The sequence below is a fragment of the Acetobacter malorum genome, from assembly GCF_002153605.1.
GTDB classification, from domain to species: Bacteria; Pseudomonadota; Alphaproteobacteria; order Acetobacterales; family Acetobacteraceae; genus Acetobacter; species Acetobacter malorum_A.
On the sequence record NZ_JOPG01000020.1, the window covers coordinates 1 to 54,014 of the forward strand.

The 54,014-nt window shown below is 56.8% G+C and carries 63 protein-coding genes, 1 tRNA gene, 1 pseudogene and 1 riboswitch (1 of these 66 running past the window's edge); of the genes and pseudogenes, 33 read left to right on the top strand and 32 right to left on the bottom strand.

Translation table 11 applies throughout. The features are described 5' to 3' along the window. Positions 1–42: 42 nt before the first annotated feature. Together HK23_RS14330 and HK23_RS09235 are read right to left on the bottom strand one after the other, a co-directional pair. Complete coding sequence (locus tag HK23_RS14330) at positions 43–768, bottom strand: hypothetical protein (protein ID WP_143217530.1); 726 nt, start codon at positions 766–768, stop codon at positions 43–45. Between the two features lie 45 nt (positions 769–813). Continuing rightward, positions 814–2,430 carry a DUF1073 domain-containing protein gene (locus HK23_RS09235; RefSeq protein WP_256940136.1) on the bottom strand — a complete coding sequence of 539 codons (1,617 nt, stop codon included), beginning with the start codon at positions 2,428–2,430 and terminating at the stop codon, positions 814–816. Between the two features lie 136 nt (positions 2,431–2,566). Between HK23_RS09235 and sodC the strand changes: the two genes are divergently transcribed. Continuing rightward, the gene (gene sodC / locus HK23_RS09240) at positions 2,567–3,106 is read left to right on the top strand and encodes a superoxide dismutase[Cu-Zn] (protein WP_063907809.1); all 540 of its coding nucleotides are present in this window, start codon (positions 2,567–2,569) and stop codon (positions 3,104–3,106) included. Between the two features lie 89 nt (positions 3,107–3,195). Here sodC and HK23_RS09245 read toward each other — a convergent pair whose 3' ends face one another. Next, positions 3,196–3,462, bottom strand: coding sequence for a hypothetical protein (locus HK23_RS09245; RefSeq protein WP_063907808.1), 267 nt, complete (start codon positions 3,460–3,462; stop codon positions 3,196–3,198). 165 nt (positions 3,463–3,627) lie between these two features. Between HK23_RS09245 and HK23_RS09250 the strand changes: the two genes are divergently transcribed. Both HK23_RS09250 and trhO read left to right on the top strand, forming a co-directional pair. Next, a complete protein-coding gene (locus HK23_RS09250; RefSeq protein ID WP_086653796.1) occupies positions 3,628–4,236 on the top strand; it encodes a peroxiredoxin in 609 nt (202 codons plus the stop codon). Positions 4,237–4,380: 144 nt separating this feature from the next. Next, positions 4,381–5,400 (top strand): oxygen-dependent tRNA uridine(34) hydroxylase TrhO, encoded by a 1,020-nt coding sequence (trhO, locus tag HK23_RS09255; RefSeq protein WP_373270322.1) that lies wholly within the window; start codon positions 4,381–4,383, stop codon positions 5,398–5,400. A gap of 39 nt (positions 5,401–5,439) precedes the next feature. Here the strand turns inward: trhO and terL are convergent, their stop codons facing one another. The 3 genes from terL to HK23_RS09270 are packed head-to-tail and all read right to left on the bottom strand — an operon-like array spanning position 5,440 to position 7,567. Next, positions 5,440–6,879 (bottom strand): phage terminase large subunit, encoded by a 1,440-nt coding sequence (terL, locus tag HK23_RS09260; protein ID WP_256940137.1) that lies wholly within the window; start codon positions 6,877–6,879, stop codon positions 5,440–5,442. Then, on the bottom strand, positions 6,830–7,093 hold the full coding sequence (locus HK23_RS09265; protein ID WP_256940138.1) for a hypothetical protein: 264 nt from the start codon (positions 7,091–7,093) through the stop codon (positions 6,830–6,832). Before HK23_RS09265 ends, terL begins: the two co-directional genes overlap by 50 nt. Positions 7,094–7,099: 6 nt before the next feature. Beyond that, on the bottom strand, positions 7,100–7,567 hold the full coding sequence (locus HK23_RS09270) for a hypothetical protein (protein ID WP_086653731.1): 468 nt from the start codon (positions 7,565–7,567) through the stop codon (positions 7,100–7,102). 281 nt (positions 7,568–7,848) lie between these two features. Here HK23_RS09270 and HK23_RS09275 point away from each other — a divergent pair, with 281 nt between their 5' ends. After that, complete coding sequence (locus tag HK23_RS09275) at positions 7,849–9,207, top strand: PQQ-dependent sugar dehydrogenase (protein ID WP_086653732.1); 1,359 nt, start codon at positions 7,849–7,851, stop codon at positions 9,205–9,207. Between the two features lie 116 nt (positions 9,208–9,323). Here HK23_RS09275 and grxB read toward each other — a convergent pair whose 3' ends face one another. The 5 genes from grxB to HK23_RS09300 form a co-directional block, all read right to left on the bottom strand. Next, positions 9,324–9,971, bottom strand: coding sequence for a glutaredoxin 2 (gene grxB, locus HK23_RS09280; protein ID WP_086653798.1), 648 nt, complete (start codon positions 9,969–9,971; stop codon positions 9,324–9,326). Positions 9,972–10,035: 64 nt separating this feature from the next. Further along, complete coding sequence (locus HK23_RS09285; RefSeq protein WP_086653799.1) at positions 10,036–10,587, bottom strand: hypothetical protein; 552 nt, start codon at positions 10,585–10,587, stop codon at positions 10,036–10,038. Between the two features lie 74 nt (positions 10,588–10,661). Continuing rightward, on the bottom strand, positions 10,662–11,180 hold the full coding sequence (locus tag HK23_RS09290; RefSeq protein ID WP_086653733.1) for a hypothetical protein: 519 nt from the start codon (positions 11,178–11,180) through the stop codon (positions 10,662–10,664). Positions 11,181–11,182: 2 nt separating this feature from the next. Beyond that, positions 11,183–12,016 carry a winged helix-turn-helix domain-containing protein gene (locus tag HK23_RS09295; RefSeq protein ID WP_086653734.1) on the bottom strand — a complete coding sequence of 278 codons (834 nt, stop codon included), beginning with the start codon at positions 12,014–12,016 and terminating at the stop codon, positions 11,183–11,185. After that, positions 12,013–12,582, bottom strand: coding sequence for a hypothetical protein (locus tag HK23_RS09300; RefSeq protein WP_086653735.1), 570 nt, complete (start codon positions 12,580–12,582; stop codon positions 12,013–12,015). Before HK23_RS09300 ends, HK23_RS09295 begins: the two co-directional genes overlap by 4 nt. A gap of 157 nt (positions 12,583–12,739) precedes the next feature. Here HK23_RS09300 and HK23_RS09305 point away from each other — a divergent pair, with 157 nt between their 5' ends. The 3 genes from HK23_RS09305 (at position 12,740) to HK23_RS09315 (ending at position 16,212) form a co-directional block, all read left to right on the top strand. After that, entirely contained in the window at positions 12,740–13,450 is a 711-nt protein-coding gene (locus HK23_RS09305) for a LexA family transcriptional regulator (protein ID WP_086653736.1), read from the top strand. Between the two features lie 357 nt (positions 13,451–13,807). Beyond that, the gene (locus tag HK23_RS09310) at positions 13,808–15,736 is read left to right on the top strand and encodes a Hint domain-containing protein (RefSeq protein WP_086653737.1); all 1,929 of its coding nucleotides are present in this window, start codon (positions 13,808–13,810) and stop codon (positions 15,734–15,736) included. Between the two features lie 212 nt (positions 15,737–15,948). Continuing rightward, positions 15,949–16,212 carry a hypothetical protein gene (locus tag HK23_RS09315; RefSeq protein ID WP_256940139.1) on the top strand — a complete coding sequence of 88 codons (264 nt, stop codon included), beginning with the start codon at positions 15,949–15,951 and terminating at the stop codon, positions 16,210–16,212. Positions 16,213–16,441: 229 nt separating this feature from the next. Here the strand turns inward: HK23_RS09315 and HK23_RS09320 are convergent, their stop codons facing one another. Continuing rightward, positions 16,442–16,825, bottom strand: coding sequence for a hypothetical protein (locus HK23_RS09320; RefSeq protein WP_063907794.1), 384 nt, complete (start codon positions 16,823–16,825; stop codon positions 16,442–16,444). A 41-nt stretch (positions 16,826–16,866) separates the two neighbouring features. Continuing rightward, entirely contained in the window at positions 16,867–17,112 is a 246-nt protein-coding gene (locus HK23_RS09325) for a hypothetical protein (protein WP_086653738.1), read from the bottom strand. 220 nt (positions 17,113–17,332) lie between these two features. Between HK23_RS09325 and HK23_RS09330 the strand changes: the two genes are divergently transcribed. Then, complete coding sequence (locus HK23_RS09330; RefSeq protein ID WP_086653739.1) at positions 17,333–18,211, top strand: META domain-containing protein; 879 nt, start codon at positions 17,333–17,335, stop codon at positions 18,209–18,211. A gap of 5 nt (positions 18,212–18,216) precedes the next feature. Here HK23_RS09330 and HK23_RS09335 read toward each other — a convergent pair whose 3' ends face one another. Continuing rightward, entirely contained in the window at positions 18,217–19,515 is a 1,299-nt protein-coding gene (locus HK23_RS09335; protein ID WP_086653740.1) for a DEAD/DEAH box helicase, read from the bottom strand. A gap of 164 nt (positions 19,516–19,679) precedes the next feature. On the opposite strand from HK23_RS09335, the gene HK23_RS09340 reads away from it, so the two are divergent. Genes HK23_RS09340 through HK23_RS09350 form a run of 3 tightly spaced genes read left to right on the top strand, consistent with a single transcriptional unit; the run spans position 19,680 to position 21,971 of the window. Continuing rightward, the gene (locus HK23_RS09340; RefSeq protein ID WP_086653741.1) at positions 19,680–19,991 is read left to right on the top strand and encodes an autorepressor SdpR family transcription factor; all 312 of its coding nucleotides are present in this window, start codon (positions 19,680–19,682) and stop codon (positions 19,989–19,991) included. Continuing rightward, on the top strand, positions 19,952–20,614 hold the full coding sequence (locus HK23_RS09345) for an SdpI family protein (protein WP_086653742.1): 663 nt from the start codon (positions 19,952–19,954) through the stop codon (positions 20,612–20,614). The genes HK23_RS09340 and HK23_RS09345 overlap by 40 nt, the downstream gene beginning before the upstream one ends. Continuing rightward, a complete protein-coding gene (locus tag HK23_RS09350) occupies positions 20,607–21,971 on the top strand; it encodes a S41 family peptidase (protein WP_179193862.1) in 1,365 nt (454 codons plus the stop codon). The genes HK23_RS09345 and HK23_RS09350 overlap by 8 nt, the downstream gene beginning before the upstream one ends. Positions 21,972–21,993: 22 nt before the next feature. Here HK23_RS09350 and HK23_RS09355 read toward each other — a convergent pair whose 3' ends face one another. Then, a complete protein-coding gene (locus tag HK23_RS09355) occupies positions 21,994–24,165 on the bottom strand; it encodes a TonB-dependent receptor (protein WP_256940140.1) in 2,172 nt (723 codons plus the stop codon). Between the two features lie 50 nt (positions 24,166–24,215). Next, a riboswitch (cobalamin riboswitch) is annotated at positions 24,216–24,427 on the bottom strand. Positions 24,428–24,538: 111 nt separating this feature from the next. Between HK23_RS09355 and HK23_RS09360 the strand changes: the two genes are divergently transcribed. Next, on the top strand, positions 24,539–24,739 hold the full coding sequence (locus HK23_RS09360; protein WP_143217532.1) for a hypothetical protein: 201 nt from the start codon (positions 24,539–24,541) through the stop codon (positions 24,737–24,739). A gap of 118 nt (positions 24,740–24,857) precedes the next feature. Then, positions 24,858–25,301, top strand: coding sequence for a CHRD domain-containing protein (locus HK23_RS09365; protein ID WP_063907788.1), 444 nt, complete (start codon positions 24,858–24,860; stop codon positions 25,299–25,301). 80 nt (positions 25,302–25,381) lie between these two features. Here HK23_RS09365 and HK23_RS09370 read toward each other — a convergent pair whose 3' ends face one another. Continuing rightward, positions 25,382–27,802 carry a Hint domain-containing protein gene (locus tag HK23_RS09370; RefSeq protein ID WP_086653746.1) on the bottom strand — a complete coding sequence of 807 codons (2,421 nt, stop codon included), beginning with the start codon at positions 27,800–27,802 and terminating at the stop codon, positions 25,382–25,384. Between the two features lie 893 nt (positions 27,803–28,695). Here HK23_RS09370 and HK23_RS14770 point away from each other — a divergent pair. Beyond that, a pseudogene (locus HK23_RS14770) lies at positions 28,696–28,863 on the top strand (helix-turn-helix domain-containing protein); the annotation flags it as partial. A gap of 24 nt (positions 28,864–28,887) precedes the next feature. Then, complete coding sequence (locus HK23_RS09375; protein ID WP_256940144.1) at positions 28,888–29,610, top strand: LysR substrate-binding domain-containing protein; 723 nt, start codon at positions 28,888–28,890, stop codon at positions 29,608–29,610. Between the two features lie 92 nt (positions 29,611–29,702). Here the strand turns inward: HK23_RS09375 and HK23_RS09380 are convergent, their stop codons facing one another. Continuing rightward, on the bottom strand, positions 29,703–31,547 hold the full coding sequence (locus tag HK23_RS09380; RefSeq protein ID WP_086653747.1) for a Hint domain-containing protein: 1,845 nt from the start codon (positions 31,545–31,547) through the stop codon (positions 29,703–29,705). A 194-nt stretch (positions 31,548–31,741) separates the two neighbouring features. Between HK23_RS09380 and HK23_RS09385 the strand changes: the two genes are divergently transcribed. Next, positions 31,742–32,371, top strand: a complete 630-nt coding sequence (locus HK23_RS09385) for a recombinase family protein (RefSeq protein ID WP_086653748.1) — start codon at positions 31,742–31,744, stop codon at positions 32,369–32,371. A 12-nt stretch (positions 32,372–32,383) separates the two neighbouring features. On the opposite strand, the gene HK23_RS09390 is transcribed toward HK23_RS09385, so the two are convergent. After that, positions 32,384–32,731 (bottom strand): DUF3147 family protein, encoded by a 348-nt coding sequence (locus HK23_RS09390; protein WP_063907787.1) that lies wholly within the window; start codon positions 32,729–32,731, stop codon positions 32,384–32,386. A 60-nt stretch (positions 32,732–32,791) separates the two neighbouring features. After that, positions 32,792–33,181, bottom strand: coding sequence for a hypothetical protein (locus tag HK23_RS09395; protein WP_086653749.1), 390 nt, complete (start codon positions 33,179–33,181; stop codon positions 32,792–32,794). Positions 33,182–33,381: 200 nt separating this feature from the next. Between HK23_RS09395 and HK23_RS09400 the strand changes: the two genes are divergently transcribed. Beyond that, positions 33,382–33,633 carry a hypothetical protein gene (locus HK23_RS09400; protein WP_143217533.1) on the top strand — a complete coding sequence of 84 codons (252 nt, stop codon included), beginning with the start codon at positions 33,382–33,384 and terminating at the stop codon, positions 33,631–33,633. 9 nt (positions 33,634–33,642) lie between these two features. Here the strand turns inward: HK23_RS09400 and HK23_RS09405 are convergent, their stop codons facing one another. Further along, positions 33,643–34,197: a GAF domain-containing protein gene (locus HK23_RS09405; RefSeq protein WP_086653802.1), complete on the bottom strand. Its 555-nt coding sequence runs from the start codon at positions 34,195–34,197 to the stop codon at positions 33,643–33,645. 8 nt (positions 34,198–34,205) lie between these two features. Further along, on the bottom strand, positions 34,206–34,649 hold the full coding sequence (locus tag HK23_RS09410; protein ID WP_063907785.1) for a hypothetical protein: 444 nt from the start codon (positions 34,647–34,649) through the stop codon (positions 34,206–34,208). A gap of 387 nt (positions 34,650–35,036) precedes the next feature. Between HK23_RS09410 and HK23_RS09415 the strand changes: the two genes are divergently transcribed. From HK23_RS09415 to HK23_RS14335, 4 genes are all read left to right on the top strand, one after another. Continuing rightward, on the top strand, positions 35,037–38,606 hold the full coding sequence (locus HK23_RS09415; protein WP_086653751.1) for a Hint domain-containing protein: 3,570 nt from the start codon (positions 35,037–35,039) through the stop codon (positions 38,604–38,606). 97 nt (positions 38,607–38,703) lie between these two features. Next, positions 38,704–40,131, top strand: coding sequence for an ArnT family glycosyltransferase (locus HK23_RS09420; RefSeq protein WP_086653752.1), 1,428 nt, complete (start codon positions 38,704–38,706; stop codon positions 40,129–40,131). An 83-nt stretch (positions 40,132–40,214) separates the two neighbouring features. Next, positions 40,215–40,291 (top strand) — tRNA-Arg (locus HK23_RS09425). Between the two features lie 371 nt (positions 40,292–40,662). Next, entirely contained in the window at positions 40,663–41,781 is a 1,119-nt protein-coding gene (locus HK23_RS14335; RefSeq protein ID WP_143217534.1) for a Nal1-like putative serine protease, read from the top strand. 242 nt (positions 41,782–42,023) lie between these two features. Here the strand turns inward: HK23_RS14335 and HK23_RS09430 are convergent, their stop codons facing one another. The 11 genes from HK23_RS09430 to HK23_RS09480 form a co-directional block, all read right to left on the bottom strand. Further along, positions 42,024–42,959 (bottom strand): tyrosine-type recombinase/integrase, encoded by a 936-nt coding sequence (locus HK23_RS09430; protein ID WP_086653803.1) that lies wholly within the window; start codon positions 42,957–42,959, stop codon positions 42,024–42,026. Between the two features lie 79 nt (positions 42,960–43,038). Beyond that, positions 43,039–43,311, bottom strand: a complete 273-nt coding sequence (locus HK23_RS14340; RefSeq protein WP_143217535.1) for a helix-turn-helix domain-containing protein — start codon at positions 43,309–43,311, stop codon at positions 43,039–43,041. A 22-nt stretch (positions 43,312–43,333) separates the two neighbouring features. Continuing rightward, positions 43,334–43,573: a hypothetical protein gene (locus tag HK23_RS09435; RefSeq protein ID WP_086653753.1), complete on the bottom strand. Its 240-nt coding sequence runs from the start codon at positions 43,571–43,573 to the stop codon at positions 43,334–43,336. 78 nt (positions 43,574–43,651) lie between these two features. Then, positions 43,652–44,053: a hypothetical protein gene (locus tag HK23_RS09440; RefSeq protein ID WP_086653754.1), complete on the bottom strand. Its 402-nt coding sequence runs from the start codon at positions 44,051–44,053 to the stop codon at positions 43,652–43,654. Then, entirely contained in the window at positions 44,050–44,229 is a 180-nt protein-coding gene (locus HK23_RS09445; RefSeq protein WP_086653755.1) for a hypothetical protein, read from the bottom strand. Before HK23_RS09445 ends, HK23_RS09440 begins: the two co-directional genes overlap by 4 nt. Beyond that, positions 44,226–44,459: a hypothetical protein gene (locus HK23_RS09450; protein ID WP_043549670.1), complete on the bottom strand. Its 234-nt coding sequence runs from the start codon at positions 44,457–44,459 to the stop codon at positions 44,226–44,228. Before HK23_RS09450 ends, HK23_RS09445 begins: the two co-directional genes overlap by 4 nt. A gap of 18 nt (positions 44,460–44,477) precedes the next feature. After that, positions 44,478–44,771 carry a hypothetical protein gene (locus HK23_RS09455; RefSeq protein WP_086653756.1) on the bottom strand — a complete coding sequence of 98 codons (294 nt, stop codon included), beginning with the start codon at positions 44,769–44,771 and terminating at the stop codon, positions 44,478–44,480. 37 nt (positions 44,772–44,808) lie between these two features. Beyond that, on the bottom strand, positions 44,809–45,627 hold the full coding sequence (locus HK23_RS14345) for a hypothetical protein (protein WP_143217536.1): 819 nt from the start codon (positions 45,625–45,627) through the stop codon (positions 44,809–44,811). A gap of 3 nt (positions 45,628–45,630) precedes the next feature. Beyond that, the gene (locus HK23_RS09470) at positions 45,631–46,422 is read right to left on the bottom strand and encodes a LexA family protein (RefSeq protein ID WP_179193863.1); all 792 of its coding nucleotides are present in this window, start codon (positions 46,420–46,422) and stop codon (positions 45,631–45,633) included. A gap of 408 nt (positions 46,423–46,830) precedes the next feature. Continuing rightward, the gene (locus tag HK23_RS09475; RefSeq protein WP_086653760.1) at positions 46,831–47,217 is read right to left on the bottom strand and encodes a hypothetical protein; all 387 of its coding nucleotides are present in this window, start codon (positions 47,215–47,217) and stop codon (positions 46,831–46,833) included. A 176-nt stretch (positions 47,218–47,393) separates the two neighbouring features. Beyond that, positions 47,394–48,095, bottom strand: a complete 702-nt coding sequence (locus HK23_RS09480; RefSeq protein WP_086653761.1) for a DUF4145 domain-containing protein — start codon at positions 48,093–48,095, stop codon at positions 47,394–47,396. Between the two features lie 13 nt (positions 48,096–48,108). Between HK23_RS09480 and HK23_RS09485 the strand changes: the two genes are divergently transcribed. The 12 genes from HK23_RS09485 to HK23_RS09535 all read left to right on the top strand — a co-directional run. Further along, positions 48,109–48,342, top strand: a complete 234-nt coding sequence (locus HK23_RS09485) for a hypothetical protein (protein ID WP_086653762.1) — start codon at positions 48,109–48,111, stop codon at positions 48,340–48,342. Then, positions 48,342–48,821 carry a thioredoxin domain-containing protein gene (locus tag HK23_RS09490; protein WP_086653763.1) on the top strand — a complete coding sequence of 160 codons (480 nt, stop codon included), beginning with the start codon at positions 48,342–48,344 and terminating at the stop codon, positions 48,819–48,821. The genes HK23_RS09485 and HK23_RS09490 overlap by 1 nt, the downstream gene beginning before the upstream one ends. Before the next feature lie 32 nt (positions 48,822–48,853). Next, positions 48,854–48,994, top strand: coding sequence for a hypothetical protein (locus HK23_RS14560; protein ID WP_179193864.1), 141 nt, complete (start codon positions 48,854–48,856; stop codon positions 48,992–48,994). Then, positions 48,991–49,191 carry a hypothetical protein gene (locus HK23_RS09495; protein WP_086653764.1) on the top strand — a complete coding sequence of 67 codons (201 nt, stop codon included), beginning with the start codon at positions 48,991–48,993 and terminating at the stop codon, positions 49,189–49,191. The genes HK23_RS14560 and HK23_RS09495 overlap by 4 nt, the downstream gene beginning before the upstream one ends. A gap of 5 nt (positions 49,192–49,196) precedes the next feature. Next, positions 49,197–49,625: a hypothetical protein gene (locus HK23_RS09500; protein ID WP_143217537.1), complete on the top strand. Its 429-nt coding sequence runs from the start codon at positions 49,197–49,199 to the stop codon at positions 49,623–49,625. Continuing rightward, on the top strand, positions 49,618–51,138 hold the full coding sequence (locus tag HK23_RS09505; RefSeq protein WP_086653766.1) for a replicative DNA helicase: 1,521 nt from the start codon (positions 49,618–49,620) through the stop codon (positions 51,136–51,138). The genes HK23_RS09500 and HK23_RS09505 overlap by 8 nt, the downstream gene beginning before the upstream one ends. Next, on the top strand, positions 51,138–51,425 hold the full coding sequence (locus tag HK23_RS09510) for a hypothetical protein (protein WP_086653767.1): 288 nt from the start codon (positions 51,138–51,140) through the stop codon (positions 51,423–51,425). The genes HK23_RS09505 and HK23_RS09510 overlap by 1 nt, the downstream gene beginning before the upstream one ends. A gap of 2 nt (positions 51,426–51,427) precedes the next feature. After that, positions 51,428–52,354, top strand: coding sequence for a hypothetical protein (locus tag HK23_RS09515; protein WP_086653768.1), 927 nt, complete (start codon positions 51,428–51,430; stop codon positions 52,352–52,354). Beyond that, positions 52,351–52,779, top strand: coding sequence for a DUF6362 family protein (locus HK23_RS09520; RefSeq protein ID WP_086653769.1), 429 nt, complete (start codon positions 52,351–52,353; stop codon positions 52,777–52,779). The genes HK23_RS09515 and HK23_RS09520 overlap by 4 nt, the downstream gene beginning before the upstream one ends. Positions 52,780–52,889: 110 nt before the next feature. Next, the gene (locus HK23_RS09525) at positions 52,890–53,219 is read left to right on the top strand and encodes an HNH endonuclease signature motif containing protein (protein WP_086653804.1); all 330 of its coding nucleotides are present in this window, start codon (positions 52,890–52,892) and stop codon (positions 53,217–53,219) included. Positions 53,220–53,386: 167 nt separating this feature from the next. Next, on the top strand, positions 53,387–53,701 hold the full coding sequence (locus tag HK23_RS09530; RefSeq protein ID WP_086653770.1) for a hypothetical protein: 315 nt from the start codon (positions 53,387–53,389) through the stop codon (positions 53,699–53,701). 59 nt (positions 53,702–53,760) lie between these two features. Continuing rightward, on the top strand, positions 53,761–54,014 hold the beginning of the coding sequence (locus tag HK23_RS09535; protein WP_218777704.1) for a terminase large subunit. Its footprint extends 1,384 nt past the window's final position; the window shows 254 of its 1,638 coding nt (coding positions 1–254); its start codon is at positions 53,761–53,763; its stop codon lies beyond the right edge, outside the window.

Genomic DNA, 54,014 nt, shown 5'->3' on the forward strand with positions numbered 1-54,014 from the left:
CATCCTGCCTTTGAATCACACTCAAAACCTCTTGAAAACCTATCATAGCGAATTTCCAAAAGGGCTCTGAGTATCTATAACAGATTCGAATATAGCCAGAGGCACATAGCTTTTTGCATCAATTCCTCCGGAATCTACACGAGAAAAAGTAAAATCTGCATCATCATGTGTAAAAGATGGTACACCATTACCATAATAAGGAACACCAATACCGTATTCATCAAAATTATAGCCCGGTCTCTGGCCTCCCAATCGACCAAAAGACGTAACGATAGGAATGCTAGTGCTATCTACTGGATTCAAAATCGGTACATAAGCATTATCAGGCCAGTGAGCTCCCGCAGGAAGGATAATTGGGGAATATGAGTTGAATGAACTCCATATCGAATTTAAAGTGTTTATATCCTGAGAACCTGTATTTGGAATGAGCTCCATTCCAAAATCTCGTAAGGTTGGCAAATCAGAAATATGATACTGCAACACTCTCGGGGTGTATGTAGGGAAAACAGCATCCCCTTGCGGTGTAATTGTCTCTACGTTCGCGTTGCTAATATCACCCGTAATGGGAGAGGTGACATCTTGACCTACCTCCTCATTAACCTTCTGGACACGGGCATCTAGAAAATGGTTTGATTTTTTTTGAGTTAACATCAGATTATTGGCTTTGAAAGCCGAGGGACTGTAACCTACAGCATGGTTTCCTGCCGCGTGTGCATAAAATGGCATAGCGACCAAAACTGTGAAAAAGAATTTCGATGTGATTTTCATATTTCTCTTTCTCCCGTTGAAATCTATTACGAAAAACCCTGATCGTTAGGGAGGAACAAATCCAGAGTGATCCAGACTGACGGAGGCGTACTGGCCGCTGGTGTCATGCGCGGTGCGGCTGCGGGCTTCTGTGGGAGTGATGATGCCGGAGCGGATGTTCTGGGCATCGATATCCGCGCGGGTTTTTTGCAGGGTGGCGCGGGCGAGTTCATCCATCTGCCAGAGGGAGACGAAGGTGAAGTCGATCTCCGGGTCGATCTCGCCCCACAGGTTGAGCATGACCATATGCAGGATGGTGGTCAGGTTTTTGCGGTAGAGTGTCTCCTGAAAAGCGTGCACGCGGTCATAGAAAACCCGGATTTCTCCATCGGCTGAGGCGTTCAGCCCGCTGGGGGTGATGCCGGTGAATTTGACCAGCGGTTCCTGCGCTACAGCGCACATCTGCTCCTGCGCCTGAGCTTGCAGGCGGTCTAGCCCGGCGAGCGGAGCAGCCAGAAGCTCCAGCTTTTCCCGGTCTTTATCCAGCACGAAGGTGCCGCGATTGGAGCGGAAGCGGTTGAAGGCTTCGATGCGGCTGAGGAGGCCTTCCGGGTCCTGCGCGTAGGCCGACATATCCGTTGAGAGGGCAACGATGGAGAATGCGTTCAGCAGGTCTGACACGGACTGGCGGGTGCGCAGCCAGTTTTCCACTGCGGGGCGGGCCATTTGCGAGAGCGACAAACCGCCGAAATTATAAGCAGGTTTGAGAAGGTCCGGCACCGGTCGGGAAACAAACTGCAACAGCCGCGTGCTATGCAGCAGGCCGCCCTGCACCCACCAGCGCGAGGGCTGGTAGAACTCGGTGCTGAGGGGGTTGGCGGTGTCATACTGGTCTGGCGTGGTCCAGACAGGTTCGATCGGCACGAGGGCGCGGAGCGAGCCTTTGCGGAAGGTTTCTGGCCTGAGCAGCAGCGGGGTTTCCAGCCCGCCGCCGGTGCGGGGCTGACCGGTATCTACATAGAGCAGGCCCATGCCGTAATAGCCGTCATACTCCGCCATGCGGCGCAGGACATCCCGCACGTTCAGGCGGGTGAATTCACGCTCAAGGTCAGCAAGGCGTTGCTTTTTGTCTGCCGTGCCGCGGGCGCGGAAGGTGATCCATTCCCGCGTGGCCTCGGCGGCAATGACCTCCACCATGTGCCGGTATTCCGCACGCTGGGAGAGTTCCGCCAAACGCGGGTAGCCAGGAAAGGCGACGCCCTCCGCCACCGCCTGCCGCAGCCAGCCGAGCAGGCCGGGATTGGCTGAGGCGGCGCTGTCCATAGCCAGATGAGTGCGGCCATCACCCCGCACGCCTTTGGGCGGCTGGTAGGGCCGGAACACATCCGCCTGCGCCGGGAGGCTTTGCACGCGCAGGGTTTCCGCCATGTCACGCGGGCCGATGCCGGACGGCGTTGGCGGGACCGAAGCGGTGGGACGTGTCAGGCGGGGTTCCTGGCGAGGGGGACGTGTGCCTGAAGGGGGGTGGCGTGAGAACGGGGACTGGCGTTGGAACTGGGGCGTAGCCTGTGGGACCAAAGAAGACGCGTGGGCCGCGGTCAACGGTGGGTGTGCGGGGGCGGAGAGGTCTGCCGAAGGGTGGCGCGGGGAGAACCAGCGGGAGAGGAATGAGGGGCGTGGCACAGGGAGGGCTCTCCGGAACAGAGGGGCGCAACGGAAGGTGTATGGCGGGGGCATCACAACAGGCCTAGGGTCGGGAACCCGGAGCCTGTTTGTGGGTTACGAGTGACGGACTGTCAGGATTGAAGGAACACCCGGTATGAAAACAGGTTTGACGAAAGCGCTGGCAGCAGGACTGTTGCTGGGCGTGATGGCCTCTCCGCTGGCCAGTGCAGCGGAAACGGCAGACGGGACGCTGGTGGGCGCGGATGGCGCGGAAGTCGGCACCGTGAAAGTGACTAATGCGCCCGGTGGGGTGCTGCTACGGGTGAGCGTGCGCAACCTCTCACCGGGGTGGCATGGCATGCATTTTCATGAAAAAGGCAGTTGTGAAGCGCCGAAATTCACCAGTGCAGGCGCGCATGTGCATACCATGACGCCGGTGGTGCATGGGCTGCTGCATGACAATGCCAATGATAACGGGGACTTGCCGAACCTGTATGTGGGGCCGGACGGTCAGGCGACGGTGGAGCTGTATTCCACGCTGGTTTCTCTGAAGCCCGGCAGCACGCGGCCTGCTCTGCTGGCCAATGGGGGATCAGCACTGGTGATCCATGCGCACCCCGATGACTATACCACGCAGCCGATTGGTGGCTCGGGCGATCGGGTGGCGTGTGCGGTGATTAAAGCGGGCTCATAAACCCGGCATGTGCAAAGGCAGGGGAAACCCGGTAAGGGGCCCCCTGCCCTGCTGACACGAGAGTGTGCCTGAAGAGAGAACCTGAGAGATCAGGCTTTTTCGTCTTCAGCGTCCTCTTCGGGGTCTTCATCATCTTCAAAGACCAGTTCAACCGTGATGGTTGCGCTGTCGCCTTCCTGAAGTTTTTTAGCGTCTGCGTTGGCTTCGTCCTCGTTTTCGTAGAACTTGCCTTCGTTGGGGTCTTCCTGCCACTCGTTGCGCGGGTCCCAGAAAGTTACGTCGCCGTCCTCGTCTTCACGCTGTACGAGGTAGCCAACGATCACATCGTTTTCGTCGCTCATGTTTTCGTCGCTCATGGTCTTTATCCTTTACTGACCCGTCACCTATGCAGCATGGACAGAAAAAAGGAAGAGCCTCAAGTGACGATTCTGCGTCAACCCTGCCGAAAGCAAGGATCTCCGAGGCGCGGTCCTGCCTCTGTTTGTGCCTCTTTTGCCTGCAATGATGTTGGGAGCTGCCTGATGACTCGTATTCTGACACCGATGCGCCGCCTGACCCGGCTGGCGCTGCTGGCCCCGATGCTGGCCGGACCCGTCCTGCTGGGAACGGGAGCCATGACCCCCGCGGCCCATGCGGCGCTGGCAAACGGGACCACCGCCCCGGATTTTACCCTGGATGGCGCGCTGGGTGGGAAGCCGCTCTCTTTCTCGCTGAAAGAAGAGCTGAAGAAGGGGCCGGTGGTGCTGTATTTCTTCCCCGCCGCCTTTACCAGCGGGTGCACACTGGAAGCCCATGCCTTTGCGGAAGCCATCCCCACCTTCCAGAAGCTCGGTGCGACCGTGGTGGGTGTGACGGCGGGCAATACCGAGCGCGTGGCCGAGTTCTCCAAAGAGGAATGCCGCAGTGCGTTCCCCGTGCTGGCGGACCCCGGCGCGAAGGTGGCCGGGCTGTATGACAGCCAGAAGACGCAGGGGTCCTTTGCGCTGTCCTCCCGCACATCCTTTGTGATTACGCCCGAGGGCAAAATTATCCTGAGCTATACGTCCGGCGACCCGGAGACGCATGTGCAGAAAACGCTGGAAGCCGTGCAGGTGTGGCGGGTGGCCCAGCCTGCGCACGAAGGCCAGTAAAGGGCTGGCCCTTGTCCTGCACCGGGGTGGAGGAGTAAGTCTGGCGGGCTGATTTCATCCTGATTGCGGCAGGGGGCGGTGTGCGGACTGGCATGCTTAAAGCCCGGACTGATCTGCAATCGCACTTCTGGACTGGTTGTTGCCGTGACTGAGACCTCTTTGCCGATTTGCGTTGCTGCGCTGTATCGCTTTACGCCGTTTGAAAACTTTGCCGAGCTGCGCGGCCCGTTGCAGGCGGTGTGTGATGCAAACGGCGTGCAGGGCACCCTGCTGTTGGCGCATGAGGGCATTAACGGCACCATTGCCGGCACGGATGCGGGTATTGCGGCGGTGCTGGAGCATATCCGCGCCCTGCCCGGCTGTGCGGAAATTGAGGTCAAATTCTCCCGCGCACCGAGCATGCCGTTTTTGCGCATGAAGGTGCGGCTGAAGAAAGAGATTGTGACCATGGGTGTGCCGGGGCTGGACCCGCGTTCTGACGTGGGCCATTACGTGGCCGCCGAGGAATGGAACGCACTGCTGGAAGACCCGGACACCATTCTGATTGATACCCGCAACGACTATGAAGTTGCCGCAGGCACCTTTGAAGGGGCGATTGACCCGAAGACCAAGACCTTTCGGGAGTTCCCCGGCTGGTTCCGCGAACATCGGGCCGAACTGCTGGCCGAAGGGCGTAAGCCGCGTATTGCCATGTTCTGCACGGGCGGTATCCGCTGTGAGAAAGCCACCGCGTTTGTCAAAGCGGAAGGGCTGGACGAGGTTTACCACTTGCAGGGTGGTATTCTGAAGTATCTGGAAAACATTCCCGAAGACAAAAGCCTGTGGCGTGGCGAATGTTTTGTGTTTGACCAGCGCGTGACGGTGAAGCACGGGCTGGAACCTGGATCACTCGACCAGTGCCATGCCTGCCGCATGCCGCTGACGGCGGAAGAAATGGCCTCCCCTGAATATGAGCATGGGGTGAGTTGCCCGCATTGCTACAACGAACGCGATGAAAAGCAGCGTGCCCGTTATGCCGAGCGCGAACGGCAGGCGCAGCTGGCTGCGGAACGCGGGGAAGTGCATCTGGGCGCGCATATGGATGAAATCCGTGAGCGCAAGCGGCGGGAACGGGAAGAAGAAATCCGTCGGCAGAATGAGAAGCGGCAGCACGCAGCGCACTAAGGCACCGTTTGCCGAAAGGCACGACTGCACCAGCCAGCTTTAAATCCGGGCAAGGAAATCCGGGGCGAAACGAGGCAGAGGCGTTGCGTCGGTGAGGGCTGTGAAAGCGCCTGCGGCGGCGTCTACCTGATCGTCATGACCGCCGCCGGGGAAGGCGGCGAGTTCTTCCAGAAAGTGTGCGGTCCAGAAGGCGCGGACGGCGAGGACATTGCCTGCGTTCACCTGTGCTGCGAACGGGGCAGCGCGGGTGGCTTTATCGCCTGTTTCCCGCACGGTTTTGACCTGATAGCCCGCGAGGCGGCCTGTGAGGTAGCGGGCCTGTGCGACGCCAGCCTGACCGGGGTCCTGCGGCAGGATGATGCGGGTTGCGGGGCCGTCCTGTGCTGCGGTGGCGAGGAGTGTTGCTTCCACCTGAGCAGGGTCGCCGCGCAGGCGGGTGACATCCAGAACGCAGAACCGGCCATCCGGCAGGCGGGAGAGTTTGACGCCCACTGTCCAATCCGCATTGCGGCCTGTGCTGTGGCGGGTGGCGGCGAGGTCCCATCGGCGGACGGTCTGGCCACCTGCGGGGGCGGCGGATTGCACGCTGATCATGCCCGTCTGGAACAACGTGCCTTCTGCCGGAACGGGAGATTGCTGGTAGAGGGCACCCCATTCCCGCGCACCAATGGCGAGGCGGATGCGGGCGAGTTCCGGCTCCGGGAAAGCCTGTGGCCAGAGAGCTGTGCCGGGGGCGCGGTTGAGGGGGTCAGTGTCTTCCGCGAGGGCGGGAAGACGGAGGATGTCCCATGCCTCGCCGGTGGCGTTCTGCATGTCATCCAGCAGGCGGCCTGCGAGATCATCCGGTGACCAGCGGGTCATGACCAGCACAATGGCCCCGCCCGGCATGAGGCGGGTGCGCAGGACGGCGCGATACCAGTCCCACACGGCAGCGCGGCGGGCGGGGCTTTCGGCCTCCTGACGGTCTTTGACCGGATCATCCACAATGGCGAGGTGAGCGCCCTTCCCTGTCAGGCCGCCGCCAATGCCCATGCTGGCGTAGAGGCCGCCCTGGGCTGTGTGCCAGGCATCTTTCGCGCTGCTGTCTGCGGCCAGTGTGACGCTGGGAAACAGAGAGTTGAAGCGGCGGGAGGCGACGAGGTTACGGACGTCTCGCCCAAAGTCCTGCGCCAGTGAGGCCCCGTAGGACGCGCAGACAACCTGTTTTGTGGGGTTGCGGCCCAGATACCATGCCGGAAAACGCTTGCTGGTGAGTTCAGATTTTCCATGCCGGGGTGGCATGAAGACCATGAGACGGGTGATGGCCCCGCGTTCCACGGCATCCAGTTTCTCACACAACAGATGATGATGTGCGCCGGCCTGGTAGTCCGGCATGGTGTAGCGCGTGAAATCCAGAAGGCCCGCTCTGGCCGCAGCGCGACGGGCGAGTTCAGTCCGGGCGGCCTGCTGCGCCTGTTTGCGCAAGTGTGTTGAGTTCATCATCCGAAAACTCTTCGACGCCGCGGCGAACAACCGCATTCATGGACAGGCCCGCCAGTTTGGGGTGCAGGTAGGGGGCGGCCACTTTGGCGGCGTCAAACTGGCGGTCGGTTATGGTCTCGTCCCCCTGCATGACGCGGGTGAAAATATCCAGCGGGGTGATGGGGGTGGGTTTTCTGGAGCGTCGTTTAGGAGGAACGGGTTTTTCTGGCATGGATTTTCAGAAAAAATGCAGGACGCGGGGGGAGCGTGGTTCCGGGCGGTAAGGTGGCAGGTGGAGCGCGCCGGTGCAGGAGGGCGATGTGTGAAACCTGCCGGTTTTATCCCGGTGTCTTGTAGAAAAACGTGGTGCGGGGGCGTCTTCCTGCTGGCGGTGGCGGAGTTCTGCGCAGAGCGTGGTCAGGAGACGTTCTGTAAGGGCGGCGCTGAACTGGCCGCGCCGGATGAGCCCCTGTGTGGAGGGACGCAGGACGGGGCGGCAGCGGATGCGGGCGCCATCCGGGCAGCCTGACCGCAGGGCTTCCGCCCAGGGCACCGGGATATCGGCCCGGTGGTGGTTTTCTGCCTGCGCGAGGATGGGACAGAAGACCAGAGCGGCCCCCTTGCGCGCTGCCAGAACCCACCATGTTGCGGCGGAACAGAAGACGGCACCTGCGCGCACGCCTGAAGCCGGGGATGCACCCGCCATGAGGACTCCTGAGACTTGCGGCACGGCTGCATGAAAAACACAGTCCGTTGCACGATGATGCGGGGATGTTTGCAAAGTCTGCCCGGGGTTTTGAAAAACGCTCTCTGGCAGGACTTTTGCGATGATGCCGAAGGGATAGGGGTGACCACGCGCGCAGACAAGCGGTGCAGCAGGCAGGATTTCTGGCCGGAATGAACTTCCTCCCGGCTTGCGTGTTTGAAGGGAGAGGCTCCGGCACACCTCCGTGACCGTGTGCCTGACGAACAGGGATGTGCACACTCATGACACACACACGCCGTTATCTTCTGGGGCTGGGGATTGTTCTGGTCCTTGTGGGGGCTGGAACCTATAAATTTGTGCTGCGGCCGGAATCTGCCCAGCTTCCGGTTTCTGCCGGAACGGGGCCTCACCCCAAGCTGCCGCCGCCCAATGCGACGCTGATGCCGACCGTCAATATTGCCCGCCCGACTGGCTGGAAAGACGGGGAAAAGCCCCATGCTTCCGCAGGGCTGAGCGTGCAGGCCTTTGCTAAAGGGCTGAACCACCCGCGGTGGCTGTATGCCTTGCCGAACGGGGATGTGCTGGTGGCGGAAACCAACTCCCCCGGCACGGACAAAACATCCGTTAAAAACCGGATTGCCCGTGCCATTCAGGGCCTTGTGGGGGCGGATGTGCCCAGCCCGAACCGTATTCTTTTGCTACGGGATGGCAACGGGGATGGCATTGCGGAAGAGCAGAGCGTGTTTCTGGAGCATCTGCACTCACCTTTTGGCATGGCGCTGGTTGGGGACACGCTTTATGTAGCGAATGCTGATGCAATCTGGCGTTTTCCGTATCAGACCGGGCAGAAATCCATTACTGCGCCGGGGGAAAAAGTGGTGGATCTGCCCTCGGGCTATAACCACCACTGGACCAAGAACATTCTGGCAAGCCCGGATGGGCAGTCTCTTTACGTGACCATTGGTTCCAACAGCAATGCGGCGGAAAACGGATTGCAGGCCGAGGAAGGCCGGGCGCGCATTGACAAACTTGATTTGACCAGCGGCAAGTTGACGCCGTTTGCCACCGGCTTACGCAACCCGAACGGGCTGGCGTGGGAACCCCAGTCCGGCGCGCTGTGGACTGTTGTGAATGAGCGGGATGAAATTGGCAGTGATCTGGTGCCGGATTACCTGACATCGGTCAAGGAAGGGGCGTTTTATGGCTGGCCCTTCAGCTATTATGGCGGGCATGTGGATACGCGGGTCACACCGCAGAACCCGGCTCTGGTGTCCACCGCCATAGCGCCGGACTATGCGCTTGGTTCTCATACTGCCAGCCTGGGTCTTTTGTTTGCACAAGACAGCACCCTGCCCGCCGCCTGGCGGAACGGGGCCTTTATTGCCCAGCACGGCTCCTGGAACCGCAGGCCGAAGAGCGGATATAAGGTGATTTTTGTGCCGTTCCTGAATGGCCGCCCCTCCGGCGTGCCGGTGGATGCGCTGACTGGCTTTCTGACCCCCGGTGAGGGCCATGCGCATGGGCGGCCTGTTGGTCTGGCGCTGGACCAGACGGGCGCGTTGCTGGTGGCCGATGATGTAGGGAATGTGATTTGGCGCGTGTCTGACGCGCAGGGAAAAGACGCGCTTTCCGGCAGGTAACATCCGCCGGGATAACAGAGAGGCGCGGGGCTGGCGGGATGCCGGGCCGCACGTAAAAAAGGGGCTGGCCGGGTGTTCTGGCCAGCCCCTTTTTTTTGTGAAAAGTCCCTGTGTTTTCAGGCGGCAATAGCGTCATACAGCCCCACGCCGGAGAGGCGGGACATGGTCTGACGATAGGCCTCGACGGCGGGCGGATAGACAATGCCGCGCACGAGCGAGAGGCTGTGCAGGTGGGCGAACAGGTGAATATCATCTGTGGAGAGCGTGCCGTTGACGGCTTCCGGGCTGCGGATAAGCGGGGCAAGCATTTTCAGCATGACGTTCAGATTGCCGATCCCTGCCTCACTGTCCCGCAGAATTTCAAAGAACGGGCCGGTGGCGGCTTCCTTTTTTGTCAGGAAGTATGCGCGGGCGGCAGTGGTGGCAAATTCCGGCAGCGGGGCGCAGGCGGCGCGCGGCAGGAACAGATTATAGAGCGTGCTGCTGGTCACGCTGATCCATTCCGTAATGGCCGGGTTGGGGGTGCCTGTCAGGACAGGCGTGCCCTGCTGGTCGATATGGGTGACGATATCCATGCTTTCCGGCATGAAGCGGCCTTCTTCCTCCAGAATGGGGAGGGATTTGCGGCCGACCATGCCGATGGGCGTGGCTTCATCATCATTGAGCAGGATGATGCGTTCATAGGGGAGGTTTTTCAGACCGAAAATCATCTCTGCTTTCACGCAGAACGGGCAGTGATCGTAAATATAGAGTTTCGGGGTCATGCTACTGTGCTCCATACGGATACGGTGGGCCTTCCCCCTGCCCTGTTCTGAAAGCCTCTGCGCGTCAAGCCTGTTCTGTTTGCGCGGCGGGCTGGGCGGGTGTGTTTTTTGCGGCGCGGGCAGCTTTGGCGGCCTTGCGCTCAGCCTCCTGACGGTCGGCCAGCTGTTCCAGCAACAGGGCGCACTGGGCGGCAATTTTGCGCTGGGAGGAACTGGCCGAGATGGCGGGAAACAGGGCCTCGCCCATAGCACGGAACGAGAGTTCATCCACCAGCATCATCCGCAGGCGTTGATGGGCGCACAGGCCCAGAGCCTCCCGAATTGCTGTGATTCGTGCCATGGCACGGGCGCGGACCAGTTGCCAGGAGACGGCATCATGCCGGGTGAGCGTGCTGGGGCGGTGCTGGTCTGAAAACTCCACGTAGTCACAATAGCCAAACACGTAGTCCCGATACCAGCGCTCGGCAGCATCGGCGGCGGGCTGGGTGATGTCCCCTGCCTGAAGCAACGCCTGCACGGTGCGCAGGACGCGGGTGGGCGCTGTGCCGACAAATTCCGAGTGGGCGCGGCGTTCGGGCGTGGGAGCGTTCTCCGCGAAAGTGTTTTCTGTAGACATGCGGTTTCTGGTTTTCTGTTTTGCCATAGTGGGGCCTTTGAAGAGGGTGTCAGAACACTGGAGACGTCGTGTGGTTATGCGGCGGCGTGTGCCGTGGGCGTCTGGTCGCGCAGGGATGTGGGGAGGCAAGCCAGCAAAGTGCGGCTGCTGGCAGCATCCCGCCGCAGGGCGTTGGCGAAGGGGAGCAGGATGGTCCGCAGCTCGTTCGGGCAGGGCCAGCGCGCGCCGACCGGGTAGTCGTCCCTCGGGGGCTGGCGCGTCCAGGCAAGTCGCGCCTCCGGCCCCCATGCACCGGCGGGAATATCTGCGCAGACTTCAAAAATAGCGCGGCACTGGGCGGCGGCGTGCGCTGCCCCCGGCGGGTTGGTGACGAGCTGGCCGAGCTTTTTGAGCCATGCGGCGACGTGCAGTTCCGTCACCGGCTGCAAGGCTGTGTGCAGACTTTGGGCGTGGGCCTGCAACGCCGTGATGAGGTCTGGCGGCACGTCTCGCCGGATGAGCGGCACCCCTGCGGCCTGTGCCGCGAAAATGGCCCGTAGCGCGGGGGATGGGGGTGTGTAAGGGCGAGCGGGCACGTGGGCTGGAGTGGGCATGGTCAGACGCCTTCCAGATCGGGCACGGCGGCCCATGCGGCCATGCGGTTGGCGTGGGGTGTGCTGCTCTGGGGCTGGTCGGGTTCGGCCTGGGCGGCGTCACTCTGGGCGGCGAGGCGGTGGCGGATGGTGGCTTCCAGCCAGGAGACGGGTTCTGCCGGGTTGAAGGCCTCACATTCAGCCAGCACGGCCAGAAGGGTGGCGGCATCATCGGCGAGCATTTTCAGCCATTTGCCCAGCAGCGCACGGGCCGAGCGGTCTGGTCTGCCGGTGACCCGTTTTAAAAACAACAGGCCTGTGTTGAATAAATGCGTGCGCGCATCACTGTCCGGCCCGAACGCAGTGAGGGAGGTTTCTGCTTCTGACTCTGCCTCTGCTTCTTGGTGTTTAAGGGGCTGAGGCGCGGGTGTGGTTAAGGCCTCCCCTGCCCTTTCCGGCTGCTGGCCGGGTTGGGGGGCCGAGTTTGCGGCGGACGTGGGTTTGAGCTGCGGGTTGCCACCGGTGCGGCCCCACTGTGCCCCGAGGTCCGACGCTGCTTTGTCCCGCAGCAGGCGACGGCAGAAAACAGCACCCTCTGGCGTGGTGCTATACACCCCGGCCTCACGCAGTTCGGCCATCAGGCGCTGGATCTGGCGGTCTGACACGCCCAGCATCTGTGCAAGCTGGCGCGTGTGCAGCGGGCGGTGATTGACGCACAAATGGCCGTAGGGTTCGGCCTCGTGCATCAGGCACAGCAGGCGCATCCACAGGCCTTGTGCGGCGAGTGAGCACAGGCGCAAAGCGGGGTCGCGCTCGTAATCCTGCCACCAGAATTTGGACCAGCGGCGTTTGCTCATACCACGTCCCTCCAGCGCTCCAGCCCGCGCCAGATGGCCTGCGTGGCGATGGGGTGACCGGCGGGGAGCGGTTCCGGGTCACGCAGGGGTTCGTGCCACTCCTCATCCTGCGCGGCGTGAGCCGGGGTTTCGGACCGGGCCTGCTCGTACCGCATCAGAGCCTGCCGCACGCCTTCCATACAGCGGCCTGTCTGCCGCCCGATCTGCCGCAGGGATTTTCCGGCGCGCCGCAGGGCAACCATCTGCTCCAGCAGGGCGGCATCCGTTTTGGGGCGGGCGGCGGCGTGGAGGGCGGTGTCCGCTGCGCGGGCGGGACTCGGGTGGGATGTTGAGGGGGATTTATCACCCTTATGCGCGGAAATACGCTGCGGGGATGGGATGGGTGCGGACGTGGCTGCAACAGGGGGACAGCGGGGGATGATGTGCGCCGGGGTGCGAGGGGTGTTCTGCGCCGCCGCGGGACGGGCTGCATGGGGCATGCCGGGAGCACGAACCAGAGGCATGGCGGGAAATCCGCCAGAAATCAGGGTTGAAATGGAGGGAGCGGGAGACTGTGAGGCCGACATAGGCACTCTTCCTTTGAATGGAGGCGATCAAAACAACCTCATCACAAGGGGTGAGGCTTAAGGGGGACGGTAGGGTGACCAGTCACAACGCGTCAAGGGGATATTGAAGAGATATATCCCATTTGATCTTTGGGGGATCGCGTGGGATAGTTCCCCCATGGATCGCTCATCTGTTGCCAGAGAACTGGAACGCCGCATGGCCCTGCTGGGCCTGACGCAAAAAGCCCTGTCCCGCAGCGCAGGTGTGGGCGACACCTATGTGCGCGATATTCTGAAAGGGAAATCGCGCAATCCGGGCGGAGAAAAGCTGGAGCGCGTGGCCTCCATCCTTGGCTGCACGGCGCGGGATCTGCTGTTCCCCGCCGGGGGGCAGTCCGTGGCGCGGGAGGCGCGGTCCACCTACATTGCAACGCCGGACCAGCCGGAAATTACGATGGAGCTGAACCCGCCGGGTTATGTGGCGGTGCCTTATATCTCGCTCCGGGCGGGCATGGGCGGCTGCGGCTATGTGGAAGACCGGCTGCTGGGGCGGCCCAAGTTTTTTGAGGAAGAGTTTGTGCGTGGTGCGCTGCGGGCCTCACCCTCCGACCTCCGGGTGATTGAAGTGGAAGGCCAGTCCATGGAGCCGATGCTCCAGAACGGGGACATGGTGCTGGTGGATACGCGCAAGACATCCATTATCGAACCGGGGATTTTTGTCCTGTTTGATGGCGATGGCGTGGTGTGCAAGTGGGCGGAGCGGGCGCATGAAGCCTCGGAACCGATGGTGCGCATCAAGTCCGAAAACCCGCGTTTTTCCCCTTATGACGTTCCCGCCGACCAGGTGCAGATTATTGGCCGGGTCGTGTGGTTTGCGCGGCGGCTGTAACAGAGCCTTCTAAGCACGCGAAAACTGACATACTCCGGACAGGAGAGGTGCGCGTTCTTTAACGCTGCACGTGGTAGAAATAAGTACCGCAGACCACTCCGAACCAAGAAAAAATCTTTTCCCAAGCGTGCCATAAATACAAACATCTTATTTATGAGACACTAAAGAGCGCTATTTTTACGAGTTATATCCGAGAGATAGCCTGAATACAATGACTGTATTCAGTTGAATATAGATCATTACAATATGTTTGATACAGATTCATTAAAAAATACTAATTTGAATAAATGAAGTCGATTGATATGGATAACGAAAGATTAAAAATTGAGTATTTATTAACAAAATAAGGATACGCGCATGAGCGCATCTTACACCGCGACTTATGTCTGGACGGGCGCCGGAGACGGCACAAGCTGGGCCGATACCAAAAACTGGACCTATTACGACCAGAGCGGGAATACCACCTCCTATCCGCTGACATGGGTGAACGGGCAGCAGGTTGCTTTGCCTCCGGGCACCAGCAGCACATGGGCACCTGTGGCCTTTCCGGCGAATGCCACAGTGGATCTGGCTGGCCAGACCTATGGGGGCGTGGCCAACATGACCGTGGCCGACGGCGCTGCGGTGACGCTGGAAAATGGCACCGTAAACGCCAACGGACTGAGCGTGGCCAGCTCTGGCGCACTGACTGTCAGCGGTGCGGCAACCACCCTGACGGCACCTTCCTCCGCCACGATCAATGGCACGCTGGGACTGAATGATGGTGCGACTGTCACTCTGAATGGCAGCGTGGCAGGGACTGTGGTGTTTGGGGAGGCCCTGGACAACACGCATAATACACTGGTGCTGAATAACGCCTCTCTTTCCATCGGGACGGTGGAGAATTTCACACCGTCTGACAGTGTGGTGGTGGCGAACTCCGGCTATCCGCATGTGCGCTGGATTCAGAACGGAGACAGCAACACCTACACGCTGGTACCAGTGGACAGTAATAACTGGACGCAGTCGGCTATTGTTTCCAACCTTTCCTTCGCTCCCAAACGAGACGCACAGGGAAATGTTCTGACAGATGCTGATGGCAATACTGTTTACTATTCTCCGCAGGATCTGAGCCCGGCCCCTTCCTCGACAGGGACGATCGACGGCAAGAGCGGTGATAGTCAGCATACCGGCAGCACCTATATTCAGGATGCCGGGTTTACGTATGACAGCAGCGCCCGAACGGCCACAGTGACGTGCTTTCTGGCCGGCTCCATGATCCGCACCGCAAAAGGCGATGTGGCCGTTGAAGATGTGCGTGTGGGTGATCTGGTTCTGACGGTAACCACTGGGCAGGAGGTGTATCAGCCCGTCATCTGGGCCGGGTATCAGACTGCGACAGTGCGCGCCGACCTGCCGGATGATGAAGCGGGATATCCGGTTCGTATCCGGGCGGGTGCTCTTGCCGAGGGTGTGCCGTATAAAGACCTGCTGATTACGCCCGAACACTGCCTGTTTCTGAACGGTCGTTTTGTTCCCGTTCGGATGCTGGTCAATGGCCGCAGCATTTTTTATGATCGCACCCTGACGCAGTACACCTACTACCATGTGGAAACGGCACAGCATGCCGTGATTATGGCCAATGGGATGCTGACGGAAAGCTATCTGGATACCGGCAACCGGGGCACCTTTGCACAAGCCGGTAAAGTGGCAACTTTGGGCGCAGGACCGCGCAGCTGGGCACAACATGCCGCTGCCCCGCTGGCGGTGGCACGCGAAGAGGTGGAACCCATGTTCCGTGCGCTGGCCGCGCGGGCTGCACAGTCTGGCGACGGAGAGACCCGGGGAACAGAGGCTGGACCGGAACTGACCTACGAGGCTGATCTGCACCTGGAAACGATGTGCGGACAGACCATCCGCAAAATCCGTATGCAGGATGGCCTGGCGTCTTTCATGCTTCCGGCGGGTGTAACGCAGGTTCGGCTTGTCTCCCGCGCCAGCCGCCCGTGTGATGTGGTGGGGCCGTTTGTGGATGACCGGCGGATGCTGGGTGTTCTGGTGGGCGACATTGTGATGTGTGAAGGCAATCTTGCCCCGCGCAGCATCGTGCCGCAGGCGCAGGACGGTACCCTGCCCGGCTGGCATACACCGGAACCCAATGGCGCACGCTGGACGAATGGCTCAGCCGTGTTGCCGGTCCCGACCTCGTTGCAGCATGCGTTAACGGTGTTGACCGTGCGCGTTCTGTCTGCCGGGCCGTATTGTGTGGAAGACACGCCCGTCTGCCGGGACTGTGTAAACCACTGAGGCATTTTGCCTTTTAAGAGACCGGAAAGCCGGAAGATTCCTTATGGGTCTTCCGGTTTTTCTTTTTTAGGCAGGAAACGGCAGCGGCACGAGATAGTCAGCCTTACACAGATGGTTTGTGCTGATGATCTTTGTGAGTGCTGCTGATGATATCCTCCTCATCCCGCCCTGTTACGCGTCCCGAAAACACCGGGTCTGGTGCAGCATTTTGGATGCCCTTGCCGGGAAGTGCGGCCTTTTTGCGCAGGCAGGAGGCGCTGGACTGTGCAACGCTGACACAGGTTGCGGCGTGTTTACGGCGGACGGTGCGCGAGATTACGCCCCTGCTTGATGCGCTGTATTTTAAAGCGGCTCCGCTGGCCGTGCTGGACTGCTGTGCCACGCTGGAGGCTCTGGCGCAGGAGGTTGAGCAGGATGATGTGCAGACTGTGGCGGAACACGCGCAGGAAGACGTCAGGGGTCTGTTGCCGTTTTAAAACGTCTTGAAGGCACTCTGAGGAGAACGGTTCCGAATTGACGGACCTGCCCCCTGCCTTGCCGCAGAGGTGGCCACCCCGATTACATAGAAAACCACCACGACGACAGCGGTGGCAAACTGGCTTATTCCCGATCCTGCTTTACGCAGTTCAAGAACTCACCGGGCTGGCTGCCGGATATTAAAATTGGCTATCGCTTTTAATCCCCACTGGCATATGGCCGTGGGCGTCAACCTTTTTCCGGCTTAAGCAGGGACTTGCACTGCACATACGTCTCTTTATGCCGGAAGACGAACAGCAGGTAATAATCCAGCGCACGGCTGCGGCGTTTGGAGGTGTGCGTGTAGAACGGGAAGACGTCAAACGGGCCTTCATACCCCGGTGGGATGGGGTCCTGTTCCAGAATAGTTTTGACGCGGAACAGCGGAATATAAATATGCGTTGCCCCGGCGTTTCTGCGCACGTGCCAGAGGTTCTTGCGGAACTTCTTCAGCCTGTCGGGCAGAATGAAGATCATGTTCTCTTCAATAAAGCTTTCGTCCGGGGTGCTGTTGCGCAGGTAGCGCATGTCATCGGGCATATCACAGAAAAAATTATAGCCCTGAATAATCATGGTGGTCTTTCTGGCTGGTCTGTCTGGTAGGGGTGGCCGCGTTACCGCAAGCCGCCATAGGGGTCATCCTGCACGCCCTCTGGTTTCCGGCCGCGCCTGCGATGCCTGAGATAAAGCACGAGGCCGAGCGGCACAATCAGCAGAGTGCTGTAATGGCTCAGGTTCTGCCATTTTGAGCTATGCAGCAGGATATCCGTGGAATAGATCCCGGCCGCCAGTGTGGCCGCAGCCAGCAGCAGGCTGAATACACCAATGGCGATTTTCTCCGCGACGCTGTTTTCTGGCACGGTGGGCTCCCCTGTGGCTTTGCCGGCTGGCTGGATGCGGGCAGCATATCACGGCTGGTCTGGGGGCGTCACGGTTGGGAGCCTCTGCGCCGGGGGCGAACTATGGCGGGAGCGCAACGGAGTGAGCGCACCAGCGTTAGAGGCAGGCTGGCCCTGTTGTGGGAAATGGCAGTAGGATGAGGCAACGGCTCAGGCCGACCAGAGGACGATGAGGAACCAGATGCACACCACGGAAACAGGCGCACAGGCCACAGCACGACAGGCGCGGACCACGCGCGTTGACCAGACAGCGCGGCGTGGCCTGCGGCGCGGCGCAACCGGTGGCATGCTGGCGCTCGGGCTGGCTGGAGTGCTGGCAGGGTGTGCAGGGCAGACCACCACGCAGCCCGTGGCGACCTCTGGTAAACCCGACGGAATTTATCAGGCCTCTGGCAATGAGCCCTCCTGGAACATGACGCTGGCGCAGAACATGCTGACGCTGGAAACGCCGGACGGGCCGCGCACGGCCAGCCCGGTTTTGCATGCCCATGCGGAAGGCGGGAGCCGTAGCTATGAGGCGAAAAATATGCAGGTGGAGATTACGGCCAAGGCGTGTTCCGACAGCATGAGCGGCCAGAGTTATGCCGATACGGTGCGCATTGTGACACAGGGGCGTACGCTGACTGGCTGTGGTGGGGCGTCCCTTGCGCCGACCAGCCTGAACGGCACGCGCTGGGTGGTAACGGCACTGGACGGGCACCGGCTGGCCGATGGCAGCAAGCCGCCGTCTGACACGGACCGCACTACGGATGAGCCGGGCCTGAAAGCCGGGGCACCGGACATGGCCCCCACGCTGGACATTAATGACAGCGGCAAGATTTCCGGCTCTGACGGGTGCAACCGTTATGTAGGTGGGCTGGAATTTGGCAAGGATGGCCGCGTGAAGGCCTCAGCGCAGGGGGGCATCAGCACCATGATGGCCTGCTTCGGCCGACAGGATGCGATCGCCCGGCAGTTCTCCGCCCTCACCCGTGCGGTGACGCACTGGCGGACGGACGGGAACGCGCTGGTTTTAGAGACGGGTGATAAGAAAACTGTGCGGTTGCGGCAGGTTTTTTAAGGAAATCAGGCCCCGCTGCGGGCGGCCATGGCGGCGGCGCGGGCGGCGGCTTTTTCTTCTTCGGTCCAGATTTTGCGTTCACGGACCTTCTGCGGCTTGATCTGTTTGACCGGGCCGCCACCGAGGACAGGGGCGCGTTTGGTGGAGGTGCGGGCTTCTTCCGAATGCCAGGCGTGGTCTGTGTGGACCGTCAGGGTGCGGCCAATTTCACGCTCGACATCATGCAGCCAGGCGCGCTGTTCGGCATCACACAGTGTAATAGCGTAGCCGCTGCGCCCTGCCCGGCCCGTGCGGCCAATGCGGTGGACGTAGCTTTCCGGCAGGCTGGGCAGGTCGTGATTGAAAACATGCGTGACGGTATCAACATCAATGCCACGTGCCGCGATATCTGTTGCCACCAGAACCTGTGCGGTGCCAGCGCGGAAGGCTTCCAGAGCGCGTTCCCGCTGGCCCTGTGACTTGTTGCCGTGCAGGGCTTCTGCCGTGATGCCGGCCTCGGTGATGAAGGCGCAGACTTCGTTAGCAATATTCTTTTGCAGGGTGAAGACCACCGCCTGCCCCATACCGGGCGTGCGCAGCAGTTCCAGCAGGGCTTCTTTCTTGTGGGCTGCGTCCATGAACATGACGGACTGCTCAATGCGGTCCACCGTGGTGGAGGGCGGCGCGATTTCGACATTCGCCGGATTTTGCAGCAGGCTTTCGGCCAGTGCGGCAATGGATTTCGGCATTGTTGCAGAGAGCAGAATGGTGTGGCGCTCTTTGGGGAGCATCGCGACAATGCGTTCGATGGGTTTTGCAAAGCCCATATCGAGCATCTGGTCGGCTTCATCCAGCACCAGTGCTTCAAGCTGAGAGAGGTCGCATTCACCCTGTGTGACCAGATCCAGCAGGCGGCCCGGTGCGGCAACAATGACATCCACGCCGTTTTTCAGCGCGTTGATCTGATGCATCGGGCTGACGCCACCGAAGATGGTGGTGACGGTGAACGGCAGGTGCCGCCCGAAATTTTCAAACCCATCGGCAATCTGAGACACCAGTTCCCGCGTGGGGGCCAGAACCAGCACGCGCGCGCCACGTTTGGGGGCCGGACGCGGGTTTTGAGCCATGCGATGCAGCAGCGGCAGCACGAAAGACGCGGTTTTACCGGTGCCGGTCTGCGCCATGCCGAGCAGATCCCGCCCTTCCAGCAGGAAAGGAATGGACTGGGCCTGAATGGGCGTGGGGGTGGTGTAGCCTGTTTCGGCCAGCGCATCCTGCAGGGGCTGCGTCAGGGGGAGATCGGCAAATGTGATGGATGGGGACATAGCAGGCAGCGCCTCCGGCGCTCAATAAGGCTGCGCCGGGTAGGGCATCGCGTGTTTGGAACGGGGGCTTTTTACGGGTGGGGCGAACGGGCGTCAACAAAAGGTGTGAGGTCGGGCGCAGAATGATGTAGTGTTTATTTTGGTAATTTGCTAAATAGCGAATCATGAATGATGTGTTTAAAGCCCTTGCTGACCCGACCCGCCGCGCCATTCTGGAAATGCTGCGCGAGCGGGAGATGACGGCTGGCGACATTGCGGACTGCTTTACCCTCGCCAAGCCGACCCTTTCCGGGCATCTGGCCGTATTGCTTGCGGCGGACCTTGTGCATCGGGAACGGATTGGCACAACTTTAGTCTATCACCTGAAACTTTCGGTGTTGGAAGAGGCCTGGCTGCGGCTTGCTTCCACCATGCGCCTGGGAAAGAGTGACCCCTCATGCAGCACAGATACGGCCCCCGCCTCTCCTTCGCGCTGATTGCGGCAACGGCTGCCATTGGTCTGGTTATCCTCTGGCTTGCCCCGGCGGATGCGCTGGTGCCGGTCCATTTTTCCGGCCGGTGGGTGCCTGATCGGTTTGCGACGCCCCTGCATGGGATTTCGATATGGATCGGGTTGCTGAGCGGGCTGTGGCTTGTGTTTTTTGGCATTCAATACTGCTTTCGGTCCGACACCGGTTTGCAGACGTCTCTGCCGGTTTATGATCTGGCGTGGATTACGCTCACAGCCGCTCTTTGTGCTCTGGCTGTTGGGGCCATGGAGTATGCGGTGGGGATTAAAGTTGCTTTGGGGTCCCTCAACGCTGTGATGACGGGGGTTTTCCTGCTGGTTGTTGGGAACTGTCTGGGGAAAATCCGGCCCAATAGTCTGGTGGGTATTCGCACCCCGTGGACAAAAGCCAATGCACGGGTTTGGGACCGCACGCATCGGGCCTGTGGACCGCTGTTTATTCTTGCAGGTGTCGGATTGATTGCTGCCGGTTTTGGGATGCTGGGCCGACCGGTGGATCTGAAACTTATCAATTGTGTCATGCTGGGGATGCTTGCGTTTTGCTATGGTCTTTCATGGCTCTACTGGCGGCAGGAAAAGACCCGTGGGTGACTTGAAGAGGCTGGTTCTTCTGGTGGGTGCAGGTGGGGTTTTGATGGGTCCAACACAGGGGTTTGCTGCCCCCGTGCAGTGGGAACTGTTTGACCCGCAGCATCAGTTTGCGTTGTCTGAGGGGGCACCCTGCCCGGATGGAGAAAAAGCGGTGGTGCTGCACTCTGCCACCGCCAGTCCGACGCAATATGCTGTGACGCAGACTGCGCTTTCAACAGATGGTTTGCAGAACAAGGTGTTGCGCCTGCGTGCGCAACTGAGCGTGCAGGATGTGCAGGCGGGCGCGGGCCTCTGGCTGACGCTGTATGACGGCACAAAGCAGATCGGGTTTAGAAATACGCAAAAGGACCTGGTGCGCGGGCAAAGTGTGACCGGTGTGCAGGAGATGACGATGTGGGTTCCGCCGCAGGCCTCGCGGGTTGTTTATGGTGTGCTGTTGCGTGGACCGGGGACCGTGCGTGCCTGCGGAGTGCATATGGGGCCTGCCCAGCCCGCGCAGGGGGAGAATAACGGTCAGTCTGTTGCTGTGCAAACCATGACTTTTGCGATAAATGCCATCCGCACGCATGCGCTGCATGCGTCCCTGATTGACTGGGAAAGCCGCACGCCACCTTTGCTGGAACTGGCAGGAGCGGGCTCGGCTGAGGATGTGTATGCCGAGATAAGGCATCTGCTTGCTGACCTGCATGACGGGCATAGTTTTGTGATGCCCCCCGATACAGCACACAGGTTGGAGGCGCAGCCTGAGCAGATGCCCGTCTTTACGAAAATTGGCTCTGATGTTGGGAAGATTTCTCTCCCTGCTTTGACCTCTCATTCTGCTGAGGGGATGCAAGCTTTTTCCCGCACCGGGCAGCAGATTTTTGCGCAGGCTCCTGACATGCACGGGTGGATTGTGGATCTGCGCCATGACAGAGGCGGCAATATGTGGCCAATGCTGCAAGCCTTGAGGCCGCTGCTCGGCAATGGGGATCTGGGCTTTTTTGAAGACCGAACGGGGAAGCGCTCTGCCCCCTGGCGGGCTGTGGCGCAAGGTGTGGCTCCGCAGGACGACGGACCGGATTTGTCCCGTGTGCCTGTAGCGGTTCTGATTGGCCCGCAAACCGCCAGCGCGGGGGAAGCGGTTGCCATTGCGCTGAAAGGGCGACCCAACACGCGGTTTTTTGGAACCGCGACGCATGGGCAGACCAGTGGGAACAAGAGCTTTCCCCTGCCTGATGGCGGGATACTGGCAGTGGCCGCAAAGTTTGAACTGGACCGGACGGGCAAGCGGTATGAGGGACCGGTGCAGCCGGATGGGGTGGAAGCTGATCCTGACAAGGCTGAGCGGGCGGCGGAAGCGTGGGTTTCGCATTAGTTCCAAATTAATTTTATAATTTTCAGAAATTCACGGTGACGGAGAAGCGGGCGGATCGGGGTTCGAGCGGGTGGTAGGTAGAGCCGGTTTCAACGGGAGATGTGGGGGTGAGGCGGTAGTCGTAGGCGTATTGGGAGGCGGAGGCGTGGGTGTTGGTCAGGTTGTAAATGCTGGCCTGCACCTGGAGGTATTTTGTGATGTGGTAGCCGACATCCATGTTCACTTCCTTATAGCCGTGGGAGCGCAGGGAGTTATCCTCGATTAATGGATAGGAGCCGAGCCAGCGGAACTGTACACCGCCGAAGAAGCCGCTGGGGTGGTCGGCCAGCAGGCCGAAGGAGCCGATAAAGTTGGGGGCGTTGGCCACATACAGCCCCGGCAGGCCATAGAGGCCCGGATTACCCGTGAAATAGCGGGCGTGGGTGGAGGCAATATCCGCGTTGAGTTCCAGCCAGGGGAGCGGGTGATACTGGCCGGAAAGTTCAAACCCCTGTCGGCGGCTGGGGGCACCGGCATCATTGACGCCTTCATCAGCGTCGTAGGTGAGTTCTGAACTGAAATCGATACGGAAAAAGGCAGCTTGCAGGTTCAGTTTTGGGATGATGTTGGTGCGGACACCTAGTTCCTCACTGGTCGCGCGGGTCATAAACGGGGTGGCAATGGCCCCGTTGGCAATGCCATCTGTCGGGACGGTGCCGAGGACAGCGCGGATATCGTTAGAATGGTAGCCCTGCCCTGCGCTGATATAAAATTCCGTTTTATACCACGGCCCAAAAATCAGGCTGCCTTTGGGCTGGAAAAGCCACTGATGCACTTTGCCTCTGTAACCGGAAACAAGGCTGTGATCTGAGCCGCCGTAATAATCACCACGCAGACCGACAACGGTGCGCAGCCAGGGTGTCCAGTGGGTGATGTTCTGGCCAAACAGGCCGACATTGCCTTGAGAGACGCTGTCCGCATTGCACACATACTGGCCGGTTGGCACGCTGCTGTCCGGGCAGTCGGGCAGCACGCGGCGCTGGCGGGTGTGGCGGCGGTCGATATAGATGCTGTCCCAGCGGCCTTGTACGCCAAAGGTTGTGTCTGTGGCGCGGTGCAGAAATGTGTCGTGCCGCTGGTACGCTGATGTGCCGCCGAATGTTGTGCGGGTTTCGTCCTGCTGTTCCTGATCACCATTGATGGGGTCATTCAGATAATGGCTGAAATCGTTCCACAGGGTCAGGCGGCTATGCACGACGTAAAGCGATGTTTTAAGCTGCCAGTTATCATGATGCAGAATATGATGCGCGGACACGCTGAACCGTTCGGAATAGCCGCCGTCGCTTGGGTCCAGAGAGCCATACCGGCTGATGAGGCCTTTCTGGTAGGCTTCCAGAGGCTGGTCGGTCGTGTTGTTCCATTGGCCGCGGTAATACAGGCCGGTCAGGTTGAATTTGGTGTGTTCTGTGGTGTGGGTGTAGCGGGCGGCGGATTTAATGCCCCGGAAGTTGTCCGGGTGCGCCCACGGGCCGTTGAGATGGTCTATTGAGAAAGCGCTAAGCAGTTTATCGCCATTTTTGAAGTGGGCGGTATCACCAATAAAAGCATGTTCATCACCCAGCGTGCCGAGGCTGCCTGAGGCCTGCCCGCGCAGGTCATCCGTTAAGCGGATATGGTCGGAACCGACGACGCCGAAATCCCCGACATCGGCATAAAAAGGGCCTTTGGTGTAGTCGATACCCTGTGCGAGTTCAGGCATCAGGAAATTGACATCCGTATAGCCCTGCCCGTGGGCGTGGGTGGGTTCATTAACCGGGATATCATCCACAAAACTGGCGAGGTCTGTGCCGTGGTCCAGATTGAAGCCGCGCAGAAGATACTGGTTGGCCTTGCCCTCGCCCGAATGCGCAGTGACGACCAGACCGGGCACGGATTCCAGCAGCTGCCCCACCCGATAAACCGGACGCAGGCGCAGTTCCTTAGCGGTAATGCTGCCCTGACTGGCCGTGAGCGCGCGGCCAATGGGGTCTGTATGCGAGGCGATGACCTGAAGATGTTCTTCCCCGTGGGCCTCGGTCGTTTTGTGGCCGAGGACTTTTTGGGAGGAAGCGGGTTTTGCAGGAGGCTCTGCATAAGCAGCGGTGGTGAAGGCAGAGGCGCAGAGAAGCGCGACGATAAACGGAGAGCGCCCGCGCCGGACAGGGCGCGGAGACACAATGTGACCCATAACTGTTCCCCGATATCCGGCACACCCCGTCCGGCTATCATGACTGAGCGACGAAGGCAGGTCTCCTGGCTCACGGGGGTTGTCTGACGCGCCTTCCCAGCCGGTATCGGGCCAGTGGCGTGATGCGTCAGCGCACCGTTTACAGTTGCGGGGGCAGCCGCTGCCTGAACCCCGGGCCTGTGTGCCCAGCCGGATCCTTCAGCGTTCCCTTTTCACTCGCTTGCGCGAGACCTTCGACAGCCGCAGAGGTAGGGGATGGGCTTTGGGTGGGTCAAGAGTATGGGAGCCCTGATTTCAAAAAAACGTCACACCCGGAGATGCAAAAGCAGGTGTAGGAAGGAGGCCTGAAATCCTTCTGCTTGTGAGCAAGATGATGCCTCAGTCTCCCCGTCCCGGCCCGGAAATCTCCCCGTCCTCCACGCTGCGGGAGGCTGCAACGGAACGCTGGCTGGCCACCCTGCGCCAGAAAATAAAGGCCGATGGCACGCAGCCGCGTGTGCATTTTAGCCGCACGCCGGACCGCCTCCCCGACCGTGAGGGCGTGATACGGGATTTTGAATGACCGTTCACATTCTGTGAGCGGAGGAAACGGCTCTTTGTCCTGAGCGTTTTGGGCGTGTGATGGCATCCGGGAGTTCCGGGTGCAGCGTGCTTTTTGACGTGATGAGGACCCTGCCGTGATGACCCTGCCTCGCAAACCGGTTTTAAGGATGGTGCTGGCTGCTGGCCTGCTGGCGGCGGGCACCCTGGCTGCTCCTGCGCACGCCCAGCGGAGCATGTTGTTTTCTGGCACATTTGCAGCAGAACATGGTGCGCCCGCGCAGGCCCACGGCAATGTGGTGGCGCTGTATTATGCCGGTGCGCATGTGCTGCGTTACACCGTGACATGGAACGGGCTGAGTGGCCCGGTGACGATTGCGCATTTGCACGGCCCTGCCCTGCCCGGCAAGGATGGGCCGCCGGAAGTGACGGTGCATGGCCCGTATAAAAGCCCGCTGAGTGGCAGTGTGATGCTAAGCGCGGATACGGAGCGGGACCTGATGGACGGCCGCGTTTACCTCAACCTGCATACCCAGAAATACCCGAATGGCGAGGCGCGGGCGTGGCTGGCGAAGAGTGAGTAACACCCTCACCTGACACACAGCCCGCGCCCCAGTCCGGGCGCAGTCCTGCCCCATGAGCAGGACTGCGGAGGTGACAGTGTTCAGGCTGAGTAGGCTGTTGTTTCCATCTCTGTCTGGTCTGCCAGCAGGTATGGGCCTGCGGCGAGAACCTCCAGAGACAGCATGCTCATGGCATTGCGCTCCAGAGCCGGCAGCGGCAGAAGTGCGTTGCCATTTGTCCAGACAGGAGCGGCCTCACCCGCTTCAGCGCCATACCAGCCAGAGGGCTGCTCCGTTTGCAGATGTGCGGTGAGGCTGTGCTTCTGATCCACCGTGATCAGCTGAATACCAGCGATGGCGACACCCAGCGCCCGGCGGTCATCCACAAACGGACCGATGGCATCACTCGGGCGGCTGGCGTGGGAGACGATGCGGACAGAAGACACGCCCGGCGGCAGCATAAAGCGATACTGCGCGCCCTGATGAGACACCGGACGGATGAGTGCCCCACTCTGGGTGACCAGATGCAGATCCGGGTTTGTTGTCACTGCGGCACTGGCCGGTGCGCCTGCACGGGCGGCCAGAGTGTAGAACAGCGGCTCGACAAAGGCGCGCTCAACACACAGCGGGACAGCTGCATCCGTCGCCCAGTCACGACAGCCTGCCCCCAGAGCCACGACAGAGCCGGCCTGACGGAAGGTGCGACGGTTGCCGGTATCCAGATAGCTTTCCGTCAGCATGCCGTCCGCGCGGAGAACGGAGTGCTCCTCGGTTTCCACATGGAAATACTCGTAGGAGGTGATCGAGGTGTCATAGAAAATGGACGACCCGTTCACCAGCATACGGGCTGGCACAAAACGACCATAGAAGAACAGGCAATGTTCCGGCGTGATCAGCATGTCTTTGTAAGGCACGCTGTCTGCAATGGCATCTTTGAGAATGCGCACGGGGTATCCTGCATCAGCAGCCGCCAGATGCGGACGCGCGGTGGCATGGGATTTGCCTGCCCAGACAACGCGGCGGGGCTGCGGCATGCCGTTGACATAAGCCGTGACTTCATCACCCAGACGGAGCGTTTCAACAGCGACCTCGCCGTTTGGAGTCTGGATCATGCTGCCGGACAGGAAGCAGACTTCAAAATCCAGCCAGCCGTCTGTGCCATCTGACAGGGTGAAGCCCTTGCTCTCAACACCCGGAATATTCAGGGTGACGGTGCCGCCGTTGGTCAGCGCCAGGGCAACCTGATCTGCGGACGGATACGTGACAGAGGCTACGTCGGCAGATTTGAGACCAGCCAGTTCGATACTATCAGAATTACCAGCTTCCGTGCCGCTGAAACCACTGATGACCGTGCTGACCGTGCCGCCGGATGTCAGACCGGAAATAACCAGACCGCCGTTGGTATCACCCTGCAGGTCGATAACGCCACCCGCATTGGGGCCAATGGACACCGAGCCACCATCCTGTACTGTTACGGTGCCGGAAATCACACCGCCGCTGGCAACCGTTAAATCACCGCCGGAAGCGATAACAGCACTGCTGAGTGTCGCACCGCTCGTCACGTTCATTGTGACGGCTGCGGGAACCTCCCATGTCCGGTTTTCGCTGTACCCGCTGTCCAGATTGACCGTGCCGCCGTTGGACGTAAAGGTTGTGCTGTTTGTCACAAAAGCATCGGAGGCACCATTACCGCCGCCGGCAAGGTTCAGCGTCCCGCCATCGATCACGGCATACCATGTGGACCCACCAGACGCGACATCGATTACAGCGCCGCTGCCGGCTGTGGTGTAATAGGTCTGACCACCGGACTGGACCTGCAAAGATGCGCCGGAGGTCAGGTTGCCGCCACTGATCGTGCCGCCTGAACGCGCAACCGTTGTGCCTTGCAGGATAGCACCGGAAGAAAAGACAACCGTTCCGACAGACCCTGCATTTCCGGCAATCACATCTTTTGCAGTGCCGCCACTCAGGACAGTGGTAATGCCCCCATCGACAGCAGCGCCGCCGGAAATCAAACCGCCGTTTGAAACAACGATTGAACCGCTGTTCGCCAGGTTTCCTGTGTCGTTGGCACCCTTCTGTATTAATGTCCCGCCGCTATCAACAACGACACTCCCACCAGACTGAACAGTCTGACGCGATGCCACACCACCGGAAAAAACAGTTTCTGTAGAACCACTGTTAACCGTTGTATCTTCAGCAGAACCGTAAACTTCCAGTGTCGCGCCGCTGAATAGCTGGGCGGACAAAGAGTTTCCGCCAACATCAACAAACACCTCACCACCGCTGACGTAGGTATCTGCTGCAACACCACCACTGGCGATTTGAAGTACGCCAGCTGCGCTTACGATTGTGCCACTAGCAGAACCTGAAAGGGCAACACCACCGTTACTCCCAACAGTCGTTGTATTGGCGGTACCACCGGTTTCGACAATAAGCGTGCCGTAATTATCAACCGTAATACCGGAACTGATGACGCCACTGGAGACCGTCACGATCGCGCCGTTTGTAACCTGGGTCATCTTATTTCCCTCTATAAAACAGAACTCAGGCTGATAGTATTTTTTTTACCAGACAAGAAAATCGAAAAATGGTTGTTTCGCGTAAACCATTTGGTTGATCTCTATTTTTAGATAAATAAAGCGTGCTTAACTGCGGATTTTTCAATTTTTTAGAACCCAGCAAACAAAATCAAATAGAAGCTTTCCCTAATGTCGCAGCAGTCCGAATCTAACCTTTCGGGACGACATTATAGAAAACGCCCCTTGCGTCTCCTCCGTGATTTTTCCAGGAATTCCGTTGTATAATGATGTTCTGGAAATCATCATCGTATCCTGCAAAACCGCCGCCATTGATGAAGGCAGGGTAATCTGGACTGAATTATTCCCGTTATTATTACACAGATGTGAGCGTACGATTGCAGGAGATTTATTATCCTGACAAAAGAGCCTCGAGCTGGCCAACGGAAAACCTTCTGGTTTTTAATTATAACCGCTGAAAAATATTAACTCCCGCATAAATGCGAACATTCATGATATAAACATTATATTTTTCAAAATTTTGTGCTATTACTCCTCGAGTATGGCAAGAAAATGGCTGGAACTGATGAATTTTTTTTCAGCCTTCTAATTAACACCATCCTTATTTAAAAAAATCTGAATCGTTATTTTTGCTTTGAATAAAAGGCAATCAATAAAAAGTTGAGTGCTGAAAACTGTTTAGTTTTTCTGATCAAAATTTAATGCGCGAACCTCTTGCTAATAATATTCTGATTTTTATTATATAAATTAAGTAACCGAAGTATCGGTTCAGTGAGTAAGACGAATTTTTTCTGACAACCACTCACACCCCGAAGGCACTTTATGATCCTTGAGGAGAATGTGAGGTGGCGAAGTTTCCCGATCTGCGCACGCATATGAAACTGCGGTATTTCCGGCTGGTTGAAACACTTGCCTCCACAAAAAGCATTCGTCTGGCTGCAGAACGCCTGAATATTACCCCTGCGGCTGTTTCAAAAAGCTGTAGGGAACTGGAAAATATTCTGGGCGTTCAGCTATTTTCCCGTACGGCATCCGGATTTCTGCCAACGCCTCTCTGCGAGCGTTTCATGATTTCCGGCAGACGGATTGATGCTGAGCTGAAAAATCTGATGTCAGATTTCACGCTTCTCGAAGAAAGCTTTCACGACAATGTGAAAATTGGTTTCCAGACACCAATGTTGCAGGAAACGATTGCCCGCAGTGTCGGAAAATTAAAAAAAGAACATCCGAGTCTGAATCTGACTCTTGAATATGCAGCACGACATTATCTTCTGAGCGGTCTGCAGGCAAACTTGTACGATTTTATTTTTGTGAACCTCTCCGATCTGACATCGCATCCCCGGCTGAACACAAAAAAACTGGCTAGTGAACAGTATGTTGTTGCAAGTATGACGTCTATTCATTCCGTTCCGGATGTTCTGGACCGCTGGGATGAATTTGCATCAGCGACGTGGGTTATCCCGGTGCCTGGCATGGCCATGCGAGACCGGTTTGATTCCATTCTGGCTGCCAGAGGGTTACGCCTCCCTCCCCGGCGCATTGAAATCAACTCTCCACTCGGCTCTAAAAAACTTGTTGATATTTCAGACGCATTTACACTTTTACCGCTTAGCATGCTCAAGTCTCTCGGCCGGGAGGTTGTCGACCCGGATACTCACCTGCGGTTTCTTCCGGAACTGCATCTTGAAAGTGGCATGGTCTGGCTGCGCGATACGCATTTGAGCCCTGCTGCACAATATGCGAGTGACTTTATTTCGGAAAAGATTTTAAGACTTTTCTCGAAAAAGTAGTTTATTTTCAAAATTCTTTAGGAATGGGGGCACACCAAGTGTGCCCCCATTCCTTTTCTCTTTTCCCCAAAACGCCATACGGACAAGACACCTTAGCCCATCAGGGTAAGCTCTTCTGGCTTTTTTCCTTTTGATTCATCCAAAAAATAAGAGTTATTTTCGAGAATCGTGATTGAAAGAAGGCTGACTTCGTTAGGGTTGAGATAATTCCCAACGGGCAGCAATGCAGCCCCATTTGTCCAGAGGCAATCACTTCTGCCGGTGAGATACCAACCTTCTGGTTTATCCTCCCATAGCTGAGACATGAGGGCATACTGACATTTGGCAGACAGTAAGCAGAGCTCTGTGACAGCAACACCCAGATAGCGGCGATCATCCACAAAGGGACCGATCACGTCAGACGGTCTGCTCGCACGGGACATGATACGCACCGATTTTGTATGAGACGGCACCATAAAACTGTATTGACCCGCCGTGCGGCGAATAGGGCGAATAATCGCGCCTGTTTCTGTCATCAGATGCAGGTCAGGATCATTCGTCATATCCGGGACTTTTGTTTCTTTCTGAGTGGTTTCAACCTTATGTTTGCGTTCATCCAGAGCACGGAACACAGGCTCTGCAAAAGAGCGATCGACACCCAACGGAGCAGCAGCATCCTCTACCCAATTTCTGGTTGCACTACCTAAACCAATGACTTTTCCATTCTGTTTGAACGAACGGCGGTTCCCTGTATCGAGATAACTTTCTGTCAGCATCCCGTCGGCTGTAATGACGGAATGGTGTTCTGTTTCCACATGATAGTAATCATAAGACCGTATGGTTTTATCGTAGAAAATAGAAACACCATTGACCAGCATGCGCGCAGGGACAAACCGGTTCTCAAAAAACAGGCAGTGCTCAGCTGTAATCAGCATATCTTTATAAGGCACACCGTCAGCAACAGCATTTTTGAGAATGCGGACAGGGTAGCCAGCCGCATCATCTGGCAGATCCGGTCGGACAGACACATGCGCCTTCCCTACCCAGACGACGGGGCTGACGCGATCCGCATTGTTTTTCCAGTCAAATGTGACAACCTCGTCACCAATCTGGATGTTTTCTACAGCGCAGTCTCCATCCGAAGTACGAATCATTGAGCCTGCCAGAAAGCAGACGCCAATATAGGTATTCTGCCCATCGTAGGTAATTTTAAGCGGGTTTTCACCTTTATCGACGTAAAAGAGACCTTCAGGAAGAGTGACACCATCCGCCATGTTGACCGTATAGGAACCAACAGGTTCCCCATTTTTATCCATGAGCTTTATGGTCGCTGAACCATCCGCATTATAGAAAATTGAATAGCGATCTATAACCGTTGTCTGGTTTTGGAACTCGATCGTATCATAAGCGGGATTGTAATTATTAATGGAGGTTTTACCGCTGAGGTCGATAACGCTGGAACCGCCGTTAACAACCAGAGTGCCGCCACCATCCGTAAAATTGATCTTTGTTCCTGACAGGAAACTCAGAAACGTGTTGCCGGTATTAAATTTTCCGCCATAGCCGATGTTAACGGTGTTGCTACTAAAGCCGCTCCCTACCGCACCACCCGTTAAAGTCGCATCCCCGCCAAAGACATTAACCGTTGAGCTTGTAAGCGCGCTGCCGCCAACATTAATGGTGGTGTTACCACCAATATAGTAAGTCGTGCCTGTCAGAAATGTCCCGAGAAAATCTATCTCGCTCGTTGTTCCCGGTCGTGTGACATAAGTCCCCCCGCCCAGAATGGAAAAAACCGTTTTGTCTTCTACAACGACGTTTCCATGAGGAAGGTTTTTATCAAAAAGGGTGTTCCCGTGACTGTCCGTTATGGTGACGTTCGTCTGGGAACCAAAAAGTCCTACGCTTGTGTCAATATCGTAAGTTATATCATTCACTGTATCGTGATAGTGTGACATTTCCCAACTCCTGATTTAAGCAAAGGAGCTCGTGGAATTAAAAATGTACATTTTTTACATTTTTGTTGCACTGATATCTTGGGCGTTATAGTAATCGCTCCGACAGTCAACTGAAACGAGTCCATCTGTTTGCCTCTGTTTAAATCAGGAGTTTCACAAAAAATCCCCGCACTTTTTTGCGTGACGAATGCGTGATGAGTTCTCAAAAATCAGGTTATAAAGTCGGTTATGCGCGTGTCAGCACGGTAGATCAGACTTTGGATATTCAGATAAAAAAGCTCAAAGAATACGGATGCCGTCGAATTTATTGTGAAAAAGCGAGCGGGGCCGATGCGGAGCGAAAAGAGTTAAGGAGGTTGCTGGATAACCTGAAAGAAGGGCAGATGGTGGTGGTCACACGTCTGGACAGACTGGCCCGCAGCACCTTTGACCTTTTTTCTATTGTGAAGACGATTACAGACCAAAAAGCCACGTTTTACTCTCTGGGTGAACCCTGGACCAATACCAATACTAGCACAGGGCGGCTGATGCTCGCTGTTCTGGGGGGATTGGCGGATGTAGAACGGGATTTAATCCGCACCCGCACGGCAGAAGGCCGCGCAAGAGCTATAGAACAAGGGAAGCGGATGGGGCGACCACGCCGGATTACGGAGGATCAGCGGCAAAGCATTATCCACCGGCGACAAATAGGGGAGTCCCTGCAATCCATTGCTGAAAGCTTTGGAATTGATAACAGCACCGTCTCTCGTATTGCGCGGGCTCAGGGGTGTTACCAGGCAGATATTGCCAGGATCAAAAAAAGAGCCCGGCACCCGCCGAGCTAACTCCCCCCCCCCCTACATCTGAATACCAATTTTTGGGGCCAGCCAGACCATGCCCAGATAGAGCAGGATGGTAACGCCGCACCCGGCCCCTAACGCCAGCCAGAAGGGCACACCGTGCCGCATAATCCACGGGATAAGCAGGAACATGGGTAAGGAGGGCAGCACGTACCAGAACGTGGCACCGACATGTGCTTCCATGCGGGCAGGGTCTTTGGTTTCCAGCCAGAGCCAGATCATCCCAAAAACGGAAATAAGGGGGAGAGACGCCACAAGCGCGCCAAGACCGGGGTAGCGGCGGGCAAGTGTTGAGACCAGAGCAATGGTCAGGCCTGAAAGAAGGGCCTTCAGCCAGAAAAACATTGTTGTTTCCGGTGCAAAACCCCTCCGCCGGCAAAAAGCGGACGGAGGGGCTGGCAGACTTTAGAGGTGGGTGTCGCCCTGCTGGGGCTGAGCGGGCGTCTGGCCCGGCTGAGCACCATTCTGCGGGGCGGCGTCCGGCGTCATTTTGCCGGGCTGGGTGGAATGTTCCACGTCATACGCTGTGGCCTTCTGGGCATAGGTGCCCTTTGCGCCGGGATGCTCCTGATCATACAGGGCAGCCTTCTGCTTGGCTTCCTTACGATAAACGTGGCGGCGGTACATGCCGGTGATGCAGCCGCCCACGGCCCCCAGAACACCATGATTGGCAACATGGCCGCCCACAGCGCCCACAGCACCATATTTCAGGCAGCCGCCGGGTTCCGCCTGCGCGGCGGTAACTGTGGTGCCAGCCAGAGCGGCAAGGACGCTCAGAGTGATCAATCGACGCATCTACATTTCCTTTCTTCTGCCAGATAAAGAGGCAGATCTGCCTGCAAGCGTATCGAAAGAGCGCTGCGGAGACAATGTGCGCCCCTTTGGCCTCACCGTTGCGCGCAAGGCCCGGTCTTTCTTTTCGCGCCCTCTTTTATTCAGGGGTGTGGCTCCCCATATTTAAAGAACAAGAAAATGAAAAAATTAAGGAGGCCGACATGAGACGCCCCTTCGACACCAGTCGCGCAGGCTCCGGTTTCCTGCACGGGTCTCGCTTTGCGCGGGGCATTTTGAACCCTCGCTCTAAACGGGTTGAACGCTCTGAAACAGTGGCCGCGGCAGATATGCCGGACACCACAACAACGGGGAAAGGTGGTTCAGCTCAGGCCGACACACCAGGGCGGGAAGAAGCTTCCCCCACCAAGGCCGGAAAAACCCCGGATGAAACAACGGAACACTGTTTTGCCTGAGCGGTTGCGCTAGGCGACAGGGAGTGTCCGGAGGAACGTTGCCACCAGCGTTTCCAGAAGATGCTGGTCTGCCGGAGAGAACCGATCCTTGCGGGGGCTGTCGAGATCCAGCACGCCGAGCAGGTGGCCGTGTGCGACTAACGGAATAACGATTTCAGACGCCGAGGCGGCATCACACGCAATATGGCCGGGAAACGCATGCACATCCGCCACGCGCTGGGTGGTGCGGGTCTGGGCAGCGGTACCGCACACCCCCTTCCCCATAGCGATACGCGTGCAGGCCACGCGCCCCTGAAAGGGACCGAGGACCAGCTCGCCGCCTGACGGAGACGACGCTGACGGTTGGCCGGACGGCGCAGCAGAAGCCAGCGTGAACAGCGTAGCCTGTGCCGTAGCGTGGGGGCGGTAGAGGTAGAACCCGGCCCAGTTGAGATCTGGCAGCGCCTCAAGAATAAGGGCGGACAGATTAGCCATATTGGCCAGAGGGTCCTGCTCCGCTGCCAGCAGACCCGTGGCGGCGGAGAGCAGATCTTCCGCAGTGAGGCGATGGGCCGGGGCGCTCATGGTGGCGCTTACTGGGCCAGCAGAGCCGGGCCGCGCAGAGCGGAGCGGCTGCAAACGGCTTCCTGCTGGTCCCGGTTGAGGGTTGTGATGTCAAACATCCCTGTAGGGCTGATCATCAGACGCCCCTGCCCGCCCCATGCGTAAGCGGGGTTGGCGCGAATGCCCTGACGGCTGGCAAGCTGGCGGCCAAGGGAGCGCACGGTGGTGTCCGTGACCAGCTTATGAGAATCACAATAATACATCAGGCCGGCAACATTCTCTGCAGACGCGTGTTCGACCGTAGGGATGCCATCGTAATCCAGCACGCCGGGGGCGGCCGTGGTGGCTGTCATGGGAGCGGGACCGGCCGGGACTGTCAGCACGCCGGACGTGGCGGCATGCGCCTGCGGCAGAGCGGCCGACAGCGCGAGACAGCCGGTCAGGGCCAGAAAGACAGGGCGAAGTTTCAGCATGGGCTTGATCCTCTTGGTATCTGCCAAACAGCATTGAAGTGCGCAGAATAAGGACAGACACGGACATGCGGCAAGGTTAGGCAGCTCTGCGCGGAGTGAGGGGGGATGTGGGGAGGCGCCGGCAAAATAATAATGAGAGGAACGCCGTCTTATTTTTAATATAAAATCAAATCAAAAAAGAGACAAAATCAATAACTGCCGACCTTAAAACATTTTTATCCGTCTTTTTTTAAAGATAATCTGGGCCAATCTATTCCCTTCTTAAGAATATCTCTCATCATGCAAAAAATCACCCTCGCTATGTCTCTGACGCGCATTGCAAAATACTAACTCTTAACTGTATTTTTAGAAAAATTAGCATCATTTTATCTAAAGAGCATCCACTCCATGACAACAACCATCATCTCCTCCGGCGTTGTCGCCACGGCCTCCTCCGTTCTAAGCGGAGACACGCTGATTATTGCCAGTGCAGGCAGCGCAGTCTCCACCACTGTAGCGGATGGTGGACAGATGCAGGTACAGGGCGGAGGGGCGGTTACGTCCACTTTCATCTCAGGCACTGCGAATACAGAAGGGCAGAAACAGAGCGTTGTGGTGAATAGCGGGGCGAGCGCGTTTGACACCACGGTTTTCCATGATGAACTGATTATTCTGAACGGAGCCTACGCATCTGGCGTGACGCTGAACGATGGTGGGATCACGGTGCAGGGATCTTCCGCCGTTGTCTCCGGCATGACCGTGAATTCTCAGGGCTATTACGGAGCCTATATTGATGGCGGCAATATTTATGACACGGTGGTGAACGACGGCGGTGCCACCGTGGAATATGCAGATGGCGGGCGGGGCGCAGCCAAAGCTTACAACACGCTGGTGAATTCCAGCGGAGCAGACGAAGTTATTTCTGGTGTTACTTACAATGAAACCGTGATGTCGGGTGGCATACAGTCTCTTGTGAATGCAGCCGCCACGGCCTCCGGCACCATTCTCTCTGGAGGGGAACTGGGAGCAGCTGCTGGCCAGACCGTTGGGACAGTCATCAGTGCCGGCGGACTGGAAGCCCTGAACGGGACAGCTGTGGCAAGCGGGTCCGTGATCATGCAGGCAGGCTCTCAGTTTGTGGGAAGCGGTACAACAGCGTCTGGCTCTCTGATTTCGGGAGGCACGCAGACGGTAGAGGGCACAGATCTGGCCGCGCAGATCTTTTCTGGCGGGACCGATATTATCGGATCTGGCGGGGTTGCCTCACAGACCGTCGTATTCAGTTCCGGCCTGATCCGGGATAGCGGGACAGTGACAAACGCTGTGTTGTCTGGTGGCCGGTTGCTGGTTACAGGCGTTGCGAGTGGCACCACGGTGAGCAGCGGCGGGAGTATTGTAACGTCTGCGGACGGCACAACCATCAGTTCCCTGATTAACGAGCATAGTTCCGAGACTGTGGCCACGGGCGGCGTAGCCAGCGGCAGCGTGATCTCGTCCGGTGCGGAATATGTTGCAGGGAGTTCCATAAGTGCTCACGTCACCGCCGCAGGCGTACAGCTGGTTCAGGCTGGCGGCGTGACACGTGGTGATATCGTCGACACCTACGCCAGTGAACGGGTTGCAGCAGGCGGTGTGGCGAGCAACACCGTTTATAACAGTCAGGGCTTTGGCTATATCAACGGTCTTTCTCTGAATGCTGTGAATTCCGGTGGCCGCATTTTTGTCAGCGCGGGTGGTGTAGCCAGTGGCACGCAGGTGCTGAATGGAGGCTCTGAAACCATTTTGACAAAAGGGCTGGGCAATAATGAAACTATAGCGTCTGGCGGCCGGCTGGTTGTCTCGACCGGCGGCGTGACGCAGAGCACGACAGTCACATCTGGTGGTCTTGAAACAGTCTCATCCGGAGGGGTGGCCAGCAACACACTGCTGCAACAGAGTGGCTCCCAGACGGTCACCAGCGGCGGTACCGCTAGCGCAACCAACATCAATGGGGGAACGCAGACCGTTGCGGGAACGGACAGTGCATCCGTGGTCCAAAACGGCGGCAAAGATCAGATTATTGCGGGCGGTGTGACCACCGGCACCACAGTTTCTTCGGGCGGGTCCATGAGTGTGGGAGCTTCCGGACGAGCCGAAAATACACAGGTGGCCGCCAATGGATCTGTTGATGTGCTGGCCGGTGGGATCGCGTCCGGCTCCGTGATTGCGCGCTATGCCACACAGACCATTGAAAGTGCGGGCATTGCCAGCGGCAGCGTGATTTCTACCGGCCGACAGTATGTTTATGGAAGCGCCGTTGGGGACACCGTAACGGCTCTGGGCGAAAACCGCATCATGTCAGGCGGCGTGGCCTTCAATGACAGCATCAGCAATCATGGACATGAGACTGTTTATGCAGGTGGGCTGGCTGAAAACACCACATATGGCAGCGCCGGATTTGGTTATATTCAGGGGTCGTCTCTCAGCGCCACTGTCATGTCTGGCGGTGATCTGTTTGTCAGCGCCGGAGGGGTTGCCTCCGCAACAACCCTCATGAGCGGTGGTCAGGCTTATGTGACCGGCTCTACTCTGGGCACGCAGATCCTCTCGGGGGCTTCGGAAACCGTTGCCGCCGGCGGCACTGCAAATAACGACATGATTTCGGCTGGCGGCCGGCTGACGGTCTCCAGCGGGGGCCACATTGATAACACCACGCTGATGTCCGGTGGCGCGATTGATATCGACAGCCTGAACTATGCCGGAAACACCGCTGCGAAAATTGATGGCGATACTCTGGTGGTCACGCAGGGGGACGAGACCTACACCATCGCGCTGGCAGGAGATTACTCTGACTATCACGCCACCTTCTCCCAGGACAGCGATGGCAGCACGGTTGTAACACTGGATGAAGGAGCGGAAGTCTGCTTCCTGCCCGGCACGATGATCCGTCAGGCTGACGGAGAAACCGCCGTGGAAAACCTCCGGATTGGCGATGAGGTTCTGACTTTTGCCAACGGTGTGGCGCAGCCACGCGCTGTGATCTGGGCGGGGCACAAACACACAACCGTGCGGGCTGGCCTGCCGGAAGATGAAGCCGGATATCCGGTGCGTATCCGCAAGGGAGCGGTTGCCGATGGTATACCGCATACCGACCTGCTGGTGACCCCGGAACACTGCCTGTTCCTTGCAGGCCGGTTTGTACCGGTGCGGATGCTGGTGAACGGTGTGTCCGTCTCCTACGACCACAGCATCACCGACTACACGTATTTCCATATTGAAACCGAAGAACATGCGGTCATCATGGCCAATGGGATGCTGACGGAAAGCTATCTGGACACGGGTAACCGCCGGAGCTTTGGGCAGACCGGGCCGCTGGCCCGCATTGGCGGTCGCGCACGGAACTGGGAAGACGATGCAGCTGTCCCGCTGGCAGTGGACCGTGCGACGGTGGAACCGATTTTCCGCGCTCTGGCGGACCGGGCCACTCAGCACGGTATGACGCTGTGGGGCAAGGAAGCCTTTGGCCAACAGCAGACCGCTGCTGTCTCGCAGGACGCAGACCTGCATCTGGTGACAGACGCAGGCCAGACGGTGCGCCCGATGCGGGCTGCAAACGGCCATATGGTATTTATGCTGCCGCCGGATGTAGCTCAGGTGCGGCTGGTCTCCCGCACATTCCGCCCCTGCGATGTGGAAGGACCGTTTGTGGATGACCGCCGCCATATGGGCGTGGCTGTGGGGCAGGTTCTGCTGCAGGAAGGCACTCTTCCGGCACGACTAATGATGCTCCCCACAGATCTGGATGCCGGAACAGGCTGGCACGCACAGGAAGCCGGGAACGCGGCCCGCTGGACCCGTGGCGATGCCGTGCTGGATCTGGGTCAGCTTACACCCGGCCTGTTGAGCAGACTGATGGTGCAGATTGTCAGTAAGGGGACTTACACGGTAATGCCCGCACTGCCAGCTTCTGACATAAAGGTTTCCTGCCGGAGCGCCTGAAGTACTTTACTGGTTGCCTGAGGGTTCTTGAAGGACTTAAGACGGGGTGTAGTTCTATGAGCTGCACCCTTTTCTTTTACGCAGGTCGCCTCTTTCCATGCCTTATGAGCCGCCTTTATTGGTACAAAACCGGGCACGTCTTGGCTCTTTTCTGTATCGTTCCCTTGCTCTTGTTCTGTTTGGCCTGATCCTGTTGCCGGAATTTTACCATGTCGGCTCTCAGCGCATCGAAACGTGGGATGAAGCCCGCCATATTGGCTCGGCCTATGAAATGCTTTTCCGGCATGACTACGTAGTCAATTACTGGCAGGACCAGAAAGATTACTGGAACCTGAAACCAGTCTTGAGTTTTTTGCCGATCATTCTCTCCCTCAAGCTGTTTGGTAAGGGGCTGCTGGCGGCCCGCATGCCCTCTCTGCTGGCGTTTGTAGCGCTTGTTCTGGGACTTTACCGGTTTGCGGCCCGGAAATTCTCATGGGTGGAAGGGCTTTATGCCATCACGCTTTTTTCTATCTGGTCGCAGCTTACGATCGTACATAGTCTTCGGCTGGCTGATCCGGATGCGCTTTACTGCGCGTTTTACCTGTTCTGCATCCTGTTCTGTCTGAAGCGCACCAGCCTGTCCTTCTGCCTTGCCTGCCTAATGGCCTCCCTGTGTTTCCTGACCAAAAGCTGGCATGCCCTGACGCTCCTGCCGCCGCTGTTGCTGACCTGCGTGCTGACGGAGCGTTCCTTCTCTCTGCCGTTCAAGGGCATGCTGTGTGGTCTGACGCCCATCCTGTTGTGGGCGGGGGTCCGCGCGTCTGTGGATGGCCCCAGGTTTCTGCATGATGCGGTGACATTCGACCTGCTCAAACGCAGTGAAATGCAGATTGAAGGGCACCATAACCCGGTCTCTTTTTATGTGACGGGGTTTGCGCAGGACTATCCCTACCTGCTGTGGCAGCTTGGATTTCTGACACTCGCCTTTCTGGCCGCCTGCTGGTGGGCGCCGTTGCGGGCCGGCCGGTTTCGGTCTGGCATACCGCGCGACCTGAAAACCGACATGCTGGTTCTGGGCGTGGCAGTCCTGTCTGTTTTCGGGATGTTTACTGCGGCAAAGACGCGCCTGCTCTGGTACACATTTCCGGCGTATCCGGTGCTGTGCGTGCTGATGACGTACGCCTTTGCGATCCTGCGGCCTGCGTTAAAAACCGTCGCCTGTGGGCTGGCGGCGGTTTTGTTCGCGTTGTCTTTGTCGGCCTCCTGGAAATGGGACAGGGGGATCGTGCTGCCGGTTTTCTACTCTCAGCTGCGGGCTGCGGCCTCTCTGCCCATGACGCATGTGCAAAAGGATGGTGTGATTACGCAGGATGATTACGCGGCGCTGCTGACCTACCTGCCCGTCCCGCCCGGTGCCATCCATATCGGGGCGGATGAGCACGCGCCGCATACGCTGGTGATCCGCGACAAGGATGCCGCGCCGTGTGACGGATGCGCACTGGTCTCGAAGGGTGACCAGTTTGATCTGTTTTACCGGAACTGAGGGGCGGTTTGGCGGGGAATTTACCCCTCCCCCACAATACAGGCTTGGCAAGCCCCCCGCCTTTGCGCTAGGGAGAAGCCCACGGACCCGTAGATCAGTTGGATAGATCGTCAGATTCCGAATCTGAAGGCCGGAGGTTCGAATCCTCTCGGGTCCACCATTTTCCTAAAAAATCGCAGTTTTCCGCCATAAATTGGCGATGCTAGACACTTTCTAATTTCCGCTAGACAATTTGTCGTATTTTCCCATCGCTTGCGGGGTCAGCTTTTCCTGCCGTGCAGAGTGCGTTTGCTGCATAGACAATCACAGCAGAAACCTAGCTCTCGTTGTAGTTCAGACTATGTCGGATCTATCGATTGAGTAAAAATTGTAATTTTATCAATGGTTAGTGCTGTTGATAGATAATTCTCTTTTTTTAGGCGTCGTAACCTAGAAATTTTTCATTATCAAACAATCCTTCTATGCCACCAATCGAATTGACAGATGGCATGTTCTGTTGACATTTACCGCTAGCTATTGAGAGAGAATTTAATGTCGCAGAGCATAAAACAGCAAAAGCCCAAAGCTCAAACAGCTCGTGAAGTAGCTGAAGCTGTGCTTTTTTGGGCAAAAAAAAATAACCTCTTTGGCAAAGTGCCATTAGAAGACGCAGTGGAAGTTGTAAAAATTCCTTTCTCTGATGACGGGAAGCTATTTGTTTCTCATAATGTACAGAGCATTTTACGCCAGAAAGCCATAAACCTAGTAACATTTAACGAAAAAGAAAAGAAAGTTACCATATTTACAAATGGAAAAATAAATAAAACAGAAGAAAAAGAGTTGCCAGTGTCAGTATCTGGTTTTACTATTGATTATGTTCAGGGAGGAGTAGCCCAAGTAAGGGGTGATCCGCCTAGTCCTGAACAATCTAAAGCTTACACACTACACAATAACCGCTATACTTGCGGGTCGTCCATATTTCCAGCAAGATGTATGGGCGCAGGGACTCTGGGACTAATAGTTTCAGATACTAATGGTAAAATGTTTGGCATGACAAACAACCATGTGGCTGGCGCATGCAATCACGCTATGCCTGGCTTGCCTATTCTTGCTCCAGGACCGCTAGATGCAAACGAAGATAGTTGCGATCCGTTTACGATCGGGCGGCATACTAAACTTCTACCTATAAATGATGGTATTCCTGAAAATATACCAGTCTCGGATAATTGTGATGTCAGTATATTTGAACTTTCAAATGCAGACAGAGTGACGTCAATGCAAGGCGACAGTTATGATACACCTGCGCTTTGCGAAGAGCCATTACCATCTATGGTAGTCCATAAAGTTGGGCGGACAACAGGCTTAACTAAGGGAATAATAGTGGGGCAAGCAGCAGCACCACTACCTGTTTCATATCATGTAAACGAATATGACATCAAAAAAACAGTTTTTTTTGAGACTGTTTACGTAGTGAGGGGGTGGGACCTCTCCCCTTTCTCTCGTCCTGGCGATTCTGGTTCTTTAGTCGTTTCAGAAAAGGCTGATGGTACTAAAATAGCTATCGGACTAGTTTTTGCGGGGAACGAACAGAGAGGAACGTCGTTTATTTTACCCCTACCTGATGTGCTAAAAAAATTATCTCTTAACATAGTATCGGGTCACAATGTGTAAGCATTCTGTTTCTGCCTTAACGGCTGCCAAACAGTTGGCAAACATACTTTCCTTGCCGAGCACTAAGGGAAGCGTCCTTGTATGGATCCATAATGGGGATCAGTGTTTGATGATTGCAGCAGATAGAAAATGGGTTAAATTTCATAAGGACATTCCGCAATCATACTTGGGATTTCCCGTTATCATAGGAGATCCTATAACTGGAACATCGTTCCATTGAGTTGCAATAGTGATTAAAAATTTTAACCGTTTTGATCGTATTTCTCCATCGCCTGCTGAGCGAGTTTTTTCTGCCGAGCAGACTGCGTGTAGCGCATGGTTTCAGACAGAGTCTTGTGGCCAAGAATGGCTGCAATCTGGTGTGGTGTGCAGCCTGCTTCTGCCAGCCGCCTCCCGGCCGCTTTCCGCAGCCCATGAGGTGAGCAGCGCATCGGCAGACGAGCCAGAGCACACCAATCCTTAAACACGTTATAGAATCCATTGGCTGTGTAAGGCTTGCCGTCACTGGTGCGGCTCAGGTACGTCTGGCCTTTGCCGTGCCAGAGATCCAGTTCCTTTTGCAGCGCGGAATGGAGGGGAATCCAGAGGCACTCGTTCGTCTTCTCCTGCCGGACGTAGATCATGCCCTCATGGACATCAAACGGCCCCATGCGGACCACATCGCTGCGCCGCTGCCCGGTATAGAGCATCAGGCTGAGTGCAAGCCGTTGCGGTGTGCCAGGAGGCCACTGCGCCAGATACTGCTCTATCTCTGCATCGGTCCAGGGGTGGATGCCCTCGCTCTTACGTCGCTTGATTTTGACGGATGCTACCGGGTTATCCTGCCGCCAGCCCTTATCTATGGCGTAGTCCATCAGCTGGCTCAGCAAGCGGCGGATGCGTGCTCTTGTGGTCGGGGCGTCGCCCAGGGCAGCGATAACCACCCGCACATGCTCGGGCTGCATATCTGCAAACGGCCCCTGCCCTATCTTGTCGGCACGTATCCTGTTGAGCAGCCTATTATAGACGGCCTTTGTGCTGTCTTTCAGCGCAAGGTAATCGCCAGACATTTGCCAGGACACGATCAGGGCTTCAAGCGTCCCAACTTTGATGATGCTCTTACCAATGTTTGACGGTGCAGGTGGTTCGGCTGTCCTGGCTAGGGTCGTCTTTTTCAGTGCCTCACCGTACGCCACCATAAATTCCGGATCTGAGGCGTCTGGCAATGGAATGGCCTCAAAGCCGGCGCGCCTCAGATAATACCGTGTTTTCCCGCGATTATCCCGATAGATTTTGAGATACTTGAGCTTGACGGTCTGCAAGGATTTTGTCCCAAGGGTTAGCGGGCGCAGCTGTAATTGCGCGGCCTGAGCACTGGCTCAAATAATTATCAAGATCGCTGACAAGCCAGACTTTCCGGCCTGTCGTTACGGAAAATGCAGGGAGTCTAGTTTGGGCCAGATTGCGCAAAGCAGAGACAGAAATGCCCAGATATTCAGCTGCATCCCGTGCCCGCAGCACTTTGCGGGTTACAGGCGCTAAGGTCTGCATTGTTGTGGTTCCTTTCTCGTCCTCATGCTGCGGCCCTGTCTTCTGCTGGCTCCAGCACCCGGACATCATTGGTCCAGCCCTCAATGCACTGTTGGCCATCATCCATCACGGTCTCACAGTCGTTAAAAACTATGAGCCAATCACGGTTATCTGTGGCGCGTGCGTGGAACAATCCACCGCCAACTGACCACAGGTCAAACTCCCAGCCCATAAGCCCACGTGTGCTGGGGCCGATGATATGGCGCTTGCCGTCACGCTGCATGCTCTGGCACCGTCCGAACTCAACAAAATTGCCGTTCGTCTGTCAGGATAGCCAGATACCCACCGCTGTGCTGCGGCTTTAGTGTAATGTGGTGTTTGGGCATGTTGGTGCCTTCTGGTTCAGCTTATCCTGTTCAATCAAAGCATCCAGCTCCTGGACGGTAGGAGCTGTTTCATTCCCTTCCCGCAGCCGCTTGATGCTTTCCGCAATCATTGCCTGACAGCGAAGGGCGATATGATTCCTGTATCCATCTTGATATTCCATGATCAGACCGATAGCTGTTTCAATTGAACTGACTAATAGTTCCTCACGGCGGCCAGACGTTTGCGTATCAGTTGCAATGTCTCCATTGTCAGGATTAACCTGGATGATGCTGAGAATAATGCTGACTTCATGCCCTGGCTTGGTGGCCTGAATCCGCTGGATCGCTGCGTGATAATATTCCTCAAGTTTGTTGAGGGCTTTTTCTTTCTGGCTCATGATTTCAGCCCAGTCTCAATGCAGATGGCTCTTGACCCAGCAACGCTACTCACCCACCCGGAATCGTCCAGTTTGGAGATTGCTGCCTGACAGGCCTGCATGTTTGCCATGGGGATGGCGACGGATGCCTGATAAAGCCGTGATGACCACAGCAGCAGGAAGACGGTTGCAATCATGCTGCGCACTCCCGCACATCCAGCACAAACCGGCTCAGAATGCCTCTGCGCTGGGCGTGGTGCGTTGTCCGCATGGCGGCGTCTGCGTTGCGCTCTTCGGCGTGCATGGCCATGCCCATCGCGCCAATGTGGCGCAGCATCGCCTCCCGGGCTTCCGCGTCATGCACGGAATTATGGACGCACTGCTCCAATGCAGCCCGGTGCTGCTCAAACTGATTTACGTTTTGCATTTGGTTTCTGCCTTGGTTTTATTTTGCCGTTACTAGAAATTGTGCGTCACCGTGAGGAATAGGCGGCATTTTAACCCAGTGCTCATTGGTCGTATAATTATGCCAGAGAGTGCCGTCATCACAGAGGGCATAAACTGCCTCTGGGATACCGCGCATTGATACAATCTGGATAATTTTCCGGGGTAGTTTTTCTCGGCCAGCATCCTGCTGGGCGGCCAGCTCACTGGGGCCTGCCTCGGTGGTCTGCTGCGGTGTCTGTATGGGCATCTCTTCCTCCATCGCGTCGGTGGCGATGAGGGAAGATATGCGCAATTATGCTAATCATGCAAGCGCAAAAATGCGCATATTCTTAAAGTGCGAATTTAGTGAGTTCGTCTGGGCTTCCGTAATAGGTACCCTTATTGTCTCCCCAAGAGAAGGCCGCCGAAATTTTCCCTGCATGATCAATGGCAATGGATATCCATTCGCCTGAATCATGTTTTTTAAATGCCTTTGCAGAAACCACACCATGAGAGGGAGAAAAAAACGCATCGTTTGTTTCAAATGCTATGCTACGCGCTTCTTTATAAACGTCCTCTGGCAGTATAGATTTTAGCTTGATTGCTAATGCTTTAGCTTTGAATGAGAACAAAATAGGATGTTCGTTTGCATAAATAGCTGTATCACCACCGGGCGCCTTAACAGGTCCTTGTAGTTCCTCAGTATACAAAATTTTCTTTATTCCAGATTTCCCATTTTTAAACGAACATTCCAAAGTATAAGATCCGTCATCTTCTTGGAATTTTCCTACTACAGCGCCATCTTTTATTTCCCAGTCAGAAACAAGTGCGTCGCTGACGCTCTCCCCCATTAAATCACTCATAATTGGATGATCTGGATTACTTACATCAAATATTCTGAATTGGGGTGAAGATGCATTCCCCCCACCGTTCTCTGTTGCGACCACATAAATGTGCCCATTTTCCTCAAGAATTGAATGAACGCCCCCAAAAGCAGCGGCATCATCAGGTGTAAATGCATGGCCCTTGAAGGAAAAAACAATGCCTTGATCTGCATTTCCATTAACGGAAAATATTTCACCATTTATCAAGGCTTTTGAAAGTGGCTCTGCTAATGAAATACTAGGGATTAAGGTTAGTGATAGCGCAAAAGGTATATAATTTTTCATAATTCATTCTCTTCTTATGCTTTGTATTACAAGTCCTTCTACCCTGTATTCGCTATGACACCCATCGTCTGGTATATTATCATCTATGCTATTATTAATTATGATAGCTTGCGAAAATTTCGGATTTGTACTGCGTGGCCAAAGCGCAACGCTTCCATCTGCTAGTATTTCAATTTCTTTCAGGGTTGCTTCTTCAAGCCCGTGCTCTTTCCTGATGGCAATCACCTTATCGCCTGTTTTTGGTTGGCGGCAGAGATCGAAAAAAGACACAGCAACAATAATGGTGCCGTCAGGATAGATTTTATCCATAGAGTCGCCACGCACCCGGAACGCCCATCGCCTAATGCCTGGATAGCGTTCGTCCGGAGCAATCATGATATATTCTGGCGGTGCCTGAGGGGTGAATAACCCTGTATCTTGCCACACGCCCGCTTGGATAGATCCCGCTAAAGCGACGGGTTCGGAATATACCAGATGCTCAATATTCGGCACGCTTACGCTAGGTAAATCAAACACAATCTTGAGCTTTTCCATGGTCTTGGCGCTCAGAGAGTGGGAGGATGCTGTATCATCCATAAACCGCACGATTGTGCTAGGTGCAGCGCCTATTGCGCGGGCAATTGCTGAATAGGACTTGCCTGTCCGATTCTTAATTCCGTCTATGTAGCTCTGCTGTTCAGAGCGTAGGGTGCGCACGTCTTTTGGCATGTGCGCATTTTCGCACATAGAAGCAATAAGGTCTCGGCGCATTTTTGCGCTTGCAAGATTTGCAATATTGCGCATATTTGCACTCATGATGCTTATCCCAACCCCCGCGGACATTGAATGCGCTGCTGCCCGTCAAGGGCAATCTATCGGTGACGTATGCAGGCGCGCCGGTGTAGCCCGAAGCACGTTCCAGCGATGGAAGAGTGGTGAGACCTCACCAACCATCAATGTTCTCACAAAGCTGGTGTGCGCCGTAGGTGGGGATAAGGAAACAACTGATCCGAATAGCGAGGCAGCATGAAAACTCATAACGCCACCAGTACGCCCGCAGCCTCAGCCTGTCAGCCGGATGCTGTCCGGCTTTCAAAGCAGGAAGGGCTGCGCAAATGGGCGTTAGAATTTGCGCTGCTCCACCCTCAGCTTGTCGAGGCCTGCGAATGTGATGCGCGGATCGTAGCAGACCGAATGGTCTGTTATGTGGAAACCGGGAAGAAATTAGGCACTAAGCATACCATTGGGGTAAATCTTACCTGGCGCGCCAGACGGTCCTTTTTCAGTTTCCTCGGTGGAAAGAAGCGCTTTGCGCAGGCCCTTAACCACCTCATCAATATGTGTCACCACAGCCTCCTTAGTGTTGTAGCCAAGCTTGTTCTGCTTCCGACATCCAACGCTATAGGCTGTGTGCCAAACAATACTGGGGGTGAGATAAGCGGACCACTCGGTTTCCTTAGGCAGTACATCTTTGATCTGCTTCAAAAGGTCTGTTGTTTCACCCAGATTAAGCCAAAATTCATCTTCGTCCGCAGCTTCATTTGCTCGGTCTGCTGCCATGTGGGCCAACTTCCAAAGAAGCTGGTCCGGCGTGAGTGCAATGGTCGTCATAAGAATTCATCCTCTTCTGGAGTCTGTGGAAAGCCCAGAATGGATGAATCTGGTGGGTACGGCAACGTACCCACCAGCACCTCAAATTTTCTCAAAATCAAGACAGGTGATGCATGAGATTATATCACGCCACACCTCTGGACTCGGCCTCACTCGAACGGCCAACAGGCAGTCGGTCACCCTGCATTCGCAGCATCTTTTTTTGCCTTAGCCGCAACGCGCATCTTTTCAACAGAAGCGGGCAGCTCATAGAGATACTTAAGGATCATCCTTGTTATTTCGGCAATTTCCTCAGCTTCTGCTTTTTCCACAGGCTCAGGCCCGTGAACATCATCATTGGTGATACCCCGAACGCCATGCGCCCAGTCTTTGAGCGAAGTTGTAAGCAGATGATGCTTGGCCAGCTTATCAATGCGGCTGTTCAGGTTGAGCTTGTCGGGGTCGCTGTTATCAAGGCAACTGGGGTTTTTCGCCACTATTTCTTTGGTTGCCACATCAAGAACAGTTCGAAAAGCTCCGCGCGCAATACGTGGTGCAGCAGAGATCAAGGCATCTTCAGCCTCGAACATGCAGCGGCGGACGTCTGGAGGCAGATCTTCGGATGCCTGGGGGCGCGGATATTCAGGCCAGAACTTCTCCAACGCATAGTTGGTCGATGTATGAATATCATAAAAATTTACTGGAATATCAGATGCTGCATACCCATTGGTCACCGATGTAAGAACCATAGCTGTGGGAAGTTTGCAGTCTGGATTTCTGCAAACCCAAACTGCACTCAAGTGTCTGATAGCATCCCGTTGGAATCTTCCACCTACAGAAAAATCACCTGTGATTTTTTTTGTTCCGCAATGCGGACAATTAAAAATTTTCTCGTTCATAAGGGGTCTCTTTATGCATGATGACAATTCTTATCGTCAGGCTATGGCTTATTGGGATGAGAAAATTTCCACCATCCTGAAGGCGCATCGCGCTGACCACAAAGTCCAACATATCATGGATTGCTACAGGCAGGCAGTTGGTGAAGATCAAGCCTGCTTTGTCGCAGCTCTAGCTGGCCAACTTGTCATTGCAAAACAACGAGATAGTTCATCCCGTCGTGTAATTACTCTTCAGGGTGACTCGTAATGTCAGTCGCTGCAATCAAAACAGCCACAAAAAAGGCCATTCAGCACCTTGGCGGAATAGACGCTGCCGCCACAATCAGCCGTGTTGGCCGTTCTCAGTTGAGTGATTATGGCAACCGTAACAGCCCGCAGGTTGTGCCTGTCGATGTCGCGCTAGATCTGGACACCAGTGCGCAAGAGCCTCTCATTCTGGCCGCCATGGCACATGCTGAGGGCTTCCGGCTGGTGCCGGTCAAGATTTCGGGGTCAGGTCATATCCCCAAAGAGCTTGCCAAATTCTCAAGGTTTTCCAGTGAGGTTTTGCAGGAAGGAATTGAAAGTCTGGAAGATGGCCGCGTGGATGTGGCAGAGGCACGGGCCATCCTTGAGCACCTGCACCCGTCACGTCAGGCTATGGACCGGCTTGAGTCCGCTCTCCACAAAATCATTGCAGAAGGCAAGCCGCATATCGTCAGCGCTGGCCAGTCTGGTGCGGCCTGATGGCGCGTGCGGCAATCGAATGGAATCACACCATGGACGCAAATCTCCGGCGCTTTGACCGGTGCGGATTAAGCATCAAGCGGCAGGCTCGCAGGCTCGGTCTCTCTGAGCGGTCAGTCTATGCGCGCCGCAAGCAGCTCCAGATCAACGCAGACAAAAGCAAGAAAAAATGAATAACTTTTCAAAACCACGCCTTGCGGTCTCCGTGCGGAGCTTTGGCCAGCCGGCACTGCCGGGCCGCCATATCATCGCCTCTCGCCCCCGGAATGACCGGGATCTGCGCCAGTCTGCTGCTATCCGGCCGGATATGACCGAGCAGATCCGCGTCTCCAGCGGCATGTCTCAGGTGTGGCGTTGTAAGCGGGGATGATGAAAATGTCTGAAAAGCTAATTGACTGCACAAAATTCTGCGGGATCATGAACCGCGCTATTCGCATTTCTGGTGGAGCAGCAGGTTTTGCCCGCCAGCATAACATCTCTGTGCAAGCCGTGCGGGATACGCAAAACCTGCGGGGTTTCAGCCCGGAAGTTGTGGCGGCTCTTGGTCTTGCTATGGTCTTGCGCTACCCGCTTGCGAGTGATGCAACCAAGCTTGCCACCCCGCAGGACGTGCAAGAAAAACTGAATAACTTTATCAGGGAGCAGGAAACTCAGCGTAAGGCAGCGCAGGTTTTCGGCATCCATGAATCCCACCTCAGCAACATTCAGAACGGCCTGCGCGGGTTTAACCCTGTGCTGTCCATTCTCGGTTTTGGGCTGCCTGTGCGGCGTTTCCGCCTGAAAAAGGTAGAAGCAAATGGCTGATGGTGGAATGTTTGGAGATGCCCTGCGTCAACCTCCTGCAAATGTGGATGCGGAGCAGTATCTGCTCGGCTCAATTCTGGTCAATAACAAGGCCTATCATGCCGTTGATGAAATTGTAGAGCCTGAGCATTTTTATAACGGGCTGTATGGCAGGATTTTTGAAATCTGCCGCAATGTTATCAATGCAGGGTCAGAGGCTAATCTCGCCACCGTCATGCCGCACCTGCTGGGGGATGCGCTGCTCGGCAGGCAGGCCGCGCCGGAAGTGCTGGCGTCCCTGCTCTCCTCAAACATGGGTGTGCCTGCCGCGCCATCCTATGCCCGCTCTATCCGGGATGCATGGGTGCGGCGCTGCCTGTATAAAGCCTGCTCTGAGGTTCTGGACCGCTGCTGTCGTCCTGGGGATGAGAAAGCGCCTGATATTGTAGATGCGCTGGAAAACGGCCTGCTGGAACTGGCGCGCGGCACGGATGAGGCCCAGCCGACAACCAGTCTGATGGACTCAATGCAGCAGGCGCGTGAGGCCGCCATAGCCGCCGCCAAGCGTGGCAATGGTCTGGCTGGAGCATCGTGGGGCTATCGCGCTCTGGACCGCATGACGGGCGGCCTGATGCCGTCCAGCATGTATTTGCTTGGTGCGCGGCCTGCCATGGGCAAAACCTCGCTCGGTCTTGGCATTGCGGTCCGTTCTGCTGCCGCTGGCAGTAGTGTCCTGTTTTGGAGTGGCGAAATGACCGCGCCGCAGCTCGGTGCGCGTGCTGGCGCTGCATGGGCAAATCTGTCCACACAGGCCGTATTTACGGGCCGCCGGTATGATGTGCCGGAAGAGGCTGACGGCACGCGGGAAGTGCTGTCAGACTGGCAATGGCGTGACCTGGCGCAAGGTGAGCGCGCCGCCGCCAAGCTATCGCTGGAAATCGACACGCAATCACGCATTACGGTCGCAAAGCTGCGCTCCCGTGCCCGCCGCATGAAGCGGTCTCGCAAAGGGCTGGATCTGATCGTGCTGGATTATGTTGGCCTCATGTCTGCGGGCTCAACGTATGAGGACCAGCGCAGCTATGAGCGCATCACCAAAATTTCCGGCCAGCTCAAGCAACTGGCGACGGAATTGCAGGTGCCCATGGTTGTCCTGGCGCAGCTCAACCGTGAGACAGAGCGGCGCGAAGACAAGCGCCCCATGATGTCGGATCTGCGTGACGCCGGCGCGCTGGAGCAGGATGCGGACGTTATCCTGTTGCTGCACCGTGAGCATTACTATCTCAAGAAGCAGGCCGATGCAGGCCTGACGCGCAAAGACCGTGAAAGTGCAGAAGATTTTGCCAACCGGCAGAGTGAACTTGTGCAGCGTGTGCATGCTGCTGAGGGCAAGGCTGATGTGCTGATCCCCAAAAATCGGCAAGGGCCAGAAGGCACCTGCCGCCTGCAATTTACAAACTACACCACATGGTTTCGGGATGTGGATGAGGATGCACTCAGCCCTGCATGGGCTGTGGCAGAGGGTGGTGGATAATGGCGGCCCCACGGCAAAGATTTGGCAAGCACGCGCGCTCAGTGATGGCAGACCGTCGCTGGGTGCTTTTGCCGTTGGCGGCACGCGCTGCATGGCTCCAGTTGACTGACATTGGCGATGTCATGCCGGAGCTGCGGCACCCGCGCTCTGGCGGTGCAGTGCAGGCAGATGAGCTGAGCCGCCTCCTGTCGGCAGATCAGCGAGACCTGGCGCACGCACTGGAGCATCTGGTGCTCCGTGGAATTTTAGAGCCGCTGGATGGTGGCTACAGACTCAAGGCGTTTTGATCATGGCACGTAAGAGCATCGAAAAAGCAATTCTGGACGCGGTCAGTGATATCCGCCTGCAGGCGCTCGGGTTTGAGGCTATCGGCATTTGGGTTTTCCTGATGAACCTGATCCGCGAAATCGGCACGGATGGCTCTGTCACGTTCGGTTTCGGGCGTGCGCCGTCTCTGGCTGATGTGGCGCGCATTCGGTTTGGCATGTCGGAAACCGAATTAAAAACCCATTTGGAAACCCATTGCGTAACCCAGTTGCTTGCATGGGATGACGCCACGCAAACGCTCTCATATGGGCCAGATCAGCAGCCCAGCCGCCGCACTCTCGCAAACCGTCTCAACGGCGCAAAGGGCGGAAGGCCGCCAAAAAACCGCGTTACCGAGCGCACAGACCCGGCGCAACGCAATCTGCCGCCAATGGCTATCAAGGGAGGGAAATCAGTGACCGAATGCAAAACCCACGCGCCCATAGCTAAAGCTAAAGCTGATAACGATAGTTATCATAAAGCTAAGCTAGTCGCGCCATCTGCTGCTGAGATTGATGCGGTGTTTAACCGTATCGGCCCCAAGGCGTTTGATGCTGCCGGGTTTGATCCTGCCCGTGACCTGCAAAACTGGTCAGCAGCGCGCCAGTGGGCAGCGGATGGTCTGGGTAAGGGCATGACGCCGGATGAGATTGAGCGCGTTGTGGTGGCTGAGGTCTCCCGCATTGCTGAGCGGCAGCGGAGCAAGGGCAAGCCTGCCCCGCACATGGGCTATTTTGGCAAGGCAGTCTGTGCAGCCATTGCAGCAGGCGTGATCCCTGAGCAGCCCAAAACGTTTGCCCAGCAGGTGGCAGAGCGCGACTGGGAAGAGGCAACGCGTGAATGGGTCCGTGCTGGTGGTGCAGGCCCGCAGCCCGCACTGGCTGATTATGCCGCCAAGGCTGCCGCATGAAGCCGCGCCCGGAAACTGCTGCCGAGATCGTGGCAGATGCTGAGGCGCGATTGTTTGAGGCTGGCGTCACGCTGGCATCCCTGCCCGCTCGTGGCCTGATGCCGTCAACCCGTGTCTCTGCCTGGCGTGACACGCTGATGGATCTGGATGACCTGCTCTCCATCACGGGAGATGAAATTGTCCGGCCTCCCATCCCGTCAGCCGCCAAGATCAGCCGGATGGATGAGGCGCTCAACTGGGTAGCTGGCATCCCTGCTGAGAATCACCGCCGCGTCGTGCTGCTCTGGATGATGATCAACCCGATATCGCGCCGTCACCGCTACAGCTGGCGGCAAATTGGTGATCAGATGGGTATTAGCCACCACACGGCAAAAGGCTGGTTTTCTGCGGGTCTCAGTGCCATCACGAAAAAAAATTACGCCTGACTGCATTTTTTACTTCCCAAACTTCCCAAAATGCAGTGTTTTGAGCGTCATGATTAGGGGTCGTGCAGCCTACGGGGTGCGCGGCCTTTTTTATTGCCCGGAGAGCTGCAATGGCACCACGCCTCAAATGCATCGCTCCCAGCGTTGCAACAATCGACACCCGCATAGCTCGGCCTCCGCCGAAAAAGGCTGACCCCTTCTACCTGTCTCCGGCATGGCGCTCTCTCGTGCGCCAGATTACGGCTGTCCGTGGCTGCCAGTGTCAGGAGTGTGGCCGCGAGGGTGTCCGTCTCTTTGGTGACCACGTCCATGAGATCAAGGACGGTGGCGCTAAGTTGGACCCGGCCAACGTCCGGTTGCTGTGTGGTTCCTGCCACACAAAGAAAACTACCCGCGTCAGGGCGCACAGAATGGCCGAGAGATACGGGAAAAATGTCTGATTTCCGCCATTTTTCATAGATTTTTGGTCAAATCAGGCGGCCTGACCCTGACGAGGGGTGGGGGTAGGTAAAAGTCTGGCGGCTTCAGGCACCCTAACCGCGCCAGTCTCACGCGCAGATTTTTTCTGTTGTTTGAAAAATAATCAAATAATCAAAGGAGAGATATCATGGCTCGTGGCGGTGCCCGCGACGGTGCTGGCCGGCCCAAAAAAGAAGTGCCGCCCGAATATGCCGGCCCTCAAATCGAAGATACCTCTCGTCTTACGCCTCTTGAATTTTTCAAGGCCGTTTTCAGAGACGGAGAGGCACCGTTCGATATTCGATACAAAGCAGCGCAGGAAGCGGCGCCGTTTGTCCATGCCAGGCTGGCGCCAAAAGAAGCTGAAGGTGACGGGCAAACCAGCATGGCCGATGACTGGGACACGGTCCTATCCCCAAAAGCTCAGGCAAAAGAGCTGGGGCGTAAAAACGGAGTGCATTGATGGCATGGGATCTGAGTTGCCGAGACTGGCGGGAGCGCATCAGGTCCGGTCGATCCCTTATGCCGTCACTGCCGGATCTGAATGTTGAGCGCGGTGCTCTGGCAGTCAGAATCTTTGACCGTCTGCGTATCCCAGATGTAGTCGGCACTCCCCTGATGGCAGATGCTGCTGGAGAATGGTTCCGGGAAATTGTCTTTGCTCTTCATGGGTCTTTCGACCCGGAAACACGGCAACGGTTAATCCGTGAGCTATTCCTGCTGGTCCCGAAAAAAAACGCAAAAACTACGCTCGGCGCGGGGCTGATGCTCACATC

Coding starts and splice junctions, on each gene's coding strand:
- HK23_RS09495 (WP_086653764.1), top strand. CDS start 48,991: ATGAATAACTTTTCAAAACCACGCCTTGCGGTCTCCGTGCGGAGCTTT.
- HK23_RS09245 (WP_063907808.1), bottom strand. CDS start 3,462: ATGAGCGACGAAAACATGAGCGACGAAAACGATGTGATCGTTGGCTAC.
- HK23_RS09340 (WP_086653741.1), top strand. CDS start 19,680: ATGAATGATGTGTTTAAAGCCCTTGCTGACCCGACCCGCCGCGCCATT.
- HK23_RS09265 (WP_256940138.1), bottom strand. CDS start 7,093: ATGCCAGAAAAACCCGTTCCTCCTAAACGACGCTCCAGAAAACCCACC.
- grxB (WP_086653798.1), bottom strand. CDS start 9,971: ATGACCCCGAAACTCTATATTTACGATCACTGCCCGTTCTGCGTGAAA.
- HK23_RS14345 (WP_143217536.1), bottom strand. CDS start 45,627: ATGAAAAATTATATACCTTTTGCGCTATCACTAACCTTAATCCCTAGT.
- HK23_RS09365 (WP_063907788.1), top strand. CDS start 24,858: ATGACCCTGCCTCGCAAACCGGTTTTAAGGATGGTGCTGGCTGCTGGC.
- HK23_RS09270 (WP_086653731.1), bottom strand. CDS start 7,567: ATGGCGGGTGCATCCCCGGCTTCAGGCGTGCGCGCAGGTGCCGTCTTC.
- HK23_RS09370 (WP_086653746.1), bottom strand. CDS start 27,802: ATGACCCAGGTTACAAACGGCGCGATCGTGACGGTCTCCAGTGGCGTC.
- HK23_RS09410 (WP_063907785.1), bottom strand. CDS start 34,649: ATGCTGAAACTTCGCCCTGTCTTTCTGGCCCTGACCGGCTGTCTCGCG.
- HK23_RS09440 (WP_086653754.1), bottom strand. CDS start 44,053: ATGAGCCAGAAAGAAAAAGCCCTCAACAAACTTGAGGAATATTATCAC.
- HK23_RS09485 (WP_086653762.1), top strand. CDS start 48,109: ATGCATGATGACAATTCTTATCGTCAGGCTATGGCTTATTGGGATGAG.
- terL (WP_256940137.1), bottom strand. CDS start 6,879: ATGAACTCAACACACTTGCGCAAACAGGCGCAGCAGGCCGCCCGGACT.
- HK23_RS09285 (WP_086653799.1), bottom strand. CDS start 10,587: ATGTCTACAGAAAACACTTTCGCGGAGAACGCTCCCACGCCCGAACGC.
- HK23_RS09345 (WP_086653742.1), top strand. CDS start 19,952: ATGCAGCACAGATACGGCCCCCGCCTCTCCTTCGCGCTGATTGCGGCA.
- HK23_RS09375 (WP_256940144.1), top strand. CDS start 28,888: ATGATTTCCGGCAGACGGATTGATGCTGAGCTGAAAAATCTGATGTCA.
- HK23_RS09420 (WP_086653752.1), top strand. CDS start 38,704: ATGCCTTATGAGCCGCCTTTATTGGTACAAAACCGGGCACGTCTTGGC.
- HK23_RS09275 (WP_086653732.1), top strand. CDS start 7,849: ATGACACACACACGCCGTTATCTTCTGGGGCTGGGGATTGTTCTGGTC.
- HK23_RS09305 (WP_086653736.1), top strand. CDS start 12,740: ATGGATCGCTCATCTGTTGCCAGAGAACTGGAACGCCGCATGGCCCTG.
- HK23_RS09330 (WP_086653739.1), top strand. CDS start 17,333: ATGCACACCACGGAAACAGGCGCACAGGCCACAGCACGACAGGCGCGG.
- HK23_RS09500 (WP_143217537.1), top strand. CDS start 49,197: ATGTCTGAAAAGCTAATTGACTGCACAAAATTCTGCGGGATCATGAAC.
- HK23_RS09450 (WP_043549670.1), bottom strand. CDS start 44,459: ATGCAAAACGTAAATCAGTTTGAGCAGCACCGGGCTGCATTGGAGCAG.
- HK23_RS09300 (WP_086653735.1), bottom strand. CDS start 12,582: ATGTCGGCCTCACAGTCTCCCGCTCCCTCCATTTCAACCCTGATTTCT.
- HK23_RS09505 (WP_086653766.1), top strand. CDS start 49,618: ATGGCTGATGGTGGAATGTTTGGAGATGCCCTGCGTCAACCTCCTGCA.
- HK23_RS09395 (WP_086653749.1), bottom strand. CDS start 33,181: ATGCGTCGATTGATCACTCTGAGCGTCCTTGCCGCTCTGGCTGGCACC.
- HK23_RS09510 (WP_086653767.1), top strand. CDS start 51,138: ATGGCGGCCCCACGGCAAAGATTTGGCAAGCACGCGCGCTCAGTGATG.
- HK23_RS09430 (WP_086653803.1), bottom strand. CDS start 42,959: ATGGTGGCGTACGGTGAGGCACTGAAAAAGACGACCCTAGCCAGGACA.
- HK23_RS14330 (WP_143217530.1), bottom strand. CDS start 768: ATGAAAATCACATCGAAATTCTTTTTCACAGTTTTGGTCGCTATGCCA.
- HK23_RS09470 (WP_179193863.1), bottom strand. CDS start 46,422: ATGAGTGCAAATATGCGCAATATTGCAAATCTTGCAAGCGCAAAAATG.
- HK23_RS14560 (WP_179193864.1), top strand. CDS start 48,854: ATGGACGCAAATCTCCGGCGCTTTGACCGGTGCGGATTAAGCATCAAG.
- HK23_RS09400 (WP_143217533.1), top strand. CDS start 33,382: ATGAGACGCCCCTTCGACACCAGTCGCGCAGGCTCCGGTTTCCTGCAC.
- HK23_RS09290 (WP_086653733.1), bottom strand. CDS start 11,180: ATGCCCACTCCAGCCCACGTGCCCGCTCGCCCTTACACACCCCCATCC.
- HK23_RS09380 (WP_086653747.1), bottom strand. CDS start 31,547: ATGTCACACTATCACGATACAGTGAATGATATAACTTACGATATTGAC.
- HK23_RS09405 (WP_086653802.1), bottom strand. CDS start 34,197: ATGAGCGCCCCGGCCCATCGCCTCACTGCGGAAGATCTGCTCTCCGCC.
- HK23_RS09445 (WP_086653755.1), bottom strand. CDS start 44,229: ATGATTGCAACCGTCTTCCTGCTGCTGTGGTCATCACGGCTTTATCAG.
- HK23_RS09530 (WP_086653770.1), top strand. CDS start 53,387: ATGGCTCGTGGCGGTGCCCGCGACGGTGCTGGCCGGCCCAAAAAAGAA.
- sodC (WP_063907809.1), top strand. CDS start 2,567: ATGAAAACAGGTTTGACGAAAGCGCTGGCAGCAGGACTGTTGCTGGGC.
- HK23_RS09435 (WP_086653753.1), bottom strand. CDS start 43,573: ATGCAGCGTGACGGCAAGCGCCATATCATCGGCCCCAGCACACGTGGG.
- HK23_RS14340 (WP_143217535.1), bottom strand. CDS start 43,311: ATGCAGACCTTAGCGCCTGTAACCCGCAAAGTGCTGCGGGCACGGGAT.
- HK23_RS09520 (WP_086653769.1), top strand. CDS start 52,351: ATGAAGCCGCGCCCGGAAACTGCTGCCGAGATCGTGGCAGATGCTGAG.
- HK23_RS09320 (WP_063907794.1), bottom strand. CDS start 16,825: ATGATTATTCAGGGCTATAATTTTTTCTGTGATATGCCCGATGACATG.
- HK23_RS09515 (WP_086653768.1), top strand. CDS start 51,428: ATGGCACGTAAGAGCATCGAAAAAGCAATTCTGGACGCGGTCAGTGAT.
- HK23_RS09490 (WP_086653763.1), top strand. CDS start 48,342: ATGTCAGTCGCTGCAATCAAAACAGCCACAAAAAAGGCCATTCAGCAC.
- HK23_RS09480 (WP_086653761.1), bottom strand. CDS start 48,095: ATGAACGAGAAAATTTTTAATTGTCCGCATTGCGGAACAAAAAAAATC.
- HK23_RS09415 (WP_086653751.1), top strand. CDS start 35,037: ATGACAACAACCATCATCTCCTCCGGCGTTGTCGCCACGGCCTCCTCC.
- HK23_RS09475 (WP_086653760.1), bottom strand. CDS start 47,217: ATGACGACCATTGCACTCACGCCGGACCAGCTTCTTTGGAAGTTGGCC.
- HK23_RS09385 (WP_086653748.1), top strand. CDS start 31,742: ATGAGTTCTCAAAAATCAGGTTATAAAGTCGGTTATGCGCGTGTCAGC.
- HK23_RS09310 (WP_086653737.1), top strand. CDS start 13,808: ATGAGCGCATCTTACACCGCGACTTATGTCTGGACGGGCGCCGGAGAC.
- HK23_RS09390 (WP_063907787.1), bottom strand. CDS start 32,731: ATGTTTTTCTGGCTGAAGGCCCTTCTTTCAGGCCTGACCATTGCTCTG.
- HK23_RS09315 (WP_256940139.1), top strand. CDS start 15,949: ATGCCCTTGCCGGGAAGTGCGGCCTTTTTGCGCAGGCAGGAGGCGCTG.
- HK23_RS09525 (WP_086653804.1), top strand. CDS start 52,890: ATGGCACCACGCCTCAAATGCATCGCTCCCAGCGTTGCAACAATCGAC.
- HK23_RS14335 (WP_143217534.1), top strand. CDS start 40,663: ATGTCGCAGAGCATAAAACAGCAAAAGCCCAAAGCTCAAACAGCTCGT.
- HK23_RS09335 (WP_086653740.1), bottom strand. CDS start 19,515: ATGTCCCCATCCATCACATTTGCCGATCTCCCCCTGACGCAGCCCCTG.
- HK23_RS09295 (WP_086653734.1), bottom strand. CDS start 12,016: ATGAGCAAACGCCGCTGGTCCAAATTCTGGTGGCAGGATTACGAGCGC.
- HK23_RS09250 (WP_086653796.1), top strand. CDS start 3,628: ATGACTCGTATTCTGACACCGATGCGCCGCCTGACCCGGCTGGCGCTG.